Origin of the sequence: Corallococcus macrosporus (assembly GCF_017302985.1) — a bacterium.
Taxonomy (GTDB): domain Bacteria; phylum Myxococcota; class Myxococcia; order Myxococcales; family Myxococcaceae; genus Corallococcus; species Corallococcus macrosporus_A.
On the sequence record NZ_JAFIMU010000006.1, the window covers coordinates 459,328 to 516,998 of the forward strand.

43 protein-coding genes (2 of these 43 only partly in view) are annotated in these 57,671 nt (G+C 71.2%); 23 read left to right on the plus strand and 20 right to left on the minus strand.

Translation table 11 applies throughout. The annotated features are described in order from the left end of the window. The 3 genes from JYK02_RS11655 to JYK02_RS11665 all read right to left on the minus strand — a co-directional run. On the minus strand, nt 1-4,181 hold the 5' portion of the coding sequence (locus JYK02_RS11655) for an AAA family ATPase (RefSeq protein WP_207050997.1). It extends 121 nt beyond the left edge of the window; only the first 4,181 of its 4,302 coding nucleotides appear in the window; the start codon lies at nt 4,179-4,181; the stop codon falls past the left edge of the window. Nucleotides 4,182-4,198: 17 nt separating this feature from the next. Then, complete coding sequence (locus JYK02_RS11660; protein ID WP_207050998.1) at nt 4,199-4,600, minus strand: hypothetical protein; 402 nt, start codon at nt 4,598-4,600, stop codon at nt 4,199-4,201. 134 nt (nt 4,601-4,734) lie between these two features. Further along, nucleotides 4,735-5,265: a molybdenum cofactor carrier protein gene (locus JYK02_RS11665; RefSeq protein WP_207050999.1), complete on the minus strand. Its 531-nt coding sequence runs from the start codon at nt 5,263-5,265 to the stop codon at nt 4,735-4,737. Nucleotides 5,266-5,508: 243 nt separating this feature from the next. Between JYK02_RS11665 and JYK02_RS11670 the strand changes: the two genes are divergently transcribed. Continuing rightward, nucleotides 5,509-5,814: a hypothetical protein gene (locus JYK02_RS11670; protein ID WP_207051000.1), complete on the plus strand. Its 306-nt coding sequence runs from the start codon at nt 5,509-5,511 to the stop codon at nt 5,812-5,814. Nucleotides 5,815-5,923: 109 nt separating this feature from the next. Beyond that, nucleotides 5,924-6,316: a hypothetical protein gene (locus JYK02_RS11675; protein ID WP_207051001.1), complete on the plus strand. Its 393-nt coding sequence runs from the start codon at nt 5,924-5,926 to the stop codon at nt 6,314-6,316. A 62-nt stretch (nt 6,317-6,378) separates the two neighbouring features. Here JYK02_RS11675 and JYK02_RS11680 read toward each other — a convergent pair whose 3' ends face one another. From JYK02_RS11680 to JYK02_RS11705, 6 genes are all read right to left on the minus strand, one after another. Then, nucleotides 6,379-9,720 carry a protein kinase domain-containing protein gene (locus JYK02_RS11680; protein ID WP_207051002.1) on the minus strand — a complete coding sequence of 1,114 codons (3,342 nt, stop codon included), beginning with the start codon at nt 9,718-9,720 and terminating at the stop codon, nt 6,379-6,381. Nucleotides 9,721-9,724: 4 nt separating this feature from the next. Continuing rightward, nucleotides 9,725-10,552 carry a hypothetical protein gene (locus JYK02_RS11685; protein ID WP_347402469.1) on the minus strand — a complete coding sequence of 276 codons (828 nt, stop codon included), beginning with the start codon at nt 10,550-10,552 and terminating at the stop codon, nt 9,725-9,727. Between the two features lie 26 nt (nt 10,553-10,578). Then, entirely contained in the window at nt 10,579-13,182 is a 2,604-nt protein-coding gene (locus JYK02_RS11690; RefSeq protein WP_207051004.1) for a TonB-dependent receptor plug domain-containing protein, read from the minus strand. Between the two features lie 235 nt (nt 13,183-13,417). Then, on the minus strand, nt 13,418-14,344 hold the full coding sequence (locus JYK02_RS11695) for a PhnD/SsuA/transferrin family substrate-binding protein (RefSeq protein WP_431603477.1): 927 nt from the start codon (nt 14,342-14,344) through the stop codon (nt 13,418-13,420). After that, nucleotides 14,341-16,854, minus strand: coding sequence for a tetratricopeptide repeat protein (locus JYK02_RS11700; protein WP_207051005.1), 2,514 nt, complete (start codon nt 16,852-16,854; stop codon nt 14,341-14,343). Before JYK02_RS11700 ends, JYK02_RS11695 begins: the two co-directional genes overlap by 4 nt. An 8-nt stretch (nt 16,855-16,862) precedes the next feature. Further along, entirely contained in the window at nt 16,863-18,674 is a 1,812-nt protein-coding gene (locus tag JYK02_RS11705; protein ID WP_207051006.1) for a SpoIIE family protein phosphatase, read from the minus strand. A 344-nt stretch (nt 18,675-19,018) separates the two neighbouring features. On the opposite strand from JYK02_RS11705, the gene JYK02_RS11710 reads away from it, so the two are divergent. The 3 genes from JYK02_RS11710 to JYK02_RS11720 all read left to right on the plus strand — a co-directional run bounded on the left by JYK02_RS11710 (nt 19,019) and on the right by JYK02_RS11720 (nt 21,670). Beyond that, on the plus strand, nt 19,019-20,026 hold the full coding sequence (locus JYK02_RS11710) for a thiamine pyrophosphate-dependent enzyme (protein ID WP_207051007.1): 1,008 nt from the start codon (nt 19,019-19,021) through the stop codon (nt 20,024-20,026). Nucleotides 20,027-20,028: 2 nt separating this feature from the next. Continuing rightward, complete coding sequence (locus JYK02_RS11715) at nt 20,029-21,084, plus strand: alpha-ketoacid dehydrogenase subunit beta (protein ID WP_207051008.1); 1,056 nt, start codon at nt 20,029-20,031, stop codon at nt 21,082-21,084. Between the two features lie 91 nt (nt 21,085-21,175). Then, nucleotides 21,176-21,670 carry a GNAT family N-acetyltransferase gene (locus JYK02_RS11720; RefSeq protein ID WP_338281532.1) on the plus strand — a complete coding sequence of 165 codons (495 nt, stop codon included), beginning with the start codon at nt 21,176-21,178 and terminating at the stop codon, nt 21,668-21,670. A gap of 67 nt (nt 21,671-21,737) precedes the next feature. Here JYK02_RS11720 and JYK02_RS11725 read toward each other — a convergent pair whose 3' ends face one another. Next, complete coding sequence (locus JYK02_RS11725; protein WP_207051009.1) at nt 21,738-22,094, minus strand: TIGR02266 family protein; 357 nt, start codon at nt 22,092-22,094, stop codon at nt 21,738-21,740. Between the two features lie 127 nt (nt 22,095-22,221). Between JYK02_RS11725 and JYK02_RS11730 the strand changes: the two genes are divergently transcribed. From JYK02_RS11730 to JYK02_RS11740, 3 genes are all read left to right on the plus strand, one after another. Next, a complete protein-coding gene (locus JYK02_RS11730; RefSeq protein WP_207051010.1) occupies nt 22,222-23,112 on the plus strand; it encodes a hypothetical protein in 891 nt (296 codons plus the stop codon). 215 nt (nt 23,113-23,327) lie between these two features. Then, nucleotides 23,328-24,599, plus strand: a complete 1,272-nt coding sequence (locus JYK02_RS11735; RefSeq protein ID WP_207051011.1) for an SGNH/GDSL hydrolase family protein — start codon at nt 23,328-23,330, stop codon at nt 24,597-24,599. Nucleotides 24,600-24,701: 102 nt separating this feature from the next. Then, the gene (locus tag JYK02_RS11740; RefSeq protein WP_207051012.1) at nt 24,702-25,055 is read left to right on the plus strand and encodes a DUF2845 domain-containing protein; all 354 of its coding nucleotides are present in this window, start codon (nt 24,702-24,704) and stop codon (nt 25,053-25,055) included. Here the strand turns inward: JYK02_RS11740 and JYK02_RS11745 are convergent. Further along, nucleotides 25,049-25,780: a hypothetical protein gene (locus JYK02_RS11745; RefSeq protein ID WP_207051013.1), complete on the minus strand. Its 732-nt coding sequence runs from the start codon at nt 25,778-25,780 to the stop codon at nt 25,049-25,051. The two genes, JYK02_RS11740 and JYK02_RS11745, sit on opposite strands and share 7 nt — an antisense overlap. 9 nt (nt 25,781-25,789) lie before the next feature. Further along, nucleotides 25,790-28,459 (minus strand): phosphoenolpyruvate carboxylase, encoded by a 2,670-nt coding sequence (locus tag JYK02_RS11750; RefSeq protein ID WP_207051014.1) that lies wholly within the window; start codon nt 28,457-28,459, stop codon nt 25,790-25,792. Nucleotides 28,460-28,660: 201 nt separating this feature from the next. Between JYK02_RS11750 and JYK02_RS11755 the strand changes: the two genes are divergently transcribed. The 3 genes from JYK02_RS11755 (at nt 28,661) to JYK02_RS11765 (ending at nt 34,540) form a co-directional block, all read left to right on the plus strand. Further along, nucleotides 28,661-31,009, plus strand: a complete 2,349-nt coding sequence (locus JYK02_RS11755; RefSeq protein WP_207051015.1) for an immune inhibitor A domain-containing protein — start codon at nt 28,661-28,663, stop codon at nt 31,007-31,009. 179 nt (nt 31,010-31,188) lie between these two features. Continuing rightward, nucleotides 31,189-33,459 (plus strand): glycosyltransferase family 39 protein, encoded by a 2,271-nt coding sequence (locus tag JYK02_RS11760; protein ID WP_207051016.1) that lies wholly within the window; start codon nt 31,189-31,191, stop codon nt 33,457-33,459. A gap of 112 nt (nt 33,460-33,571) precedes the next feature. Continuing rightward, a complete protein-coding gene (locus JYK02_RS11765) occupies nt 33,572-34,540 on the plus strand; it encodes a hypothetical protein (protein WP_207051017.1) in 969 nt (322 codons plus the stop codon). 6 nt (nt 34,541-34,546) lie between these two features. On the opposite strand, the gene JYK02_RS11770 is transcribed toward JYK02_RS11765, so the two are convergent. Further along, entirely contained in the window at nt 34,547-36,238 is a 1,692-nt protein-coding gene (locus JYK02_RS11770) for an ATP-binding protein (RefSeq protein ID WP_207051018.1), read from the minus strand. 9 nt (nt 36,239-36,247) lie between these two features. Then, on the minus strand, nt 36,248-37,264 hold the full coding sequence (mltG, locus tag JYK02_RS11775; RefSeq protein ID WP_207051019.1) for an endolytic transglycosylase MltG: 1,017 nt from the start codon (nt 37,262-37,264) through the stop codon (nt 36,248-36,250). 133 nt (nt 37,265-37,397) lie between these two features. On the opposite strand from mltG, the gene JYK02_RS11780 reads away from it, so the two are divergent. Continuing rightward, entirely contained in the window at nt 37,398-38,312 is a 915-nt protein-coding gene (locus JYK02_RS11780) for a LysR family transcriptional regulator (RefSeq protein WP_207051020.1), read from the plus strand. Nucleotides 38,313-38,351: 39 nt separating this feature from the next. Here JYK02_RS11780 and JYK02_RS11785 read toward each other — a convergent pair whose 3' ends face one another. Further along, a complete protein-coding gene (locus JYK02_RS11785) occupies nt 38,352-39,290 on the minus strand; it encodes a YeiH family protein (RefSeq protein ID WP_242588658.1) in 939 nt (312 codons plus the stop codon). A 99-nt stretch (nt 39,291-39,389) separates the two neighbouring features. Then, nucleotides 39,390-40,181: a type I methionyl aminopeptidase gene (gene map, locus JYK02_RS11790; RefSeq protein ID WP_207051021.1), complete on the minus strand. Its 792-nt coding sequence runs from the start codon at nt 40,179-40,181 to the stop codon at nt 39,390-39,392. A gap of 101 nt (nt 40,182-40,282) precedes the next feature. On the opposite strand from map, the gene JYK02_RS11795 reads away from it, so the two are divergent. Then, nucleotides 40,283-40,567 carry a LysR family transcriptional regulator gene (locus JYK02_RS11795; RefSeq protein ID WP_207051022.1) on the plus strand — a complete coding sequence of 95 codons (285 nt, stop codon included), beginning with the start codon at nt 40,283-40,285 and terminating at the stop codon, nt 40,565-40,567. 9 nt (nt 40,568-40,576) lie between these two features. Here the strand turns inward: JYK02_RS11795 and JYK02_RS11800 are convergent, their stop codons facing one another. After that, nucleotides 40,577-43,138 carry a DEAD/DEAH box helicase gene (locus tag JYK02_RS11800; protein ID WP_207051023.1) on the minus strand — a complete coding sequence of 854 codons (2,562 nt, stop codon included), beginning with the start codon at nt 43,136-43,138 and terminating at the stop codon, nt 40,577-40,579. A gap of 193 nt (nt 43,139-43,331) precedes the next feature. On the opposite strand from JYK02_RS11800, the gene JYK02_RS11805 reads away from it, so the two are divergent. The 4 genes from JYK02_RS11805 (at nt 43,332) to JYK02_RS11825 (ending at nt 47,473) form a co-directional block, all read left to right on the plus strand. Continuing rightward, complete coding sequence (locus JYK02_RS11805) at nt 43,332-43,961, plus strand: DUF4142 domain-containing protein (protein ID WP_207051024.1); 630 nt, start codon at nt 43,332-43,334, stop codon at nt 43,959-43,961. A 126-nt stretch (nt 43,962-44,087) separates the two neighbouring features. Then, the gene (locus tag JYK02_RS11810) at nt 44,088-45,749 is read left to right on the plus strand and encodes a serine/threonine-protein kinase (protein WP_242588659.1); all 1,662 of its coding nucleotides are present in this window, start codon (nt 44,088-44,090) and stop codon (nt 45,747-45,749) included. A 60-nt stretch (nt 45,750-45,809) separates the two neighbouring features. Next, nucleotides 45,810-46,640 (plus strand): hypothetical protein, encoded by an 831-nt coding sequence (locus tag JYK02_RS11820; RefSeq protein WP_207051026.1) that lies wholly within the window; start codon nt 45,810-45,812, stop codon nt 46,638-46,640. Between the two features lie 17 nt (nt 46,641-46,657). Continuing rightward, nucleotides 46,658-47,473 carry a hypothetical protein gene (locus JYK02_RS11825; protein ID WP_242588660.1) on the plus strand — a complete coding sequence of 272 codons (816 nt, stop codon included), beginning with the start codon at nt 46,658-46,660 and terminating at the stop codon, nt 47,471-47,473. Nucleotides 47,474-47,504: 31 nt separating this feature from the next. Here JYK02_RS11825 and JYK02_RS11830 read toward each other — a convergent pair whose 3' ends face one another. Next, nucleotides 47,505-50,273 carry a bifunctional acetate--CoA ligase family protein/GNAT family N-acetyltransferase gene (locus JYK02_RS11830; RefSeq protein ID WP_207051027.1) on the minus strand — a complete coding sequence of 923 codons (2,769 nt, stop codon included), beginning with the start codon at nt 50,271-50,273 and terminating at the stop codon, nt 47,505-47,507. A gap of 123 nt (nt 50,274-50,396) precedes the next feature. Then, entirely contained in the window at nt 50,397-51,290 is an 894-nt protein-coding gene (locus tag JYK02_RS11835; RefSeq protein ID WP_207051028.1) for an NmrA family NAD(P)-binding protein, read from the minus strand. Nucleotides 51,291-51,371: 81 nt separating this feature from the next. On the opposite strand from JYK02_RS11835, the gene JYK02_RS11840 reads away from it, so the two are divergent. Continuing rightward, on the plus strand, nt 51,372-52,364 hold the full coding sequence (locus JYK02_RS11840) for a LysR family transcriptional regulator (protein WP_242588661.1): 993 nt from the start codon (nt 51,372-51,374) through the stop codon (nt 52,362-52,364). A 79-nt stretch (nt 52,365-52,443) separates the two neighbouring features. After that, nucleotides 52,444-53,061, plus strand: a complete 618-nt coding sequence (locus JYK02_RS11845) for a DUF2378 family protein (protein ID WP_207051030.1) — start codon at nt 52,444-52,446, stop codon at nt 53,059-53,061. On the opposite strand, the gene JYK02_RS11850 is transcribed toward JYK02_RS11845, so the two are convergent. Further along, nucleotides 53,012-53,857, minus strand: a complete 846-nt coding sequence (locus tag JYK02_RS11850; protein WP_207051031.1) for a tRNA (5-methylaminomethyl-2-thiouridine)(34)-methyltransferase MnmD — start codon at nt 53,855-53,857, stop codon at nt 53,012-53,014. The two genes, JYK02_RS11845 and JYK02_RS11850, sit on opposite strands and share 50 nt — an antisense overlap. A gap of 48 nt (nt 53,858-53,905) precedes the next feature. Here JYK02_RS11850 and JYK02_RS11855 point away from each other — a divergent pair, with 48 nt between their 5' ends. The 4 genes from JYK02_RS11855 to JYK02_RS11870 form a co-directional block, all read left to right on the plus strand. Further along, nucleotides 53,906-54,895: a hypothetical protein gene (locus JYK02_RS11855; RefSeq protein ID WP_207051032.1), complete on the plus strand. Its 990-nt coding sequence runs from the start codon at nt 53,906-53,908 to the stop codon at nt 54,893-54,895. A gap of 151 nt (nt 54,896-55,046) precedes the next feature. Further along, on the plus strand, nt 55,047-55,625 hold the full coding sequence (locus JYK02_RS11860; RefSeq protein ID WP_207051033.1) for a hypothetical protein: 579 nt from the start codon (nt 55,047-55,049) through the stop codon (nt 55,623-55,625). A 52-nt stretch (nt 55,626-55,677) separates the two neighbouring features. Further along, nucleotides 55,678-56,622, plus strand: a complete 945-nt coding sequence (locus JYK02_RS11865; RefSeq protein ID WP_207051034.1) for a type VI immunity family protein — start codon at nt 55,678-55,680, stop codon at nt 56,620-56,622. Nucleotides 56,623-56,751: 129 nt separating this feature from the next. Next, nucleotides 56,752-57,671, plus strand: partial view of a kelch repeat-containing protein gene (locus JYK02_RS11870; RefSeq protein ID WP_207051035.1) — the 5' end (the start) only. 4,063 nt of this gene lie beyond the right edge of the window; the window shows 920 of its 4,983 coding nt (coding positions 1-920); its start codon is at nt 56,752-56,754; the stop codon falls past the right edge of the window.

Consider the following 57,671-nt stretch of genomic DNA (forward strand, 5'->3'; position numbering starts at 1 on the left):
TGGGTGAAGAGCTCGCGCGCGCGGGCGAGGAAGGCCTCGCGCCGGTGCGGCAGCGCCACCGCCGCGTCGAAGTAGGCCACGCCCGTCTCCCAGCGGTTGGGGCTCTTCTCCAGGACGGCGATGGCCTCCAGGAACACCGGCTCCGCGGCCTTCGGGCCCTTGCGCAGGGCCAGCGAGCGCGCCGTCACGCGCAGCGCCGGGCCCTTCAGGTACGGGTAGAGCCCGGCGATGACGCGCGCCTTGATGCAGGACAGCCGCACGACCTTGAGCAGCTCCTTGCGCGGTACCACCGTGGCGCCCTCCTCCAGCGCGAAGAGGGCGGCCTCCGCCGCGTCCACCAGCCCCACCTGGAGGAAGGGCACGAGCACGTGGTAGCTCCAGATGCTCTTGAAGCAGCGCACCGCGACGAGCGCGGCCTCCTCCACCTGGTGCTCGCGCACGGTGACGTTGGCCAGGTGGTTGAGGCTGGCGCACTGGTTGGCCAGGTCCGCCACCTCCTCGCTGATGCGCAGGCCCTGCTCCAGCTCCGCGCACAGCTCGCCCACGTCGCCCTCGCCCAGGAGGTAGCGGCACATGGGCGCCCACGAGTGCGCCCAGCCCTGATGCATCAGCGCGTTGAGCTCCACGCCAATGGTCTTCATCTGCTCGTAGAGCGACTCCGCCTTGCGGAAGCGCGAGTGGAGGAACTCGCCCGTCGCCTGCATCATCAGGGACGTCTGGCGCTCCCAGCGCTCGCCCACCTGGCGCAGCGTGGAGACGGCCTCCTCCTGGAACTCGGAGGCCCGCTGCAGCTCGTTGGCGAAGAAGGCCTGGATGCCCAGGCGGCTGAGCGCGAGCCCCTCCGCCACCGGGTCCTTGGAGAGTCGCGCGTACTCCAGCGCCTTCTCGCAGTGGTAGCGCGCGCGCTTGAGCAGGCCCGCGCCGAACAGGAGCGTGCCGTAGTAGCCGCGCGCCAGGCTCCGGGCGTAGTCGCTGCGCGAGCGCTCCGCCATGTTCGTGGACACCAGCGTCGCCCACGTGAGCTTCATGATGTCCGCGAAGTAGTAGATGCGGATGAGCGAGTTGAGCGTGGACAGCTGCTGGAGGTAGTTGGTCAGCCGGGAGGCCGGCAGCGGCCGCAGGACGAACGGCAGGAGCGACGCCAGCCCCCGCAGCAGCAGGTTCGCCAGCGTGCGCAGGCCCAGCGCGGCCAGGCTCCCCGGCAGGCTGCGGCCCCGGAGCACCAGGGACTTCTCCAGGTGCTGCGTGGCGAGCGCGGACTCGCCCTTCTCCTGGTGCGCGCGGCCCAGGCCCAGGTGCAGCTCCGCCTGGCGTTGGGGGTCCTCCTCGTCCACCAGGCACTGCTCGAACATCAGGATGGCGTTGGCGTAGTGGCCCGCCTGGAGCAGCGTCTCCGCCAGCTCCTGCATCACCCGGCGCATCTTGACGAGCATCGCCTCCTTGTCCACGGGGGCGACGGTGCCCAGCAGCTCCACGCCGCGGTTGTAGTGGTAGAGCGCGTCGTCGTTCGCGTACTGCGCCCGCGCGCTGCGGGCCGCCATCAGCGTGTACTCCAGGCCCTTGTCCTCCACGTTGCCCGCGAGGAAGTGGAACGCGAGCAGACCCGCGGAGGCCGCGAGGTTGTCGTTCGCGCGGACCTCCAGGTAGCGCGCGAGCCGGCGGTGCAGGTCCTCGCGCGCCGACACCAGGAGCGTGTTGTAGGCCACGTCCCGGATGACGATGTGCTTGAAGAGGCAGGTGTACGGCTCCTCCTGCTCCAGGAGGATGAGGCCCAGGCGCTGGAGCGTGTCCATGGCCTCGCGCAGCCGCTGCGTGCCCAGCGTGGGCACCAGCGCCGCCACCGCGTCCAGCGTGAAGATGCGCCCGATGACGGACGCCACCTTCACCACCAGCTTCTCCGTCTCACTGAGCAGGTCGATGCGCGACAGCACCACGTCCTGGATGGAGTCCGGCAGCAGCAGGTCCTGCAGGCCTCGCTTGAGCTCCATCCGCGTGGAGCCGGGCTCCGCCAGGCCCAGGTAGCCCTGCTCCGCCAGGCCCTCCACGATGGACTCGATGAAGAACGGGTTGCCCTGCACCTTCGCGAGCAGCCGGTCCTCCAGCGCGACGTCCGGCGGCGACAGGCGCAGGTGCACGCGCAGCAGCGCCCGCGTGTCCTCGTCGTCCAGGCTCACCAGGTCCACGGGGTGGAACTCGGGCAGCTCGCGCAGGCCCCTGAGCTGATCTCCCGGGCGCATCGTCGCCAGCACCATGATGCGGTGCGAGCCCACGCGCACCGCGAGGTACTGGAGCAGATCCAGCGAGATGTAGTCCGCCCAGTGCAGGTCCTCGAAGAAGAGCAGCAGCGGCTGCGAGCGGCTCAGGCTCTCCACGAGCTGGAAGACGATCTGGAACACCTTCTGCTGCTTGCGCCGTGCGTCCATCCCCGACGTGGCGGACGTCTCCTCCAGCGACATGCCGAGGATGCCCGCCATCACGGGGATCCACTCCGGCCCCACGTCCTCCAGGCCCTCCAGCCCCTGGCGCAGGCGCGTCAACTGCGTCTCCGTGTCGTCCGAGTCGTGCAGACCGAACGCCTGGAGCAGCACCTCCTTCCAGGGGAAGAAGGGGGTGAAGGCCTCGTAGGAATAGCAGACGCCGTACAGCGCCCGCGCGCCGCCCTCCTCCGCGTCCTCCAGCACGCGCGCGCCCAGCCGCGACTTGCCGATGCCCGCCTCGCCGGACACCACGCACACGCGGCCCTGGCCTGCGAACGAGGCGGTGAGCGACTCGTGCAGCACGTTGAGCTCGCGGCTGCGGCCGATGATGTCGCCCCGGCCCTTGATGAAGAGGCCGCGGCGCGTCTCCCCCAGCAGCCGGTACACCGGCACGGAGCGCGAGACGCCCTTGAGCTTCGCGTCCTCGACGAACTCGGTGGCGAAGCCGCCCTGCCGCGAGCGCGTCTGGGTGTTGGCGCACAGGTGCACGCCGCCCTGGCGTCCGCCGTGCGTCATCAGGCGCGCGGCCATGTTCACGACCTCGCCCAGCGCCGAGTAGCCCTTGCGCGTGGGCGAGCCCATGTCGCCGCAGTAGGCGTGGCCGGTGGCGATGCCGATCTGCAGCTCGTCCAGGAACGGGAACTGCTCCCGCGCCTTGAGCAGCTTGCAGGCCAGCCGGCACGCCAGCACCTCCTTGTTCTGCTGGGCGGTGGGCGCGCCGAACAGGACGTAGAGCACGTTGCCCTTGTCCGTGAAGTCCGTCATCAGCAGCACGCCACCGTGGTGGGCGCTCTCGCGCTGGACGAACTCGTAGTAGGCGTTGAGGTCGCGGGTGAAGGTGTCCGGATCCGTGCCCGCCGACGCGTGGGTGAAGCGCACGAAGAAGCAGGTGACGTCGCGGAAGTCGCCCGCGAACTCCTGGTGCGCGGTGGTGATCTTCGTGAAGAGCACCGGGTGCAGGAGCAGCGCGCACCGGCCCACCAGCTCCGCGCCTCCCGTGGGCGCGGGCAGCGGGCGCTTCTCGGCCTCCACCGGAGCGTCGAGCGCCAGCCGGTGGTTGCCCCCTTCGCGCGGCTCGCCCCGGCGCACGGCCTCCGGCAGCGCCGCCCAGGCGCGGGGGCTCAGGACGACCTCCGACACCGTGGCCTGCTTCTCCGCGCCCACCGCCTGCGCCAAGGGCTCGCCCACGAGCGCCGGGTGCATCCACAGGCCGGTGGCGCCCATCACGATGCGGGTCGCCTCCCCGAAGCCGATGCCGATGCGCGACGACACGCCGAAGCGCTGGCCCAGCAGCTCCAGCCGGGCGAAGCGCGCGAGCCTGCGCTGCACGCCCAGCGCGCACACCGCCGCGCGCTGCACGACGTCGCCGTCCGCCTCGCCGGGCGCGGCCTCGAAGCACGCGAGGATGGAGTCGCCGGCGAACTGGTAGATGTCCCCGCCGTGGTCGCGGACCACGTCGATCATCTCCGTGTAGTAGTTCGTCAGCAGGCGCTGGAGCGCGTCGATGCCGCGCGGGCCCGCGCCGCTCAGCCCCACCACGATGGGCGTGAAGCCCGCGATGTCCAGCAGCAGGATGGCGCCCCGCACCCCTTCCGACAGGGGTAGCGCGTCCGCGTCCTGGCTCCCGAGCCGCGCGAGGATGGCCGCCGGCATGTAGGGCGCCAGCGTCGCGACGACGGGGTCAATGGGCTGCGTGGAGGGCATCCCCGGGGGCTTTCCGCTCAGGACAGCGTGGCGTAGCGCAGGTAGAGGGCGCCCAGGCACACGGCGCCGTAGAGGGGAATCTCCGCCGTCTCCGTCCAGGGCTGCTGCTTCATCACCGCGCCCCAGATGTGCACCGCCGTCATGATGCCGCCAATGAGGCCGATGAGCTCGAAGATGACCAGGTGGCTCTTGGGGTCCGGGATGAACTGCACCACCGCGATGATGACGGACAGCGCCAGGCCGCCCAGGCAGCGCGCGAAGTAGACCGTCAAATCATTGTTGCCCGCGGGCAGCTCCCAGCCGAACCACCGCGCCCAGCGCAGCGGCACGAAGAGCAGCGGCAGCGCGTAGAAGATCGCGAAGGTCGAGGTGGAGACCGCGAGGAACCAGCTGGCCAGCGGATAGTCGGGGTTGATCATGATGGCGGACGCAGCAAGGGCCCCGGGCGTCCACCTGCCGGGCGCACCCTGCCCCACGCCGTCCATCCTAGAATCTTTTCCCTCCCCGTGGGGTGCCTTCCCCCCCACCCTGCCCCCGTCAGCCCGGCTGCCGCCTAGCGGGTGGCCGCCAGGAGGAACTCCGCCACCCGCTCCAGGGAGGTGGTGCGCTCGGCCTCCGCCGGGAAGCGCCGGAAGGCCTCCGGTGGCCCGTGCAGGATGAGCGGCTTGCCATAGCGCAGCGCCAGGACGGCCTCCGCCGCGGTCCCCGCCCCTCCGGGCAGCGCGACCAGGGCGTGCGGCGTCAGCACGTTGATGTGGTTGCGGCTCATGGGGTCCGTGCCCTGCTCCCCGCTGAGCGGCAGGTGGGTGTAGATGGGGATTTCGATGTCCGTGTTCGGGTAGCCGGGCCGGGGCTGGTAGCGGCCATCCTCCCCGACGGTGCCGGGGATGATGCCGATGGCCGCTCCCCGCCGCCCCTCCACCTGGACGAAGGCCGCCGTGGCCACGCTCATGACGCCGCCGCCCGCCCCGGTCAGCAGGTCGAAGCCCGCCTCGGCGATCCACCGCGCCAGGGGGACGACCCACTCCTCGTGGGTCTCCGTGCCGGAGCCGAAGACTCCGATGATGCGGCGGTGTCTGCGCATGACTGCGTCCTCCCCGAAAGACCGGAACTACGTGAGCCCCTGTTCCATGCGAATCCCCGGCCAACGCCGCAAGGGCTCACGGACCGGCGTGCGGCGTTCGTCCCGTCCACCCGTGGAAGGTGCGCACCGCGAGCGTCGCCTGGCCATCGCTTCCCTCCTCCCGGAGCGCGAGGCCTTCCCGCACGACCCGTGATGTCGGACCCCTGCTCTACCTTCGTTCGCGAGTGAGCGAGGAGGCCGCCCATGTTCGACGCCTGTGGAGGTTGTGAGCGCCGTGGCACCGCCGGAGAGGTGTTCGACTGGTGCGCGCACTGCGAATTGTCCCTGTGCCCCGGCTGCCTCCAGCGCGGCTGCTGCGGCAGCGTGCCGGCGGACTCCGGGCGGGGGGCCCCGAAGGAGCTGCCCGAGCCGCCCCCGCCCGAGCGCGAGCTGCTGCCGGAGCACTTCGGCGGCCGCTGCTGCACGCACGCCCGCGCGGTGGCGTGCTCGTGTGCCTTCCACTGGGTCTGTGTGCGCCACGGCGACCTGCACGTCGGCACGCACGACTGAGGACGTGAAGCCTCACCCCCGTGCGGGCGTTGACACACGGGCGGCGCGTCCACGACGGTACCCACCCTGGCGGGCACTCGGGCCCGGACACAGCACGGAGCACGGCACCATGGGCCTCGCGGAGCGGACGGAGATGGCCACGTTCAAGCAGGAGTCCTTCGCGTCGAAGGTGGAGGAGCTGAAGCAGGCCGCCGCGGGCGCGGACCTCCGCGTGACGCTGGACGAGGCGAGCTTCACCACCGGGGGCGCCATCCAGATGCTCTCCAATGGCATCTTCGACCGGCTCATCGACGACATGAAGTCCGTCTGCCGCGACGACATCGGGCGGCAGGCCGTCCGGGAGGGCATCCAGACGGTGCACATCGTGCACAAGGACGCGCCCGGCTACACGCTGGACCTGAAGGACGGCACGTTCGTCATCCAGGCGAAGATGGACGGCTCCATCGGCGAGGACCTGCCCGGCTACGGCGCCTACCGGAGCTTCCTGCTGAAGAAGCTGTAGGGCGCACGGCCTGGACGCCGGACCGGGGGAGGTGTTCCCCGGCCCGTGTCATCACGTCCGGCTCAGGGCACGTCGAGCGCGACGCCCTGTCCCGGCACGGCCATCACCCAGCGGACCACGTCGGGCTTGCCGCCGCAGGTGACGCGCACCTCGAACTCGCGTCCCGCGGGCATGGGGCTGGCGAGCGGCGTCTGGCCCTGGAGCACCTGCGAGCCCAGCGCCACGCGGCAGCCCTGGGCACCGGTGACGCTGAGCGTGCCCCGGGCATCCGCCTGGGGCGCGGCGTCCGCGAGCGTGCGCAGGTCGATGTGCTCCGACTTCGGCACCTTGCCGAAGCGGTGCAGCTTGCCCTCCACGGCCGTGGAGACGAGCCAGCCGGAGGGGTCCTCCGGCAGGGCGTTGCTGCCTTCCAGCAGCACGCCGGACACGTAGACGCGCTCGCCCTCCTGGGCGTTGCGCACCTCCACGCCGCCCTTGGGCAGCAGGAACACCAGCGCGAGCCCCGCGAGTACCAGGCCCACGCCGCCCACGACGAGCCCCTTGCGCTGCCCGGACGTCAGCCCCTTCCCCGACGTGTCGGCCGCGGGCACCGGAGCCGCGGAGGCCACGGCGTGGACGGGCGCTGGCGGCGCGGCCACGGGAGCCGCCGGAGGACGCGCGGGCGGGGCCACCTGCGGAGGCGGCGGAGCGGCGACGGGCGGCGGAGGCGCGGGATGGTTCCCCCCGTAGGCCGCGTGCGTGCCCGTCTGCGGCGACGAATGGGTGACCGGCTGCTGCGGCGGCGCGTATTGCGCGTGGGTGCCCCCGTGCTGCGGAGGGGCGGGCGGCACGGCGGGCGGCGGCGGGACCGAGGTCAGCGGCGCCACGGAGGGCACCGACACCGACGGACGCGCGGGGGCCTGCGGCGGAGGCCCCACGCGGGTGGGCACGTTGGCGGAGGCCGCCGGGCGCACCGCGGTGGGCGGCGGCAGCGGCGACGCGGGCGGAGCGGCGGCCGGGCGCGAAGGACGGGGCGCGGGCGCGGCGGCCACGGGCGGGGCTGGCGGATGCACCGCTCCCGGAGTGGCCACCGGGGGCGGCACGGGAGGACGCGTCGGATCCGAGGTCACGGAGACGACCTCGGTGCCGCGCTCGGCGGCCTCCGGCGGCGAGGCCACCGGAGGCGGCTCCATGCGGGGCATGCTGCCGGAACCGCCGCGCACGGGCGGACGGGACAGGTCGGACGGGGCCCGCATGTCGCTGCCGGAGCCCGTGCCCGGGACGCGCGAGTGCGAGCCCGTGCCCGGCATCAGCGCCCGGGGGTTGGAGCCCGTCCCCGAGCCGGCGATGGACGACGGCGCGTACTCGGAGAGCCGGTCGCCCAGCGCCTCCTTGAAGAACTGCGCTACCGACGCGGGCGACGAGGACAGCCGATGGTGCGCGATGACGGCTTCAATCTCCTCGCGCATCGCCGCCGCGGAGGGCGTGCGGCGCGCGGGGTCCTTCACCAGCGCGCGCAGGATGAGGTCCGACACGTCCTGCGGGATGTGGGGCCGCAGCTGCGAGGGCACCGGCGCGGGCTCGCGCACGATGGCCGCGAGCGTGGCCGCGTCGTGGTCCCGGCGGAACGGCAGCTGGCCGGTGAGCAGCTCGAAGAGCACCACGCCCAGCGCGAACACGTCGTTGCGCCAATCCAGCGGTCGTCCGCTGGCGGCCTCCGGGGAGAGGTACGAAATCTTCCCCTTGATGACGCCCGCCTGCGTCTGCTCCTCGCCCTGCACCTTGGCGATGCCGAAGTCCGACAGCTTGATGGCGCCGTCCAGCGACACCAGCACGTTGTGGGGGCTGACGTCGCGGTGCACCACCGGGTGCGCCGTGCCGGACGGGTCCACGTAGCTGTGCGCGTAGTGCAGGCCCGCGGCCACCTCCGCCACGATGCGCAGCGCGTGCTCCAGCGGCAGCGCCATGCCCTTGCGGCGCAGCTCCGTGAGCAGGCGCTTGAGGTCCGGGCCGCGCACGTACTCCATCAGGATGTACGCCACGCCGTCCGTCACGCCCACGTCGAAGGTCTGGACGATGTTGGGGTGCGTGAGGCGCGCGTTGGCGCGGGCCTCCGCGAAGAGCATGTCGACGAACTCAGGATTCTCAGCGAACTGCGCGAGAATCTTCTTCATCACGACGAACTTCTCGAAGCCCTTCACGCCCTGCTGCTTGGCGAGGAACACCTCCGCCATGCCGCCCTGCCCCAGCCGGCGGATGATCTGCAGCCGCGCGCCGCTGTTGTGCGTGTCCGTGGCGGACGTGCCCTTGGCGCCGGGGTCCTGGTTGGTGGAGCCGAAGAGGTACTGGCTGAGCGCGCGCTGCTCCAGCGCCTCGATGTCCTCCAGCGGCTTGTCGGTGAGCGGCGTGCGCGCGAGCAGCCCCTGGAACTGCGCGAGCGCCGGAGCCCGGGCGTTGCCGCCGCAGACGGGGCACACGCGGTCCATGGTGCCCTTGGCGCGCAGGACCTCCAGGTATTCGGAGGTCTGGATGCGATGGTGGGTGACCTGGCCGCAGTTGCGGCAGTCGCACGGCAGCCACAGCGTGGCCAGCTTCGCCGGCAGCGGCTTGGTGGACTTCGCCAGCACGCTGAGCAGCGGCGGCGGCACGCGGCAGAGCACCACCTGGGCGCCCTGCGACGCCACCTCCAGCACCTGTTCAATCCGCGGCAGCGCCTCCGGCTCCACCGTGCTCACGTGGCAGCAGTCGAACGCGACGCGCCCCTCCAGGCCGGACGCCAGCCGGCGCACGTTGAGGTCGCCCTTGAGCGTGCTGGCCAGGGTGATGAAGGTGATGTCGTCCTGGACGATCTTCAGGTGCGAGGACAGCTCGGACGGCTCGTTCGGGAGGCCCGCGCGCAGGTAGCGCAGCACGGCGGGGTCCACGGCGGAGAACTGCTGGCGGCGCGCGAAGTCGAAGAACTCCGTGGGCTCGTCCGCGAACTCCAGCGGCTGGGCGCACACGGGGCAGTGGTGCGGCGGCGCACCGCCCGCCTCCACGACCTTGCTCTCCTCCACCAGGCGGACCAGCCGCAGCCGGTCCTCCTTGCAGAAGCGGCACGAGTACGGCGCCAGCAGCGAGAGCACGCGCGCGACGCCCGCGAAGCCCTCCACCATGTTGAGCTGATCCACCACCACCGGCGGTGCGTTGACGACGTACAGCCCCGAGACGCCCTGCGGCGGGTGGCCGGCGAACTCAATCCACCGGCGGACCCCGAAGGAGCTGATGCGCTCCACCAGACCCAGGTCCACCACCACCAGGCCCTGGAGGCCCTTGGACGCTGGCGAGAGGGGGAAGGTTTCGTCGATCACCCCGGCCACGCGCACGTGGGTCAGACTGCCCACGCGCAGGGAGGTGATGCTGGCATTGGAAGTTTGGCTCTCCACCCGCCTACCCTCGTTCCAGACAGAACAGCAGCGACTTGGGCTGCGCGGCCCGGCGGCGCGCGTCCCCCAGGTCCACCGCGCAGGCGAACTGGGTCCGCTTCCCCGGAGTCACCCGCACCGCGACCGCGTCGCTGTGCTCCAGGATGCGCCGCAGGCCCAGGCCCGCGCCACCGCCCGAAGCATCCACCTGCGCCTTCTCACCCCACGCCTTCACCACCCGCACCAGCGGTGACACCGACAGGCGGCCGAAGCGATCCGTCGCCTCCAGCCAGGCCCGGCCGTCCGCCACCGCCCAGGACAGCAGGCAGCGATCCTCCTCCGCCACCGACTGCACCTGCCCGCGCCGATGGGCGTACTTCGGCTCGCCGCCCGCGTCCACCGGCGCGTCGAGCAGTGCGTTCACTCCAATCTCATGGACGACATCCGCCACCCGGCTGGCCGCGGATCTGGAGGCGCCAGCCTGGAGGACGGCCTCCGCCGCGCGCTCCCCCGCCGCCGTCACCTCCGAGACACTGCCCAGCCACGCCACGGACGTGGCGGCCTCCCGGGGAATCATGGGCTCGCCGCGAAGCAGCGCGCCGAGCAGCCGCGCCTCCCAGGCGGACGGCTGGCCGCCCTCACCGCGCGTGGCCATGAGCAGCGCCGGGGGACGCCGCTCCAGCAGCGCCGCGTGGGCGGGGGTGAACCGCCCGTCGAACAGCACCAGGTGCGGCGCCGCGTCGTCACCGCGCCCCAACAGGACGCCGTCCCTTGCCAGCACCCCGGAGGCCTTCTCCAGCGCCTCCGGCGTGAGCGTCGTGTCCGGCGTCAACTTCAGGGGAGCATCCTTCACGGCGGCGACGGTATCCAAACAGCGACCTAATAATGGAGTCGAACTTCTGTGAAGACGCCCAGCGGCGGAGCGGGGAAGCCGTGGGACTCCTCGTACTTCGCGTTGAACAGGTTCGTGCCCAGCAGGGACACCGCCACGCGCTCGTGGACGTTGAAGCCCACGCGCGCGGTCGCGGTGATGTAGCTGGGCAGCTTCACGCGGGTGGTGGTGCCGGCGTTCTCGTCCACCACGAAGCCCGGATCATACCGGGCGCCCACGAACAGGCCGTAGAGCTCCACGAAGGCGAACTTGCCGATGTTGGTGCGGCCGCGCAGGTAGACGCGGTGGGTGGGCGCGTAGTCCAGCGGGTAGCCGGCCCCGCCTCCCACCGGCAGCGCCTGGGCGTCCAGGAACTGGTAGGCCACGTCGAAGGACGAGTTGATGGACGGCACCTGCGCCGCGGCCTCCGCCTCGAAGCCCGCCACGCGCGCGTCGCCCAGGTTCTTGAACTGGGACGTGGAGCCGAAGAGGAGCTCCTGGTTGATGAAGTTGCGAGCGCGGTTGTAGAAGCCCGTGCCCGTCAGGCGCACCCGGCGGTCGAGCGGCCAGAAGTCCACCGCCGCCTCCACCGTGTCCAGCGTCTCCGCGCGCAGGGACGGGTTGCCCAAGAGCGTCGCGGCGTACATCTGCTGGTTGATGGCCAACTCCGCCAGCGTGGGCGCGCGGAAGGCGCGGCCGTAGTTGGTGCGCAGCGTGAGCAGCTCCGGGATGGCGTGGAACACGACGCTGGCGCGCGGGGACACCTGGTCCGTCTTCGCCTCCCAGACCTTGGAGGGGATCTGGTAGTTGTCGTAGCGGGCGCCCGCGCCCACCACCAGCCGCTCCGTGATGCGGTACTCGGCGTCCACGAAGCCGCCCAGGATGGTCTGCTTCGTGTCGTCCAGGGTCAGGCCGGGCAGCACGTTCTGGTTGTTCACCTGGTCGGCCTTCACGTCGCCGCCCACGGTGACGGACAGCTTGTCCAGGGAGAACAGCGCGCGCGCCTCACCGCCCAGGCGGCTGCGCTTGCCCAGCGTGTCCTCCAGCGCGCCGGTGACTTCATTCTCCAGCGTCACGTTGCGGCGCTTGAAGAACGTGTAGGCCTGGGCGAACACGCGCACGTTGTCCGTCACCTGCTGATCCAGCTGCAGGGCGGCGTTGAGGTTCTGGACGTGCTCGTTGTCCTGCGCGGTGTAGTGGCAGCGGCCGCAGTTGCCCACGGTGGAGATGTTCTGGCCACCGGGCCGGCCGATGTTGCCGTCGGTGAAGTCGGCGTCCAGCGCGAGGGGCCCCACGCGGACCTTGCCGTTCACCTGGTGCACCAGCGAGTCCTCGTTGGTGTCCGTCTGGCCCAGTTGCTGGTTGTTGAAGAGCTGCGGGCCGTCCGAGCCGAAGCCGTAGTAGCCGAGCAGCGCCTCCACCGGACCGCCGCGGCCGGCGACGTTGGTCTGCAGGCGCCACGTCTTGTCCTGGCCCGCGAGGATGCGCGCGTCCGCGCCCACGTTCTGGCCCTTGGCGATGAGGTCCGCGGGCTGGCGTTCAATGATGTTGATGACGCCGCTGAAGGCGTTGGAGCCGTACAGCGACGAACCCGGGCCGCGGATGACCTCCACCTGCTTGAGGTTGGTCATCGGCGTCGTCTCATCCGCGTAGAACTGGCCCGTCCAGGGGTCCGTCAGCGGACGGCCGTCCTTGAGGAGCAGCAGGCGGTTGGACAGGTAGTTGGAGCCCAGGCCGCGCGCGCTCACCGCCGCCTTGCGCATGGAGCCCCGGCGGCACTCCATGCCGGGGAAGTACTGGATGGCCTCGCAGAGCGAGAACTGGCCGGTGCCCTCCAGCTCCTCCGCGGGAATCCACGACACCGTGAGGGGCACGTCGGAGATGCGCTGGCTGCGCTTGGACGCCGTGGTGACGACGGCCTCGCTCAGCGCCAGGTTGATGTTCTTCTCCAGGTCGTCGCCGCCGCCCAGGTCCGGGCCGTCCAGGCCGGAGAGGCTGGAGGGCGGAGGCAGCGCGCGGTCCGTGGTGGGCTCCGTGAAGGGCGCGCGGTCCGGGACGTTGTCGGCCGGCCGGGGCTGCGACGCCGGCAGCATCGCGCCAGCGCCCAGCGCCGGGGCGGGCTGCGGGTTGGACGGGATGTCGGACGTCAGCGGCCCGTCATAGGGCGACGTCGAGGCGGGCGTGCCGGGCGAGGCCACGGGCATCGGATCCGCGACGGACGGACCGGCGCCGGGGCCGGCCATGGGCGCGGGCTGCGCGGGCGGCGGCTCGGTGGCGAGCACTGGGTCCTGCGCTGCGGGCTCCTCCCCGCGAATGGGCTCCGGCTCCACCGGCGGAGGCGGCGTCTTCGCGCCCCGGCGCGTCTTCGCCGTGCGCGGAGGCTTCGTGCCCGGGGTGGCGGCCTTGGTGCCGGGCGTGGCGGCCGCGCGCTTGCGGGCCGTCTTCGTGCGCGTCTTGGAAGCAGGCTCCTGGGCCTCCTGGGCCCGGGCCGTCTCCACCGCGAACAGCGACAGCGCGCAGACCACCAGCGTAAGGCATGCGCGCGCGCTCAGCCGACCGGCAAACCCCTTCACCGCGTTGGTGCGCGGCCCACCGTACTCAGTCGAGTCCATCGTTCTCAATTCCACGAGGGGGAAGCAGGGACGTCCGCGGTTCTTGCGCCAGGATCCAGAGCCGGTGCGACTGGCAATCGCCTTCAGGGGCGACCATCCACCCCTGAACGGTGGCGTTCCGCTCGACTTCTCAAACTACCGCAATAACTCACCTAAGGCCAAGTCGTGGCTGTCGATCCGGGCAAATCCAGCGGACGGAGACGGGGGCACCGTCCGCGGATCAGCCACGGCGCAATCAGTCATCCGGCTGTTCCGCGGACACGGCCAGGTCGTCCGCGAACGGGGGCAGCGCGGGACCCAGCGACTCCGCCTGCACGAGCACGGACGACTCCACCCGCAGGTCGGGTGCGTCCGCGAGGACGGGCTGGCGGCGCGGGGGGCCCTGGGTGACGAGCTTGCGGAAGTCCTCGAACTCGCGGCCCTGGATGCGGGCGAAGGCGTCGAACGGGGCGACCACACCCACGGAGGACAGGGCCTGGGACAACGCGTCCGCCCCGCCCTTCAGGTCCACCAGCACGGCGCCCGGCACCCGGGCGCTCTTGAAGAGCACGCGCACGTCCCTGGGCACGTGCGTCACCGGCACGAGCGCGGCCTCCGCGCCCTTGGCCTCCAGCATCTTCACCGCCGACTCCACGTTGGGCACCGGCACCAGCTTGAAGTGCTTCTGGGCATCCAGGTCGCCGCCCAGCACGACGTGGGAGACGAACTTCGGATCCGCGGGGCCCGCGCCCTTCACCAGCGCCATGCGCTTGCCGGCGAGGTCCTTCACGGTGCCCTTCTGGGTGGAGATGATGGCCCAGCGCTGCTGCGTCTCACCGGAGCGCGGCGCGTACGCGACGGCTTGCGCCTTGGCGCCCAGTTGCACCGCGGCCCAGCCGTCCACCACGGCGAAGTCGATCTGCCCCTCCCCCACCGCCTTGGAGAAGTCCTCGTAGCGGCCGAAGCTCTTGGCGCCCACGGGGCGGCCCAGGCTGGCCTCCAGCTTCTGGGCCAGGGCCTCCGCGTACTGGAAGCGCTCCTGGCCGTCCGACAGCGTGGTGGCGAGGAACACGCCCAGCGTCGCCTTCTTCGGCGCGGCGGACGCGGGACGGGCAACGGCGACGGCGAACAGCACGGCGGCGAGCAGGAGGCTCCCCCGCGCGACAAGGGATGGCGTCTTCACGGCGTCTCCTCCGCGACCCCGGTGGCCGGCGTGGCGCCCTGCGCGTCACCCAGTCCATAGAGGCCCTGCAGGCGGTCCTTCCATTCACGCACCTGGGCGGCGCGGGGGCCCGCGCCGGAGACCAGGTAGCGGCGCCAGGCCTCCACGGCCTCGGCGGGTTCATGCCGGCGCTCCTGCGCGTCGATGCCCAGGTTGAGCGAGGCGACAGGCACGGCGGTCTCCAGGCGCTTCCACGTCGCGAGCGCGGAGGCCGCGTCGCCCTGGCGCCAGTCCACGCACGCCAGGTTGTGCTGCACCAGCACGTCGTCGGGCGTCGCGGCGAGCGCGGCCTTCAGCGCCTTCTCCGACGCCTTCATGTTGCCGGAGGCGTACGCGAGCGCGGCCTCGCGGCGCAGCAGCGCGCCGGTGAGGTGGCCCATCCACTTCGGCTGTCCGGGCATGGGCTTCTTCTGCGCGGTGGCGAGCAGCTTGCGCGCGGGCGCGACCTTGCCCTGGCGGTAGAGCACCCAGGCATCCGCGAGCGTGCGCGTGTTGGGCCACGCCCACTCCGGCGCCGGGGTGAGCGAGCGCTTGATGCCGGCGGTGGCCTCCGCGAACCGCCCCTCTTCCGCGCGCGTGAGCGCCCGGGCGAAGGTGGCCAGCTTCGCCAGGTCCGCGCGCTTGCCGGTGCCCAGGCGGTCCACCGCGTCCAGGTCCCGGTTCGCCGCGGCCGCGTCTCCGGCCTCCAGCTTCGCCAGGGCGCGGCGCACCAGCACGCGGGGCAGGTTCGCCTCCGCCACCTTCGAGGCCGTCTTGGAGGGGCCCGCGTCCGTCAGCCGCTGCACGGCGGCGTCCACCTGGCCCAGCTCCACCTCCGCGAGCGCGGCGCCCGCGGACGCCTCCGCGCGCTGATCCGGCTCCTGCGTGGCCTCACCGGACTGGGTGAAGGCGGCGAGCGCTCCTTGCGCATCGCCACTGCCCAGCCGCGAGTAGCCCAGCAGCAGGTGCTCACGCCAGGTCGCGCCCGGCAGCGTCACTGCGCCCTCCATCACCTTGCGGGCCTCCGCGTACTGGTGGCTGTCCAGGAGCGCCGCGCCCAGGCGGCGGGCCATGGGCACGGAGCGGTCCAGGTCGTACGCGCGGCGCAGGTCGCGCGCGGCGTCGTCCAGGCGCTGCGTGCCGGCGCGGTCACGTGCGCGGTGCGCCAGCGCCCGGGCCAGCCACTGCTTCGCGCCGGGGTGGCCGGGCTCGACCTGGAGCGCGTTGCCGTAGTCCTCGATGGCCTGGTCCCACTGGCCGGTGGCGAAGTGATCCGCGCCCAGCAGCATGTGGCCCAGCGCCTGGCGCGGAGCCATCTCCACCACGCGCCGGTGCACCTCCACCGCGCGCTGGTAGCGGCCGGCGCGGCGGTTGACGGAGCCCAGCGTCGCCCACAGCTCCAGGCTGCCGCCGCCCGTCTTCACCGCGGACTCGAGGAACTGGATGGCCTCCTCGTGGCGAGCCTGCGCCTGGAGCGCCTTGCCCACGGCGATCTGCCCCAGGAGCAGGCCCGGCTGCAGCTCCAGCACCTTGCGGAACTCGGCCTCCGCCTGCGCGGGCTGCTTCTGCGCGAGCCGCACGTCACCCAGCAACAGGTGCGCGGCGGGCGTCGAGCCCAGCTTCATGAGGGCGGTGGCCTGGAGGTCCGCGCGCGGCACGTCGCCCGCGGCGAGGTACTGGCGCGCGAGACGCTCCTTCGGCTCGGCCACCTGCGGGTACTTCGTCACCAGCCGCTCCAGGAGCGCGCGGGCCTCCGGCACGCGGCCCTCCAGCTCCAGCACGGCGGCGAGGCCAATCTGCGCGGTCGCGGACTCGGCCCGGCCGGCCTGCGCCTTCTCGAACGAGGCGCGCGCGGCGCCAGCGTCGCGGCGGATGAGGTGCGCCTTGCCCAGCAGTTCGTGGATCTGGAAGTCGTTGCCCGCGAGCTTCTCCGGGCGCAGCGCCAGGTAGCGCTGCAGCCGCGTCACGGCCCGGTTCCCGTCCTGGACGTACAGGTAGTAGCTGGCCAGGTAGTAGTGGACGATGAGGTGGTCCGGCTGATCCGCGGCGGCCACCTGCTCCAGCACCGGTACGGCCTCCGGGAAGCGGCGCAGCTTGAAGTACGCCGTGCCCAGCGGGTACGCGAGCGACAGCTCCTGCGGGTTCTGCGCGAACACCGGCTGGAGGCGGGCCACCGTGCGCTGGAAGTCCTGGAGCGCGTTGGCGGCGCTGCCCAGTCCCGCGGCGGCGTACACGGACTGCGGCTCCTGCGCGAGCGACTGCTCGAAGAGCTGGAGCGCCTTCTTGAACTTCTCCTCCGCCTCCTTCTTGTCGCCCTTGGAGAGGGCGGCGTTGGCGGACACGAGGGCCTGTTCGCCCTGCACCGTCATGCGCTGCGCCTCGGTGGCGGGCGGCGGGCGGAACTGGGCGAGCGCGGCCGGAGGGCCGGCCAGGGTGGCCAGCAGGGCGAGCGCGGTGGAGACGCGGCGCGGGGAACGGATGAATGGGCGCATGCGGTTCGTCACGGCGAGGGGGCGGGGCTGAATTCGGCGACGATGACGGTGATGTCGTCGCGCTGGGGCTGACCGGCGCTGTACGCGCGCACGTCCGCGAGGAGCGCGTCACGAAGGGCGTCGGCGGGGAGGTGCGCGTGGGCCTGGAGCGCGGCGGCCAGGCGCTGCGTGCCGTAGAGCCGGTTGGCTCCGTCGCGCGCCTCCGTCAGGCCGTCCGTGTACCAGACGATGATGTCGCCAGGGCTCAGCTGCGCCTGGCGCGACGTGAACTGCGACGCGACGTTCGCGCCCAGGAGCGGTCCGCGCGCCGGCAGCGACGCCATCTGCCGCGTGTTCCGGTTGTAGATGGCCGCCGCCGGGTGGGCGCCCGCCGCGTAGTCGATGCTGCCGCTGTACACGTCGATGACCGCGAGCGCGCTGGACATCTGGTGCTCGCCACGGCCCACGTTGGCCAGCGTCACGTTGAGCGCGGTGATGAGCATCTGCGCGTGCACCTGCGACGGCTCGCGCAGCGTCATCGCGGAGGCGAAGCCGCTGGTGGCGCTGGTGGCGACCAGCGACGTGGACAGGCCGTGGCCCGTCACGTCTCCAATGCCGATGACGACGCGCCGGTCGTCCAGCGCGGCGCGGAACCACCAGTCGCCGCCGCACGCGTCCGCGGGCACCACCAACCCGGCCAGCCGCAGCGGCCCCACCGTCACGGCCTCGCGGCCCGGGAGCAGCGTCTCCTGCACCGTGCGCGCGAGCGACACCTCGCGCTCCAGCTGCGCCTTGGCGCGCACGTCCTCCAAGAGGACCTTGATGCGCTCCGCCATGTGGTTGAACACCACGCCCAGCGTCGTCACCTCGCGGCCCGCGCCCGGCGCCGTGCCCGCGCGAGCGCCCAGGTCACCGGCGGCCAGCTGCATCACGCGGTGGGTGAGGACACCCAGCGGCTTGGTGATGCGTCGGCTCTGGAAGGCGGCCAGCACGCCGGCCAGCACCACGAAGCCCACGCCCAGTCCCACGATGCGCAGCGTGTTCGCGCGCACCGCGGCGCGGTTGGTCTCCTCCAGCTCGTGGAGCTGCTTCTGCAGGTCCTCCAGCGAGTAGCTGATGACGACCACGCCCTTGCCGCCCTGCGAGCCGTAGTCGAGCGGCTCCTGGAACTCGAAGACGGGCTGGCCCTGGAAGAAGGCGCTGGCCCAGCGGCGCTCCGCGGTGCGGCCTCCGGAGGACTCGCCCAGCTTCGCGGCCGGGTCGCTGTCCGCGACGAGCTGCCCGTCCGCGTCGAACATCTGCACGCGCAGGATGTTGCGGTTGTCCGCGATGATGGAGCGCGCGACCTCCGTGAGGAACGCGTAGTTGTTGTCGCGCAGGCTGGTGGCCGAAGTGAGCGCCAGCGTGTGGCTCACCGTCTGGCCCAGCTCGCGAGCCTGGGACTGGAGCCGCTGCGTGAAGCGATCCGACGTCGCGGTGAGCTGCGCCTCCGTCGTCTTCGCCGACAGCGCGGCCAAGAGGCCCACGATGATGATGACCAGCGCGCCCGTGGTGAGCAGCAGCAGCTGATCCAACCGCAGCCCGCGGATGGCGGCCACGTTGGGCAGCTCTCCCGCCTCCATGGGCGCGATGACCGTGCTCGTGGGCTCCGCGGCCGGCAGCCCCAGCGCTCCCGTCAGGCGGGTGGCCGTGTTCTCCCCTCGCAGGGCGGTGAGGTCCCGGGAGTGGGTGCCCGTGTACTCCGGAGGAGGGGGCGGGGTGCCGGGCCCTGCGTCGTGGGAATCTCCGGACGCGTCAGGGGAGTCAGGCACGGGGTCGAGGCGCGTGTTCGTACGGGACAAAGGCAGACCTGGGAGAGCCCGCGGGGGAACGCGGTCGGGACGGCGCGGACTCTATCTCACTTCCTGATTGACGCGAGGAGTCCACCTGTCGGGCTTTCCCCTGGGAGCGCCCCTTCCTCCGGCCCCCCAGCGGCCGTGCGATCAGCCACCACCCCGGGTGTCCCCCCCTCCTGCGTGGAGCAGCACGTCAGAGGGGATGGATGAGTTCCGCTCATTGCCGCGTCGCGCCACCCGGGGGCCCAAACGGTGACGGCGAACACCCGTGACATCACCGCGCTTGAGTCGGGAGGCCGCGATCGGAGTATAGGGGCGTCCCTTTCCTTTCCCTTCGAGGTCGTCCGCCCGTGTCCCGGCCCCGGTTGATCAAAGAAAACTCCGCGCCGCTTTCGCTCGCCCGAGAGCAGCTGATCCGCATCCACGACCTGATGGTGAAGGCGCGAGTCCTGGAGGAGCGCCTCATCCAGATGTACAAGCAGGGCCACGGCTACTTCTGGATTGGCGGCCCCGGTGAGGAGGCGTTCAACGTCCCCCTGGGCATGCTCATGAAGGTGGGCGAGGGCCCGGCCTACGACTACCTCCACGCGCACTACCGCCAGTCCGCGACGCTGCTGGCCATGGGCGAGGAGCCCATCGGGGCGCTGCGGCAGATGAAGAACACGGCCACGGACCCCTACTCCGGCGGCCGCAACTTCGCGGGCCACTTCAGCCGGCGCTCGAAGAACATCGCCCCGGTCACCTCTCCCATCGAGGTGCAGTACGCCATCGCGCCGGGCACGGCCATGGCCCAGAAGCGCCACGGCGGCGAGGGCATCACCATCGTCACCGGCGGCGACGCGGGCACGGCCGAGGGCGATTTCGCCAGCGGCCTCATCTGGAGCAGCCGCCCGGCGAACCCGCTGCCCATCCTGATCATCGTCACGAACAACAAGTGGGGCATCAGCACCACGTCGGACGGTCAGCACGGCGAGACGAACATCGCGGACCGCGCGCGCGCCTTCAACATCCCGGCGAAGACCATCAACGGCAATGATCCGGTGGAGTCCTACCAGGAACTGCAGGCCGCGATGGACTACGTGCGCAAGGAGCGCAAGCCGTACTTCATCGAGGCGCGCGTGTCGCGCCTGTACGGGCACTCGTCCGCGTCCGGCGCCAACTTCGTGAACGAGGAGCAGGACTGCCTGCGCCTGTTCGAGGCGCGGCTGGAGCAGGAAGGCGTCCTCGACCGCAAGCAGATGGAAGAGGTCCGCAACCGCTACACGGAGGAGCTGGCCGCCGCGGCGCGCACCGTGCGTGACGAGCCGCAGCCCTCTGGCGACTCCATCTGGGAACACATCTACGCGGAGAAGAAATAACCATGGCGAACATGGCACAGGCCATCCGCATGGCCCTGCACTACGCGGAAGAGAACCTGGGCGTCACCGACATCTTCGGCGAGGACGTGGGCGCCCCGCTGGGCGGCGTCTTCACCTGCACCCAGGGCCTGAAGACGGCGTGGAACAGCCCCCTGGACGAGCGCGGCATCATCGGCACGGCCATGGGCCTGGCGATGGCGGGCAACCGCCCCGTCGCGGAGATCCAGTTCTGCGACTACATCTACAACACCATCGACCTGCTCAAGCTCGCGGGCAACACGCACTGGGCGACGAACGGTGACTGGGCCATGCCCATGGTGGTGCGCACGCCCGTGGGCAGCGGCATCCGCGGGTCGCTGTACCACTCGCATTCCTTCGACGCGACGATGACGCACATCCCCGGCTGGAAGGTGGTCATCCCCTCCACGCCGCTGGACGCGTACGGCCTGCTCATCTCCGCGTGCCAGGACCCCAACCCCGTCATGTTCCTGGAGCCCAAGGCGCTGCTGCGCGTGAAGGGCGAGGAGCGCATCCCCGGGGAGCCCGAGGACGACCGCGCGCTGTCGAAGATGATCGACGCGCCGCTGGGTGACCGCTCGCAGTGGAAGCCCCAGTGGCCCGCGCTGGAGGCGTTCGCCATCCCCATTGGCAAGGGCAAGCGGGTGCGCGAGGGCACCCAGGCCACCGTCGTCAGCTACGGCCGCACGATGCCCCTGTGCATCAAGGCCGCGGCGCAGCTGGCGGAGGAAGGCCTGAGCGTGGAGGTCATCGACATGCGCTCGCTCTGGCCGTACGACTGGGACCTCATCAAGGCCTCCATCCAGAAGACGGGCCGCGTGCTCTTCGTCAACGAGGACACCGAAGTGACGAACTTCGGCGAGCACCTGGTCCGGCGCACCGTGGACGAGCTGTTCTACTCGCTGCTCGCGCCGCCCCGCCTGGTCGCCGGCAAGTTCATCCCGGGCATCGGCCTGGCGGACGCGCTGGAGATGGCGTCGGTGCCGCAGCAGAACGACATCACCACCGCCCTGCGCAGCCTCTGCGGCGAGCAGCCTTAAAGCCGCGCGCGTTCCGCCGAGCGCGGAAAGTCACACGGGCCGCCGTTCCTCTTTGGAGGCCGGCGGCCCTGTCGTTAGAATCCCAACTTCCGTGTCCCAGCCCATCGTCCGCACCATGACCCCCGCCCCAGACGCCAACGCCTTCCGGATCCGCCGCGCGCGCCGCGGCGACGCCGAGGTCATGGCCCAGCTGCTGCGCGAGCTGGGCTACCCCCAGGGTACCGATCAACAGACCGTGCACTGGGTCATCAGCCATCCGGAGATCGAGATCTTCGTCGCGGGAGACCCGCAGGACCGCGCGGTGGGCATGGTGTCCTTCTCCCACCGGCCGCAGCTGCGGCTACGCGGGCGCGTGGCCACCGTGGACGAGCTCGTCGTGTCCGAGGGCTGGCGCCGCCGGGGCGTGGGCCGCGCGCTGCTCGCGCAGGTGGCCCAGCGCGGCAAGGTGCTGAGCGTGAAGCAGCTCCAGCTCATCGCCCCCATCAACGTCACCGACGAGACGCGCGCCTTCTACCGGGCGTGCGGCTACGTGGAGGGCGACTCCGGGGTGTTCCGCCACGCGGAGTACGAGCAGCCGCAGAAGTAGCGGCGGTGGTGGAGGTCCCGCGAGGGCCCGGTGCTCACCCCGGGGCCCCGTCGCGGGTTGAAGCCGCTCAGCGCTTGAAGCTCGCGATCACGCGGCGCAGGCGCTCGTGGTCCTCTTCGCTCACGTCGATGAAGCGCACGCCGATGGCCTCCGCCTCGTCGCGCACCCAGGCGACGATGCCGGTGAGGTGGAACTCCTCGCCGTCCACCACCATGGCCAGCCGCACCTGCGAGCCCACGTCGTAGGACTTGCGCGTGCGCAGGCACAGCCCTCCGGCGGACAGGTTCAGCGAGTAGGCGCGCAGCGCGCGCGCCGCGTCCTCCATCTGCTCGAAGCGCACCTCGAACCGCGCCGCCACGCGCTCCTCGGCGCGGCGGTTCATGTACGGGTCTGGCTCTACCGGCCCATCCAACTTCGTGTTCATGCGCACCCTGACCCCCTCGGTTCTCGGACCGGAAGTGTCGGCTGGTTTCCAGGCCCGGTTCAAGGGCCCCCGGACGACGGAACGGCTCGTGTAAGTCCCAGGCTACTTCGACGCCAGGAGTTTCCGGATGCGTGCACGTCTCGTGTTGTTGGGTGGCGCCCTGATGATGGGGTTGTGGGTGGCGGGCTGCGACGACGAACCAACTGTCCGACCGCCAACGGATGCGGGTACTACCCTGGATTCCGGGACGGACGGCGGTGATTCCGGGACTGTCGATGGCGGCGATGGCGGCGGCGGTGGCTCCTCCGACTTCGCCTGCAACGTGGGGAAGCAGGAGGGCTGCGCCGCGGGCCAGGGCTGTCTGTACACGGACCTGGCGGATGGCGGCACGGGCAGCCAGTGCTTCACGGGCGCGTGCGACGTGGTCCGCCAGGACTGTCCGTCCGGGCAGCGGTGCACGTACGTGGGGCTGGACGGCGGGGGCTCGGAGCGCCAGTGCGTCGCGGCGGGCACCGCCACGGAGGGCGCGCCGTGCACGCTGGCCGAGTCGCCGCCGGGCCAGCGGTATGACACGTGCGCGGCGGGCCTCTACTGCAAGGACGAGTCGCAGGGCGACGGCGGCCTCGCGTTCTTCTGCCGCAAGCTGTGCCACGCGACGTCCGACTGCGGCTCCGGCGAGTGCAACACGGTGCTGCGCCTGAGCGGCACGCGCGAGCTGCCGCTGGTGTGCGGCCCGGCCTCCGCGTCGTGTGATCCGTTCGCGCAGGACTGCGAGAGCCCGCTGGGCTGCTACCCGGCCGCCAACGGTCCGGTGTGCGCGGGCCAGGGTTCGCTGGGCGAAGGCGCCTCGTGCGAGTTCAGCAACCAGTGTTCACGGGGAAGCACCTGCGTGGTGGCCGGCGGCAGCGGGACGTGCCGGACGCTGTGCCGCACGCCCGCCGGTTCACCGGGGTGCGCGAACGGCGCGGCCTGCCGGCCCATCAACAACAACGGCGACGTGGGCGCCTGCGCCCCGTAGGCAAGGGATTGCCCACCGAAGGAAGCGTCCGGCCCGGGGTGGCGAGCGCGCGGGTCCTCCCGGGGGCCGTGCCGCCACCTTCAGGGGCGGAGCCTGCGCCGGCCGTTCCCGGCGCGGGGGATGTTCACGGCCTCCCGGATTGGCGCGCGCCATGAATCCCCGGGTCGCCGCGAAGGCACGTCGTGCACATTGTCTTGCGCCGGGAGGTCGTGGGCATGGGTCTGAGGAAGGCGCTGCGCTGGGGATGTTTCGGGGTCCTGGGCCTGCTGGCGGGATGTGGGGGCATGGATGACGGCGGCGCGCCGGAGGAGGGCCTTGGCCAGGGCCACACGGACGCCGAGGTCACCGCGCCCGCGGATGGCCTGGAGGTTGCGCCCGCACTGACCCTGCACGACGAGCGCCGGGTGCAGGCCACGCCGCCCCTGGCTCCCCTCCCCGCCCGCTTCCAGCCCGCCTTCCATCAGTCCCTGCGGGAGTCGGTCTCCGTGGGCACCGTCACCACGTACCGGATGAAGGTGCCGGTGGGGCGCACGGGCGGCCGCGTGCGGGTCACCTTCCGCTCCGGCGACGGCAGCCTGACGCTGCAGCGGGCCACGGTGGCGAAGGCTGGCGCCAACGGCGCGCTGACGTCCGCTCCGGTGGCGCTCACCTTCAACGGCGGCGCGGGCTTCACCACGGGCACGCGCACGCTGGTGACGTCGGATCCGGTCGCGTTCCCGGTGGCCTTCGGCGACGAGCTGGCCATCTCCTTCGAGGTGAAGGGCGCCCTGGGCAAGAGCCGCATCCAGGCGTTCCCGGACAGCTGGACGCGGGCCGGGGCGTACGCGACGGCGCAGGGCGCGCTGGGCGGCCAGGCCTGGGAGTTCGCCACGGGCGTGGCGACGGTGGACGTGGAAGGCACGCCGGGCCGGTCCTTCGTGACCATCGGCGACAGCATCACGGAAGGCTACATGGATGACCGGAACGACACGCGCGACACGTGGTCGTTCCTGACGCAGCGGCAGCTGGGCGTGCCGGTGGTGAACTCGGGGGCGTCCGGACAGGGCTTCTGGGACGCGAACCTCCAGCTTCCGCAGGAGGTGCTGTCCCTGCAGGGCGTCACCGACTGCATCGTCCTGCTGGGCGTCAACGACCTGGCCGCGGCGGACATGACGGTCCCGAAGCTGCAGCAGCGGATGACGCAGCTGCTGGATCAACTCCAGCCCATGTGCCGGCTGTGGGTGAGCACGCTCCTGCCCAAGGAGAAGATGGGCGCGGACGGCGGCGACGTGGAGCTGATGAAGGCCCAGCGCCACGAGTTCAACGCGTGGATCCGCGGCCTGACGCGAGCGGACGTCATCGACCTGGAGGCCGTGACGCGCCAGCCGGGCAACGTGGACCTCTTCATCGATGGCCTGGAGACCGACGGCATCCACCCGAACGCGAAGGGCCACCAGCTCATGGCGGCCGAGGTGGTGCGCGTCCTCAAGGCGAAGGGCGGCCTGTAGGCGCCTGCCCGGCTGGAAAGCGCACGGGGGATTTGAATAGTTTCGGGGCCGCCGCGTCCAGGCGGCATTCCCCGTCTTTCCCTGCTCCCGGAGCCATCCCCCATGCGCGCCCTTCCCGCCGCCCTCGTCGTCGCCTGCCTCGCCCTGCCCTCGCTCGTCCACGCGTCCGCGCTGCGCTGTGACAACAAGCTGGTGTCGGAAGGGTCCTCCAAGGCGGACGCGCTGGCCAAGTGCGGCGAGCCCGTGACGAAGGAGACCAAGACGCAGTACGTGACCAACAAGGCCAAGACCGGGACGCGGGACCCGAGCCGCTACGACGAGGCCTCCACGGAGGTCACCACCTCCACGACCATCGAGGAGTGGACCTACAACTTCGGTCCCAACCGGTTCATGCAGACCGCCATCTTCCGCGACGGCAAGCTGGTGGACGTGCGCAGCGGCTCCTACGGCTACTGAGTCTCACCGGACGGCGAGGTGGGCTCCAACAGCCCGTGCTTCTGGAGCAGCGCGGCCAGCGCGGGGGGCGCGAGCATCCAGTCCTCGCGGGTGGGCACCCAGCGCACGGGGGCTCCGGCGGCGGAGAGGCGTGCGTTCACCTCCGCGATCATCGGGGCGAAGGTGGGCTGCGGCACGTCCCAGCTGCCCACGCCCGCCTGGACCTCCACGGCGCCGGGCTCCACGCGCACCGCGGGCTGGCCCTGCACCGGCTGGATGGCGAAACCCGGCAGGTACGGCTGCATGGCGGCGGACAGTCGCTCCAGCAGTGACGGGTCCTCGAAGGGGTGCGCGCCCTCCAGGTCGAAGAAGGTGGGCAGCTGCGCCTGGAGCTCGTCGCGCAGCGGGTCCTCCTTGCTGTCACGCCAGGCGTGCTCGGCCAGGACGCGGGCCTCGTGGGGGATGCGGATCTCCCAGCGCTCCAGCAGCGCGAGCAGCTCCGCCACGCGCTCCACCTCCTCCCATGGAGGCTCCACGCGCGTAAGCCAGGACACCTCCGACACGGTCTGCCCCCGGCGAAGGCCCGTCACCCGGTCCCCCTTGCGCAGCTGGAAGGGCGGCGCCTGGGTGAACTCCGGATCCGGATAGAGGGCGGTGTGCAGCAACCCCGTCCCGGCTTCCGGGCGCACACGCGCGAAGCCGTGCTTGGGGTTGATCTCCTCCACGACGAAGGTCTCCTGGGCCATGGCTCTTCTCTAACCGGTGTTCCGCATGCCCGCAGCGATGCCGTTGAGCGCCAGCAGCAGCGGCCGGTCGCACTCCGTGTCGCCGTCGCGCTTGCGCTTGAGCAGCTCCACCTGGAGGAAGGACATGGGGTCCACGTAGGGGTTGCGCAGCGCGATGCTCCGCTGCAACTGCGGGTTGTTGTCCAGGAGCTTCGCCTCGCCGGTGAGCGACTTCACCGCGCGGCGCGTGCGCGAGTGCTCCTGCTGGATGCGCAGCCACAGGGGCCGCGTGGCCGCGGGGGCCAGCTTCGCGTACCGCGCCGCGATGGCCATGTCCGTCTTGGCCAGCACCATGGTCACGTTGTCGATGACCGTGTGGAAGAAGGGCCATTCCTTGTACATGCGCTGCAGCAGCGCCGCGCCCTCCGGCGTGGCCGCGTACGCCTCCAGCGCGCTGCCCACGCCGTACCAGGCCGGGAGGATGGCGCGCGTCTGCGTCCACGCGAAGCTCCACGGAATCGCGCGCAGCGTCTCCAGACCGCCCGCCTTGCGCTTGCTGGGGCGCGAGCCGATGGGCAGCGCGGCGATCTCCTCCACCGGCGTGCCCGTCATGAAGAACTCCACGAAGCGCGGATCCTCCCAGACGAGCCCGCGGTACGCCTTGCGCCCCTCCTCCGCCAGCACGTCGAAGGCGGCGCGGAAGGCGGACTCGTCCTCCGGGGACGGGCGCGGCTGCGCGTCCAGCGTGTGCAGCAGCACGCCGCCCACCACCAGCTCCAGCGTGCGCTGCGTGAGCTCCGGGCGCGCGTACTTGTGGTCCATCGCCTCGCCCTGCTCCGTGGCCTTGTAGGCCCCGGCCACCGTGCCCGGCGGCAGCGCGAGGATGGCCGTCTGCGCGGGACCGCCGCCGCGCGCCACCGTCTCACCGCGGCCGTGGAACAGGCGCAGGGGCACGTCGTGCTCGTCCGCCACGTGGGTGAGCGCCACCTGCGCGCGGTACAGCGCCGCGGCCGCGGCGAGCAGGCCCACCTCCTTGCCGGAGTCGCTGTAGCCCACCATCACCTCCTGCACGCCCCGGCCCTTCAGGTGCTGGCGGTACTCCGGATGCGCGAAGAGCTGGCGCAGCACGTCCGGCCCGCCGTCCAGCGCGCCCAACTGTTCGAAGAGCGGTGCCACGTCCACCGTGGCGCACTGCCGCGCCGGGTCCCAGAGCCCCGCGTGCTTGAGGCACTGGAAGGCCGCGAGCACGTCCTCCGCCGTGGAGGCCATGGAGAGGATGAGCGTGCGGCAGACGGACTCGCCGCCCTCGTCCTGGCCCTCGCGCAGCTTCGCCAATACTTCGATGAGCCGCTTGCCGCCCTCGGTGGGGGCCGGACCGCCGTTGAAGGACGCCGCCGCGCTCACCGCGTCCTCCGCGGGGGCGCGCACCTCCAGCTCGCCCAGCCCCAGGCCCAGCGCGCGGACGCGCTCGGACATGCGGCGCACCTCGCGCAGGCCCGCGTGCTCCGCTCTCGCCGCGAAGAGCGACCGCTCCAGCACCGCCAGGTCGTCGCCCAGCGCCTCCGGTGAGCGGTAGGCCCCGGGGGCCAGCGTGGACGCCTGGCCCTGCCGCCGCGCCAGCACGTGCTCCAGCGCCAGCGACAGCCGCTCCTCCATGAAGCGCAGCTTGCGGCGCCACGGCTCGCCCAGCGTGCGCGGGCCCTGCTGCTTCGCCACGTCCGGCAGCGCCTTCGCGTCCTCCTCCAGCGAGCGCTCCAGCTCCTGCGTGGGGCGCGCGTGCCGCTCCGACTGCGACAGCATGCCGCCCAGCCGCTCCACGTCGCGCAAGAGCAGCCGCAGCCCCCGGGCGCGGTGCGCGCGCAGCGTGTCCGCGAACACCTCCGGCGTCACCAGCGGGTTGCCGTCCATGTCGCCGCCCACCCACGAGTGCACGCGCACGGGCGTGTCCAGCGCGCCAAGGGGCTCGCCGTAGGCGCGCTCGAAGGCCCAGTCCAGCGCCTCCGGCAGCCGGGCCACCGGCTCCGACAGCATCTCCTCCACGTACCAGTGGACGTTCTTCACCTCGTCGCCCACGGTGGGGCGCTCGCGGCGCAGCTCGTCCGTCTGCCAGAGCGCTGTAATCTCCTCGCGCATCGCCGCCAGGTTCGCGGCGGACTCGCGCGGGGTGAGCGCGCAGCGGTCGCGCTCTTCCAAGAGCTGCGCCAGCCGGTAGAGCTTCTCCAGCAGCGTCCGGCGGACCGCCTGGGTCGGGTGCGCGGTGAACGTCAGCGTCACCTTCAGCGTGCCCAGCGTCTCACGCACCTTGTCGGCGCTCACGCCCGCGGCCTTCAGCGTGAGCAGCGTCGCCTCCAGTGAGCCCTTCTGGGGCCGGGTGGCGGTGGGGCTCGCGTGGGCCCGGGCGCGGCGGATGCGGTGGTGCTGCTCGGCCAGGTTCACCAGCTGGAAGTAGACGGAGAAGGCGCGCAGCACCGGCTCCACCTGGTCCGACGGCAGCCTGCGCAACACCGCCGCCAGCTCCGCCGCCGCGGCGCGTCGTCCCGCCACCGGCCCGCGCCGGCGCTGGATGGCCAGGTGCCGGACCTCCTCCTCCTTGTCGAACAGGGCCTGTCCCTCCTGTTCCACCAACACCTCACCCAGAAGCCGGCCCAAGAGCCGGACATCCCGCCGCAGCGGGGGATCCACGGGACGTGTACGCGCCATATCGGACCGGCACCGTAGTCCCCCGCCCCCCGGCCTCCCCTACCCAAACTTGATTTTTCGACCACCACCGAACGGATGACTCTCTCCGTCCTTGCAGGAAAAATTTAACCTCCCGGTCTTCCCTTTTGGGCATGGCTTCCATTAGAAAGTGGGCGCACCCGGACCCGCCGGGATGTCTGAACTGACCCTGAAGGAGTGGCAATGCGGAAGAATCCGTCTTGGCTGGCCCTGGGCCTGCTCGCGCTCGCGCCGTCGGCGTACGCAGAGCGGGCTTGGTACGAGAAGCCGCAACCTGACGTCGCGGCGCCGGCCGCGTCGCTGCGCAAGTCCGTTGTGCAGGACGTCACGGACGACCTGCCCCACCGTCTGGGTGAGCAGCAGAAGGCCCTGAAGGCGCAGGCGCTGAAGGAGCGGCTGGAAGGCCGCGGTCAGCCCGGCAAGGTGCAGAAGCTGGCGAACGGCAAGTTCGTGGAGCTCGAGCTGGAGCGCACGGACCGCATCTTCGTGATCCTGGTGGAGTACGGCACGCAGATCCACCCGGTGTTCGGCAATCCCACCACCAACCCCGGCGGCAACATCCCGGGCCCGCTGCACAACGAGATTCCGGCCCCGGACCGGTCGGTGGACAACACCACCATCTGGCAGCCGGACTACGACCGCGCGCACTTCGAGAAGCTCTACTTCGACACGACGCCGGGCGCGGACTCGGTGGCGAACTTCTACAAGGCCGCGTCGTCCGGCCGCTACACCGTGTCCGGCGCGGTGTCCGAGTGGGTGAAGGTGCCGTACAACGCCGCCCGCTACGGCAACAACCTGTGCGGCAGCTCCAGCTGCTCCAACTCCGTGTGGCCGCTCATCAGCGACGCCATCAAGGCGTGGACCAACGCGCAGCTGGCCGCCGGCAAGACGCCCGCGGAGATCAAGGCGTACCTGGACACGTTCGACACGTGGGACCGGTATGACTACGACGGCGACGGCAACTTCGACGAGCCGGACGGCTACATCGACCACTTCCAGATCGTCCACGCCGGCATGGGCGAGGAAGTCGGCGGCGGCGCGCAGGGCCCCAACGCCGTGTGGAGCCACCGCTGGTTCGCGTACAGCACGGGCCTGGGCCCGGACGGCATCGGCCCCGCGTACAACCAGAACGGCGGCACGCGCTTCGGCACGGGCGTGGACAAGTGGGTGGGTGACTACACCATCCAGCCGGAGAACGGCGGACTCGGCGTGTTCGCGCACGAGTACGGCCACGACCTGGGCCTGCCGGATCACTACGACACGACGAACGCGGCGGACAACGGGACGGGCTTCTGGACCATCATGTCGTCCGGCTCGTACCTGAACGACGGCACCACGGACATCGGCAGCCGTCCGGGTGACTTCTTCGCCTGGGACAAGCTGCAGCTGGGCTGGCTGGACTACGCCACCACGTCGGCGGGTCTGTACTCGTACCACAAGCTGGGCCCCGCGGAGTTCACGTCGCAGAACGCGAAGCAGGCGCTGCTGGTGAAGCTGCCCGGCAAGCCCATCGTGCAGCCCACGACCGCGCCGTTCGAGGGTCAGGGCATGTGGCAGGGCGGCCAGGGCAACAACCTGGACCGCGTGCTGGAGAAGACGGTCAAGCTGCCGAACAAGACGCCCATCACCTTCTCCTTCCAGACGTGGTTCGACATCGAGGAGGACTGGGACTACGCCTACGTCGCCATCTCCGTGGACGGTGGCCCGTTCGTCAACCTGCCCAGCCCCGTGAGCCGTGACACGAACCCCTGGGGCAACAACCTGGGCAACGGCATCACCGGCACGTCCAACGGCTGGATGCCGCTGTCGTTCGACCTGTCCTCCTACGCGGGCAAGAAGGTCACGCTGAAGCTGCGCTACAAGACGGACGGCGCGGAGTTCGGCAAGGGCTTCCTGGTGGACTTCGTGCAGCTGTTCGCGAAGAACACCTACGTCTTCGGTGACGACGGCGAGTGGGGCCACAAGTGGTGGGACAAGTCGACGTTCTTCGTGACGGACGGCACCACCACCCTCTACGACCACTACTACCTGGCCGAGTGGCGTCAGTTCCGCGGCTACGACGAGACGCTGGCCACGGGCCCGTACAACTACGGCTTCAGCGCGGACGGCCTCTTCGACTGGGCGGAGCGCTACTCGTACAACCCCGGCCTGCTCGTGACGTACTGGGACACCTCCCAGGCCAACAACAACGTGTCGCAGCACCCGGGCGCTGGCCGCATCCTGCCCATCGACTCGCGTCCGCAGCCCCTGCAGCGCAGCGACGGCCGCTACTGGTCCGGCCGCGTGCAGACGCATGACGCGACGTTCGGCCTGGACCCCAGCTTCCCGCTGTCGCTCAAGCCCAATGGCTTCCCGCGCAACGAGTACCCCTCGCAGCCCGCGGTGCCGGTGTTCAACGACACGAACGAGTTCTGGTACGCCACCCAGCCGTACGCCGGCGTGAAGGTCCCGAAGACGGGCACCATCATCGAGGTGCTGTCCACGAACAAGACCGACACCGTGATGCAGGTCCAGGTGCGTCCGGTCGAGTAGGCGCCTGAGCATCAGCTCCACGCTGTAGACAGAGGCCGGTCCCGCTTCGCCGCGGGGCCGGCCTTTCTCTGTCCGGGGACAGGTGCCGCCGGGCCTGTAGGATGGGCCCGCTCGTGAATGCTCCGTCCGCTCCGCCCCTCGCATCCCGCCCCTGGTTCGTTCCGGGGATGCTCGGACTCTTGTGCCTGCTTCACGTCGTCCTGGGGCTGACCCTGCTGCCGGAGTGGATGTTCGGGAAGTATCCGGACAGCGCCCGCATGCTGAGCCGGGGGACGCTGTCCGCCGAGCAGGGCGCGGACTTCAGCCCGCTCTACCTGCTGCTCAACGGGGTGCTCGCGCCCGGGCCCCTGCGCGTCGTCCAGAGCCTGGCGGGCGCGGTGGGGCTGTGGGCCGTGTACGTGCTGGGCTCGCGCGCGGTGTCGCGCGCGGCGGGGCTGCTGGCGGCGGGGCTGCTGGCGGTGACGGTGCCGGTGCTGCTGTACGAAGCCACGCTGGAGCCGGACCTGCTGGTGATGGTGTTCAACCTGGCGGCGCTGGCGCTGCTGGCCGCGGCGAGCCCGGGCTTCCGGACGCCTTCCGTGGTGGGCGCGGGCGTGCTGCTGGGGCTGTCCGGGGCGACGCGGCCCACGGGGCTGTTCATCCTGGGGCTCGCGGCGCTGTGGATGGTGCGCGAGGCGTGGGGGCAGCCCGGACGGCGGTGGCTGGCGCCGGGAGTCCTTTTGGCCGTGGGCTTCGTGGCCTCCGCGCTGCCGACGCTCGCGGTGCGCGCGAAGGTGGGCTCGCAGGTGGGAGCGACGATGAGCGCGGGCGCGGTGCTGCACATGGGCAACCGGCCGGAGGGCACGGGCCTGGGCGCGCAGCCCCCCACGCTGGTGAAGCAGTACGAGGCGCAGCTGCGCTCCGTCGACCGCCCGGACTATGCCCACCACCTCTACCGGGAGTTCGCGCGCGCGGACACCGGCCGCGCCCTGTCCCCGGCGGACGCGGAGCTGTTCTGGGTGAAGAAGACGCTGGCCTTCGCGGCGTGGGAGCCCGGCACGTTCCTGGGGCTCATGGGCCGCAAGCTCGCGTTCTTCCTCTTCGGTCCGGACGGGCACGACCTCGTGGAGGTCCGTCGCGCGGAGGCGCGCCTGTCGGCGTGGCCGCTGGTGAGCGCGCAGGCGCTGGGGCTGATGGGGCTGGCAGGGCTGATCATCGCGCTGCTCCACCGTGCGAGGGTGGGCTGGGGCGTGCTGTACCTGTTCGCCAGCTCCGTGCTCGCGCTGGGGTTCTACGTGGTGAGCCGCTATCGCGTGGCCGCGCTGCCGGCGTGGGCCCTGTTCGCCGGGGTGGGACTGGCGGCGGCGTTCCAGGCGCGACGGCGGCCACGGGCGCTGGCGCTGTACGCGGGGCTGACGGCGGCGGTCTTCACGCTGCCGGTGCTGTTTCCCTTCGTGCGGGACGTGCAGCGGCTGTTCGAGCGCGGGGAGACGAACGCGGCGGACGCATCCGCGATGGCCTCCGCGCTGACGGCGGGGCGCTACGACGAGGCCACGCGCGCGTTCGAGCGGCTCCAGGCGGCGCAGCCCTTCACCGCGCTGCTGCGTCCGCTTCGCGGCGTGCCGTTCGAGTCTCCAGAGGTGGCGGCGCGCTCGGCGGCGCTGTCGCTCCAGCGGTTCGGCGCGGACACGCCCATGGACCTCTTCTTCATGGCGGAGCTGGCGCGGCGCGCGGGGCACTGCGAGCAGGCGCTGCCCGCGGCGGAGGCCGCGGCGGAGGCGGGGTTCCGGAGCGTGCTCTACGACACCTCGCTGGATCCCCTGCTGGTGTCCGCCCGGTGCAGGCTGGCCGGAGGTGAGCGGCAACAGTCCCTGGCGGATGCGGCGGAGTCGCTGAAGCGGCGCGGCGGCACGCTGGACGCGCTGGCCTTCGCCGTCGCGGGCGCGGAGGCGCTGGGAGACCCTCGCCGCGAAGCTTGGGATGAGGAGCTGTTCGCGCTGCACGACTCGCTGGATGCGCGGCATGCGCGGGCCTCCGAGCGGCTGGCATGGGGCAACGCGGCGGGCGCGCTGTCGGACGCCACGGAGGTGCTCAAGCTCTTCCCGGACCTGGCGCCCACGGAGTCCCTGCGCGCCCGGGCCCTGGCCGCGCTGGGACGGAACGCGGAGGCACTGCGGTCCTATACGGCCGCGCTCCAGCGCACGCCGACGGCGGCCTTCCCCACCGCGCCCATGGAGGCGGCGGTGGCGGCGCGGCTCGCGGAGGCGCCGGAGGACTGGCGGGTGGTGGCGATCGCCGCGGAGCACCACCTGCGCGCGGGGCGGCTGGAGCTGGCCCGCGAGCTGTACGCGCGGGCCTCGGCGCTCTCACCGACGGACGCGGGGCTGGCGCGAATCGTCCGGGAGCTGACGGCGGCGACCCCGTCCGGCATCGCGGTGCCACCGCCCCCGGGTGTCACGGCCTCGCCCTGAGCGCGGAGCCCCACGACCTGTCCGACAGTCGGACAGGTTCGCGAGGTGCGAATCCGGACACCCGGCCCACGCTCGCGCATGACGTCCTCACCGAGGGCGCTACGGTGCCCTCATGGCCGAGTGCCCTGTAGGCGGTCCCGCCTCCCCTTCCCCTCCTCCTGAACCGCCCTCCGACGTCGCGCGCACCGTGGCGCTGGAGCGCGAGGATCCGCTCTCCGTGCTCAACCAGGCCTTCCGCGACGCGTACGCCGCGCGCCGTGAGGCGGTGCTGTCCCGCATGGGCCCCGTCATCGCGCAGATCGACGACGTGCTCATCCTGCGCAAGGGCGGCCAGCGCTTCGAGTCCCCCGCGCGTACGCGCCGCTATCACGAGTACAAGGCCGTCACCCACGTCCCCCTCGCGCTCCACGTCCTGCTCGCCAGCCAGCAGGATGCGCTCGACGACGACACCCGCACGCGCCTCACCGTGATGCGCGGCCTCATCCACGCGTCCGCCACGAGCCTGGACTCCCGTGGCCTTCCGGCCGAAGCGCTGGCGCGGCAGCACCGGATGCTCGACGCGTCGCTCGCGCTCGTGGACTCCGTGCTGGCCGCGAACCGCGTCACGCAGGCGCAGCTCTCCACGTTCATCCACGCCCAGGTGCCGGACCTCATGAAGAACGCGGAGGACTCGGCGAGGGATCAGATTGAAACGATGCACACGTCGGTCGAGGCCTGGAAGCGCCAGATGACGGAGGAGGAGCGCGGCCAGCTGCGCGCGGTGGTGGCCGCCTCGCACATGTCGCGGCCCGGCAACGTGGCGGCGCAGTACTTCTCCATCACGCTGGGGGACACCTGGGAGGGGCGCTTCCACGAGGAGGACCCGCAGCCCGGCAAGCGCGTCCTCTCCTCGGAGGCGACGTTCGACGAGCCCGCGGCGTTCGCGCTGCTCGCGACGCACGTGCTGGACGCGCGCACGTCGCGCGGCATCTTTGGCGAGGAGACGCGCATGGCCCGGGACCTGCTCGCGGACGCGGCCGAGCGCATCCTCGCGGACATGTTCCAGACGTCGCCCGAGCCGCCCGGCACCGGCACACCGTAGGGCGGCTCAGGAGCGCGTGAGCGGCAGCTCCACCTCGAACGTCGCGCCCTCGCCCAGGCGGCTGTCCACGGACACGCTGCCGCCCTCGGCCTCCACGATGGTGCGGGTGAGGTACAGCCCCAGTCCCAGCCCGCCGTAGTGCCGCTCGGACACCGCGCGGCCGTAGCGCTCGAAGAGGCGGGGCCGCTGCTCCGGGGAGATGCCAATGCCCCCGTCGCGCACGGTGATCCGCGCCAGGGACCCGTCCACCACGAGCCTCACGGATACCGGCGTGCCGGCGCCGTACTTGAGGGCGTTGTCCAGCAGGTGATCCAGCACCTGCGCCAGCCGGGCCCGGTCGAAGTTGCCGTGCACCGGCACTGGAGCGTCCACGCGGAAGTCGCAGTGCTCCAGGGCGAACCGGGGCGCGAACCGCGCGGCCGCCTCGCGCACCACCTCCGCGACGTCCACGTCCTCGCGCTGGAGGCGGAAGGTGCCGGCGCTGATGCGCGACACGTCCAGCAGGTCGTTCATCAGCTCCGTGAGCCGGCGGACCTGGCGGTGCCCCGTCTCCACGTGCGCCTCGATGACGGGCGCGAGCGGCGAGTCCGGGTGCGCCTTCACCGCGCGCGACAGCGCCTGGAGCTTCAGGCTCAGCGGCGTCAGCGGCGTCTTCAATTCATGGCTCGCGACGGACAGGAACTCGTCTCGCAGGCGGATGGCGTCACGCGCGCCCTGGAGCAGCCGCGCGTTGTCCACCGCGAGCGCGGCCAGGTTCGCCAGCTCCTGCGCGAACTGGAGGTCGTCGTTGCCATAGCGGCGGCCGGAAGTCGTGACCAGGAAGGTCAGCGCCCCCAGGATGTGGCCCCGGGCCAGCAGCGGCACCGTGAGCAGGGACCGGATGCCCACCGTGCGCATGGCCTCCAGGTGGTTGGGGTCCTGCGCCACGGCCTCCATCAGCGCGTCCGTGACCTCCGGCACGACGGTGGACCGGCCGGTGGCCAGCGCCACCGCGGGAGGATAGACGGGCCGCTCCCGGGGCACCGGCGGCAGCCGCTGCACCGCGGCCGCGAGCGACGCCAGGGCCGGATCCGCCGACACCACCTGGACGCGCTCGAAGTGGCCGTCCGAGTGCAGCACGTCCACGATGCACCAGTCCGCGAGCGTCCCCACCGACAGGTTCGCCAGCGACGCGAGCGTGGCGGCCGGATCCAGCGACGACGAGAACAGCTCGCTGGCCCGCGCGAGGAACGCGGCGCGCTCCTCGCCCAGGGCCTGCGCCTGGATGTCGATGCAGGTGCCCACCCACTCGTGCACGGTGTCATCCGGTCCCAGCACCGGCATGCCCCGGGCGAGCATCCACACATAGGTGCCGTCCGCGCGCCGCAGCCGGTAGCGCGTGGAGAACAGCTGCCGTCCCGCCTTGGCCGCCTCCCACGCCGCCAGCGCCCGTTCCCGGTCGTCCGGGTGCAGGGACTGGAGCCAGCCCCGGTTGCGCAGCGCTTCCTGCGGCTGTCCGGTGAAGGCCGTCCACGAGGGAGAGATGGGCGACCGCGCGTCGCCCAGGCGGTCCGTCCAGATCACGGTCGCCGCGGTCTCGAGCAACCGGCGGAGCCGTTCAGCCTCCTGGCGAAGCTGGGAGACCTCCTCTCGCAGCGCGGCCTCCGCGCCAGTGGCGGGAACGGAGGGAGCGCCGGGTTCGACGAAAGGAGCCGTCATCGTCGGGTCTCAGTACACGTTGTACTTGGCCCGGAGTGCCTCGTGCTCCTGCGCGTTGCGGGACGGGTGCAGGACCTTCTGCGCGTCGTGCAGGTAGTACCAGAAGTCACTCTTCACCGGCCGCAGCGCGGCGACGAGCGAGTCCACCGTGGGCGCGCCAATGGGGCCCGGCGGCAGGCCCGCGCGGGTGCGCGAGTTCCACGGATCCGAGTTGTCCCGCAGCCGCTTGAGGAACGCCTTGCGGTCGTTCCACTCCGCGAGCTCGTAGCGGCTGGTCGCGTCCACGCCCAGCGGGAAGCCCTTGTCCACGCGCTTCCAGAGGATGCCCGCGACGAGCGCGCGCTGGGACGGCACCGGCTCCTCGCGCTCCAGCATGGAGGCCATCACGACGATGTCGTGCAGCGACCGGCCGCTCTTGGCGATCTCCTCCTGGTGCGCGTCGTAGAAGCGCGCGCGGAAGGTGTCGATCTGCCGCTGGATGAACGCCTCCACCTTGAAGTTCTCCGCGACGATGCCGTAGGTCTCCGGGTAGAGGTACCCCTCCAGGCTGCGCGTGGGCAGCGGGAACGGCGCGGTATAGCGGTCCGTGCGGGTGGCCGCGGCGATGTACTCGCCCGGCTTGATGAGGCCCTGGGCCGCGAGCACCTGGTCGGTGTCGCGCAGGCGCCAGCCTTCAATCATCGCGAAGGGCACGTCCTCCGGCAGCGGCGGCCCTTCCAGCGCGGTGGCCAGCTCCGCCACGGACGCGGTGGGGCTCAGCATGAAGCGGCCGGCCTTCACGTTGAGGCTGCCCCGGCGCCACAGGTGGAAGCGCCAGACCGTCGGGTCATCCAGGAAGCCCTGGGCCTGGAGCTGCTGGCCCAGCGAGCGCGCGGACGCGCCCTTCTTCACGATGAACTCCTTGGGCGCCGGGTCCGCCGCGGCGTGCGGCGCGGTGGTGGCGTTCTGGAAGTGCATGAACGCTCCGCCCACACCCGCGACCGCCAGGACGATGAGCACGAGGAGCGCGACCAGGATCTTCTTCATGGGGCCCCAACCTATCAAAGGCCCTGACGCTTCCAACGAGAACCACCTGTCTCGCGACCGGGCAGGCGGACGCAAGCGCCCCCTTCTCAACACCCACCGATGAGGGGGCCCCTTCCTGCGGGCGTCGTCTAGGATGGCAGCCTTGTTCGTCGATCCCCGCCGGCTCGAAACCTTCCGTGTCGTCGCAACGACCGGGCAGATCTCCGCGGCCTCGCGTCAGCTCCACCTGTCGCAGCCCGCCGTGACGGCGCAGATCCGCCAGTTGGAAGCGGACTGCGGTCAGCCGCTGCTCGTGCGCACCGCCCGGGGCGTGCGGTTGAACGCGGCGGGGCGCGTGCTCCTCGACTACGCCCAGCGCATCCACGGCTTGCTGGACGAGGCGGCGCTCGCCATCGCGGCGGAGGAGACGCTCACGGGCGAGCTGGCGTTGGCGGCCAGCACCACCATCGCCAGCGCCATCGTGCCCGGCCTGCTGGCGTCGTTCCTGCGCACCCATCCGGAGCTCCAGGTCCGTCTGGAAGTGGGCAATACGCGCGAGGTGCTGACGTGGCTCGCGGAGGGCCGGGTGCCGCTGGGGCTGGTGGAGGGGCACGCGCGGGCGCCGGGCATCCGGCTGGAGCGCTACCTCGACGACGAGCTGGTGCCGGTCGTCGCGTCGCGGGGGCCGGCGGAGTGGCTGCGGATCCGCACGATGGACGCGCTGCGGGAGGTGCCGCTGCTCTGGCGGGAGCAGGGCTCCGGCACCCGCGCCGTGCTGGACCGGGCCCTGCGCAAGGCGGGCGTGCGCAAGGGGCCCCAGCGCGGCGACCTCCAGTTGGGCAGCACGGAGGCCATCAAGCGGGCCGTGTCCCTGGGCCTGGGCGTGGCGCTGTTGTCCCGCTGGAGCATCGACGGCGAGCTGTCCCTGGGCCGCTTCCAGGTGCTGCCCGTGCCCGGGCTGCGCATCCCGCGCGCGTTCTCCTGGGCCCTGCCCGTGGACGAACCATCCGGAGCCGCGGGCCGCTTCCTGCGCCATGCGCGCGCCGCGCCGCCCCTGCTGCTGCCCTGAAGCCTCGCGTCGCGCCCCGCCGTGGCCTGAGCGCACGGTTCAGCCGACCCAGCCCAGGCGCAGCGCGCCCAGGCACAGCCCCGCCATGAGCAGCCACAGCACCACCGCCTGCGCGAGCGGCCGGAGCCCCACGGCGCGCAGCGTGTCGCGCGTCAGCCCCGCGCCCAGCAGGAACAGCGTCACGACGAGCACCTGCCGCGCGACGGCGGCCACGCCCTGCCCCACCGGCTGGAGCGCCGGGAACACCGTCACCACCGCGGCCGCGCCCAGGAACCCGGCGATGAACCACGGCCGGCGCACCTTGCCTGCCACCGCGCCGCCGCCGCGCCGGTGCCAGGCGGCCAGCCCCACCGTCAGCGGGAGGATCCACAGGGCCCGCGCCAGCTTCACGGGCGTGGCCACCGCCAGGGCCTCGGGGCCGTAGCGCAGCGCCGCGCCCACCACGGAGCTGGTGTCGTGGATGGCCATCGCGCACCACAGCCCGAACTGGTGCGGCGTCAGCCCCACCGCGTGGCCCACGACGGGGAAGACGAACAGCGCCACCGCGTTGAGCAGGAACACCGTGCCCAGCGCCACGGACGTCTCGTGCTCCTGGGGCCGCAGCACCGGCACCACCGCCGCGATGGCGCTCCCGCCGCAGATGGCCGTCCCCACGCTGATGAGCAGCCCCGTCACGCGGGGGACACGCAGCAGCCGGGCGAGCCCCACGCCCAGCACGAGGCACAGCGCGATGCCCACCACCGTGTAGCCCAGCCCCTCGCGCCCCGCGGCGAGGACGGTGCCCAGGTCCATGCCCGCTCCCAGCCCCACCACCGCCAGGGACAACAACCGGGGCGTCAGCTTGCGCGTCGTCGCGGTGAACGGGTTGCCCACCGTCATCGCGACGCCCAGCCCCGCGAGCAGGGCCACGCCCGTGGAGACAGCAGGGAGCAGACAGACCGCCGCGCCCAGCGGCACGAGGACGTGACCGGGCGTCAAGGCTCGGGACCGGGCGGCGGGAACCAGCGGCGGCGTTTCCATGCGCCACCAGATGCGCCTGGCGGCCTCCGGACACCAGATGGCAGAAGCGATGCGCCATCAGCTTTCTGGATGGCTCGCGGCGATGTGCAGGGACAGCTCGCTCGGCGTGAGGATTTCACAGCCGTCGCGGGTGACCAGCACGGTGTGCTCGAACTGGGCGGACAGGCTGCCGTCCGCGGTCACCACGGTCCACCCGTCCGGCATCATCCAGATGTCCGGGCGCCCCAGGTTCACCATGGGCTCGATGGTGATGACCATCCCCGACTTCAGCGTGATGCCCGTGCCGGCCTTCCCCACGTGCGGCACGTGCGGCTCCCCGTGCATCTGCCGGCCGATGCCGTGGCCCCCGAACTCCTCCACGATGCTGCACCCCTCCGCCTTCGCCAGCGCCATCACCGCCGCGCCGATGTCGCCCAGCCGCGCGCCGTGCCGCACCACCGACACGCCCACGTCCCGGCACCGCCGCGCCACGTCCACGACGTGCCTCGCGTCGGCGGACACCTCGCCAATCATGAACGTGGCGGACGTATCGCCGTGGAAGCCGTCCAGGTGCGTCGTCACGTCCACGTTGAGGATGTCCCCGGGCTTGAGCACCTCATCCGCGCGCGGGATGCCATGGCACACCACCTGGTTGCGGCTGGTGCACACCGTGGAGGGAAAGCCCTTGTAGCCCAGCTGGCTGGGAGTGCCGCCCCGCCGCGCCGTGTCCTCGCGAACCCACGCGTCGATGTCCGCCGTCGTCACGCCCGGCTTGAGCCGGGACCCCACGTGCTCCAGCGTGCCCGCCGCCGCGCGGCCCGCGAGCCGCAGCCGTTCCACTTCACTGCCCTTGAAGAGAGGGATGCCCATGCCGGGCAAGGTGGCACCCGCCCTTCCGGAACGTCCAATGCTGTTCTGGCATGACGGCGGCGCGTGCACGGCGCGCACGTCCCGCGCTAACCTCCGCGCGCGTGAGCATCACGCACCTCCAGTCCTTCGTCGCGGTGGCGGAAGAGGGCCACGTGGGCCGGGCCGCGCTCCGGCTGCACATCACCCAGCCGCCGCTCAGCCGTCACATCCTCGCCCTGGAGGATGAGCTGGGCACGCCCCTCTTCGAGCGCGTCCCCAAGGGCATGCGCCTCTTGCCCACCGGCGAGGCCCTGCTCCAGCACGCGCGCCGCATCCTCGAGGAGGTGGAGGTCGCCGCTCGCACCGTGCGCGAGGCGGCGGGAGCCTCCAGGCCGCCGCCCGCCTGACGCCCCCGCCTACGACCAGGCGGCCATGCCGCCAATGCGGCGCAGCATCAGGATGGGGCCGTCGTCCATGCGCCGGCCGCGCAGGTCGATCTCACAATCGATGACCCAGTCCCCATGGCCCTCGGGGTCCATGATGCGCTGCTGGGCCTCCCACTGGCGCGTGCCCGTCTCCTTGAGCTGGGTGTTCGCCGGCTTGCGTGCCTGGGGCGTGAGCACCACCAGCTTGTGCTCCTCGAAGTACGGCGCCATGGCCAGCTCCAGCTTCGGCGCGGTCCACTCGCCCAGCGCGTTGTCCAGCATCCCCAGTGCGTCCAGGAAGCGGCGCTGGCCCAGCGCGCGCAGCAGCCGGTGCAGCTCCTCGCGCACGCGCGCGGCGAAGGCCTTGGGGTCCTCCGTGAGCTCCTTGGGCTTCAAGTCCACCACCGGCTTCACTTCGACGGGGGCCTCCGGGTTGCGCATCCGCTCCCACTCGTCCAGGAGGCTGGAGTCCACCTGCCGCAGCGTCGCGCGCAGGTGGTCGATGATGTCGTCCAGGTCCTCGTTGCGGAACTTCTCCGGCACCGTCTGCACCAGTGACTTGTAGACGTCACCCACGTAGCGCAGCAGCACGCCCTCGCTGCGCTGCAGGCCGTACTCCCGCACGTAGTCGTGGAAGGACATGAAGCGCTCGAACATGTCCCGGACGATGGACTTGGGCCGGATGTTCTCCTCGCCCACCCACGGGTGCTTCTTCGCGAAGGCGTTGAAGGTGCCGTAGACGAACTCGCGGTTGGGCTTGGGCCACTCCAGCTTCTCCAGCTCCTCCATGCGGTCGTCGTACTCCACGCCCCGCGCCTTCATCTCCTGGATCTTCTCCCCCTTGAGCTGGTGCAGCTGCGCGTACAGCACCACGTCCGGGTTCTCCAGGATGGACTCCACCAGCGTGACGACGTCCAGCGCGTACGTCTCCAGCGTGGGATCCAAGAGCTCCAGCGTCTCGTGCAGGTACAGCGACAGCGTGTGGTTGAGGCTGAAGTCGCGCTGCAGGTCCTCCGAAACCTCCACCGTCGCGGAGTGCTTCTCCCACTGGACGACCTTGACGATGCCCGCGTCGCGCAGCGTGCGGAAGTACATCGCCGCGTCCTTGAGCAGCTTCTTCTTCGTGTAGTCCGAAGAATGCGAGCGCATCACCAACTGCACCAGCCGCTTGTAGCCGCCGCTGCCCTCCGTCTTGTCGCTCTGGAGCAGGTTGAGCAACAGGCCGTGGCTCACGTCGAAGCGCGACTCCAGCGGCTCCGGCAGCCCGTTCTGGAGCCGCTCGAAGGTGCTCTTGTCGTACTGCACGAAGCCCTTCTGCGGCGGCTTCGCCTTGGGCGACTTCTTCTTGCCCGCGGCCTCCTTCGCCGCCTGGCGGATGTTCTCGATCATGTACTCCGGGGCCTGCGCCACCACGCTGCCCTCGGTGTCGAAGCCCTTGCGGCCCGCGCGGCCGGCGATCTGCTTGAAGTCGCGCACGCTCAGCGTGGCCAGCTTCTCGCCGTTGAACTTGAAGAGCTGCGTGAAGAGCACCGTGCGGATGGGGATGTTCACGCCCACGCCCAGCGTGTCCGTGCCGCTGATGACCTTGAGCAGGCCCTGCTGCGCCAGCTTCTCCACCAGCAGGCGGTACTTGGGCAAAAGGCCCGCGTGGTGCATGCCGATGCCGTGGCGCAGGAAGCGCTGGAAGTCCTTGCCGTAGGGCGTGTCGAAGGGGGCGTCCAGCAGCGCCTGGCGGATCTCCTCCTTCTCTTCCTTCGTGTTGAAGTCCACGGACATCAGGTTCTGCGCCTGCTCGGCGGCGGCCCGCTGCGTGAAGTTCACCAGGTAGACGGGGTACTTCCCGCGCGCGATGAGGTCCTGGATGGTCTCGTGCAGCGGTACCTCGCGGTAGTCGAAGTCCAGCGGCACGGGGCGCTCGGAGCTTCGCACCGTGGCCACCTCGCGGCCGGTGAGCTTCTCCAGGCTCTGCTCGATGACGTGCGTGTCGCCCAGCGTGGCGGACATCAGGAGGAACTGCGTCTTCGGCAGCGCCAGCAGGGGAATCTGCCAGGCCACCCCGCGCTCCTTGTCGGAGTAGTAGTGGAACTCGTCCATCACCACCGCGTCCACGCGCGCGGAGGCGTCACGCAGCGCCAGGTTCGACAGGATCTCCGCCGTGCAGCAGAGGATGGGCGCCTCGCGGTTGATGGACGCGTCGCCCGTGAGCATGCCCACGTTCTCCGGGCCGAACGCCTTGGAGAGCGCGAAGAACTTCTCGTTCACCAGCGCCTTGATGGGGCACGTGTAGAACGACACCTTGCCCTCGGCCATGGCCTTGAAGTGGAGCGCCATGGCGACCAGCGACTTGCCGGAGCCGGTGGGCGTCTTGAGGAACAGGTGCTTGTCGCTCAAGAGCTCCAGGATGGCCTCCTCCTGGGCGGAGTACAGGGAGAGCCCGTTCGTGGCCACGTAGCCCACGAAGCGGTTGAGGATCTCATCGGCGTCGAGACGGGGCTCGCCGGGTTTGGGCAGCAGGGCGGCGAGCGGGGCGCGGGTGTCGGCGGAGGCACTCATCGCCCCCGACTCTAGGGGGTGCCGCCCGGTCCCCGGGAAAAATCACGCGTCCCCCGCCCCTCCCGGCGCCCGGACAGGTCCCCTGGCTGCCCGGCCTGTGCACCCGGGCACAGTGGCAACGGCTGAAGCGCGCATGGCCCCGGGCGTGGCCCCTCCCCATCCTGCCCCCGCGACATTCACGGGGGGTTGAGACATGCGGACAGCGAAATTCTGGGTGGGGACGGTGCTGGCGGGCGCGCTGGCGCTGGGCTACGGGTGCGGAAGCGACGCGAACAAGGATCCGGCGCCGCAGGACGCGCCCCAGCAGCAGGTCCCGGACGCGGGCAGCGACGCGGGCGTGGTGCTCACGCTCACCGACGCGCAGATCGCACGCGTCCTGCAGGTGGCCAACGAGGGCGAGGTGATGCTCGGCCAGTACGCAGCGCCCATCGCCACGGATCCGAGCATCCGCGCGTTCAATGAGCAGATGGTGACGGAGCACACCGCCGTCAAACAACGGCTGGACGCGCTGCTCGCCACCGAGGGCATCGTCCCCGAGGACAGCGCGCTGAGCCTCCAGCTGCAGACGGAGGTCCAGCAGATCATGCTCGTCCTCCAGGGGCCGAACGCCCCCACGGGCGCCGCGCTGGACCTGGCGCTGATCAGCGCCCAGCTCAACGCGCATGCGCGCACGGCCTTCATCGGCGACAGCCTGCTGACACCGCAGGCCGCCAACACGGCCCTGAAGCAGGAGCTGGAGAACGAGCGGCAGGCGGTGCAGATGCACATCGACGCTGCGACGGACCTCCAGTCCGGCCTGGTGATGCCGCCCGCCATGCCTTGAGACTTGAAGCGGCTCGGGTTCTCAAAACGTGAGAACCCGAGCCCGCTGAAACGACCCGTGGGGGAGGATTCGACCCGGGTGCTTTCCAATCGTGTCGGCCCGGTTTAGTAGGAAATCGGACCGCCGATGCAAAAGCCCACCGAACCGACCTCCGCGCAGTCCGAGCCGTTGACGACGGGAAGGATCCTGCGCGCCACGTATGAGATTGGCACCGTGCTGGGCAAGGGCGGCATGGGCGCGGTGTTCCTCGCGCGCCACCTGCGGCTGCCGGGCAAGCAGGTCGCCATCAAGGTGCTGCACGGCGCGGAGGCGCTGTCGGAAGAAGTCGCGGTGCGCTTCCGGCGCGAGGCGGAGATCGCCTCCCGGCTGGGGCACCCGAACATCGTGGAGGTGCTGGACTTCGACACCCTGGAGGACGGCACGCCCTTCATGGTGATGGAGTACCTGCGCGGCGAAGGCCTGTCGCGCCGGCTGCGCAAGCAGAAGCAGCTGCCGCTGGAGGAGGTCTTCTCCATCGCGCGGCAGATGGGCGCGGCGTTGCAGGCGGCGCACCGCGCGGGCGTGGTGCACCGCGACCTGAAGCCGGGCAACGTGTTCCTCGTGCCCACGGAGGCCGGCGGCGTCGTGGGCGAGCGCGTGAAGCTGCTCGACTTCGGCATCTCCAAGCTCGTGGACGCGCGCACGGTGATGACGCTGGACTCCGTGCTGATGGGCACGCCGCAGTACATGGCCCCCGAGCAGGCCATGGGCCAGAACAGCAACGTGGACGCGCGCACGGACCTCTTCGCGTTCGGCTGCATCGTCTACGAGATGCTCGCGGGCCGGCCGCCCTACTCCGGCGACAACGTCGCGGAGCTCATCTATCAAATCGTCCACCTGGAACCGCCGCCGCTGCTGACGCTTGCGCCGGGCACGCCGCCGAACGTGGTGGCCGCCATCTCCCGCGCGATGGCGAAGAAGCCGGAGGACCGCTACCCGGACGTGGGCTCCTTCATCCTGGAGCTGACGGGCAGCCCGCTCCAGACGCTCGCGGAAGCGAAGCCGGAGCAGCGCTCGCGCCCCACCGCGCCCACGGCCCCGACTCCCGTGTCGCGTCCGGTGGACCGGGAGGAGCACATCCCCACGGTGGGCATGCGCCCCCACGCCGGCCACGACGCGTCCCCCGCCGGGCCCCAGACCGCGTCCCTGCCCGCGCAGCCCCTGGCCCGTCCCCGCCCGAAGTGGCCGGTGGCCGTGGCGGTGGGCCTGGCCGTCATCATCGCGTTCGCCGTCGCCTTCTTCTGGAAGGGCGCGGGCACGACGACCCCGCCCACCCCCGTCGCGGTGAATCCGCCGGCGCCCACGGCCCCCGTCGCGGCCGTGGTGACGCAGCCCGTGGATCAGAAGCCGCCCGTGGAGCCCCCCGCGGATCCGGTCGCACCGCCGCCGCAGCAGCAGACGGCGCCCGAGGAGAAGCGGCCGCTCGTGGAGCCGGAGGATCCGCCCACGGTGGCGACCCGGACCAAGGGGCCGCGCGGTGGCGGCGCGACCGAGTCCATGCCGGACAGCGTGCGCGAGGACCTGGCGTCCGCGCAGAAGGCGCTGGACGCGTCGAACACGTCGGAAGCGCTGCGTCACATCCGGCGCAGCCAGCGCACGAAGATCACCGGCCTGTCCTTCGCGCTGCTCACCCGCGTGTACTGCCAGCAGCACGACCTGGCGAACGCGCGAGCACAATGGACCCGGGTCCCGGCAACGGAACGTCCAAGGGTCCGACAATACTGTTCGCAGTACGATATCGACCTCTAGGGTCGTCCGGGCGCGCGGAAGCTCCAGAGCGGGGGCGCGCCCGCAATTCAAGGAGTCGTCGTGAGAGTCCTACTGGCAGTGGGGGTCGTGGCGCTGTCCCTGGGGTGTTCCCGGGGCGTGCGTCCCGACAGCGCCGTGGCGGGCACGAAGCCCGCCACCGGCAAGGTGTATTCCAACGAGGCGGGCGAGCGCGTCACCCTCATCGGGCTGGAGCCCGGTGATTCGAAGAAGGCGCTGGTGATGTTCGAGGGCACGAAGAGCGAGCTGGATGGCCAGGTGCTCGTCGCTTCGGTGGACCAGGAGCGGCGCAAGACGGAGTACTGGACGCCGTGGCGCGGCCGCAAGCAGCGCTTCGTCTCCGTGGAGGACCGGGGCGGCTACGAGGACCTCATCTTCAGCGACGTGAACCACACGGGCTACACGCACCTGAAGCCGGACACGGCGAAGACGGGCGCGCTGAAGGTGGAGAAGGTCTTCGAGCGCTACCAGGACCTGGAAGGCGACAAGAAGTACCAGTCGATGCTCGCGTTCGACCGCAAGTTCTGGGCGAACCAGGCGGAGGTGCAGCTCGCGGAGGCGGCCGCGGAGACGAACAAGGCGTGCGGCTCCAAGCTGACGCCCACCGTGGCCTGGGACTCCGTCACGGACGCGCAGATCAACGACATCTCCTTCGGCAGCTACTGCGTGGGCCCGCTGGAGTCGCTCCAGAAGCTGTGTGAGCGCTCCGACGAGGCCAAGCGCGCCGTCCAGCAGAAGCTCCAGGCGGTGGAGTGCCGCATGGACGCGCAGGCCGCGCTGAAGCTGGAGGCCCAGAAGGTCATCTGGTCCGTGACCGAGCGGGACACGGTCCAGCCGGACGCCGCCACCTCCTTCTTCACCGACAACCTCTAGAACGAAAGCCCACCGACATGACGCTTCGACACATGGTCATCGCCCTGGGGCTCGTCCTGGCCCCGCAAGCCGCGCTCGCGCTGGATCCCCCCTGGGGCAAGGAGCAGAAGCTCCGTGAGCGCATGGTGCTGGAGTCCGCCAGGGTCTGCGCGGACGGCAAGGGCCACTACACGGTCATCGTCCCGCACACGCCGGAGCACGACGGCGAGCTGTACTACGGGGACGGCAAGACGTTCACGCAGGTCGCTCCCGTGGGCTACCCCGACAGCAGGGAGGGGATGTTCTTCGAGCCCCGCTTCTTCAACCCCAAGGCCAACGACAACTTCCGCGGCATGGACTACCGCGTCGTCTCCTATCTGCGGCTCAGCGAGGACGCCAAGACGTGCACGCTCAGCTGCGGGGAGAAGAGCCTGCCCCAGCAGCCGGTGCCCGCGGATCAGGCGAAGGAGCTGCTGCGCAAGGCCGCCTACCAGCCCAGCCCGGTGAAGTTCCAGCCGTACGCGCTGCTGCGCGACGACAAGGGCACGTACTACCTGGTGGAGCGCGGCATCGGCGCGGACAACAAGAGCTTCCGCATCTTCACGGGCCAGCGCGGCCAGGTGAAGCAGCAGAAGATGCTCAACGTCGTCACCGACTCGCAGGGGGAGATCTTCTCCACGCAGGGCGGCGACCTGCGCCTCGTGGTGGACCGCGAGGAGCCGTCGTTCTGGGTGGTGAAGAGCAAGCGCCAGAAGCTGCGCGCGGTGCCGGTGGGTGAGAACCTGCCGTTCATCTACAACGAGCTGGGCGTCTACACGGGCGCGCGGCTGGGCACGCCCTGCGACGACGTGTAGTGCCGTGAGGCCGTGATGGCCCCGGGCACGGTCAGCCGTTGAGCACCTTCACGGCCTTCACCATGTCCGGGGCCAGCTCCTCGTGCTCCACGAGGGTGAACCCCAGCTTCTTGCTGACGGCCTGCATGCCGCGGTTGCGCGCGAGGATGTCCGCGACGATGCGGCGCAGGCCCCAGTCCCGGCCGATGTCCACCAGCCGCCGCAACAGCTCCGTGCCCAGGCCCAGCCGCTGCGCCGTGTCGCTCACGGTGATGGCGAACTCCGCGTCCTTCGTGCCGCGCAGGCGCGTGAGCCGGCCCACCGCCAGGATTTCTCCCCCGCCCTTCCCGTCCGGTGACGGCCGCTCCGCGACGAGCGCCATCTCCCGCGCGTAGTCGTTGAAGCAGATGCGCGCCAGGCGCTCGTGGGCCACGCGCTGGCTGAGCTTCATCAGGCCCGCGTAGCGCATGAACACCGTCTGTTCGGACAGGGCCTGATGGAAGCGGCCCATGGCGGGCTCGTCCTCCGGGCGGATGGGACGCACGAGGAGCTGCTCGCCGTTCTTCAGCGTGAGCACCTGCGCGTACTGGTGCGGGTACGGCTCGATGGCGAGCTTCGGCAGGGCCGAGGCCGGGACGTCCGGCGGGTGCAGCACCACGCGCGCGTCCAGCGCGATGATGCGCTCCGCGGAGACGAGCAGCGGGTTGATGTCCAGCTCGCGGATGAAGGGCTGCTCCACCACCAACTGGCTGAAGCGCACCATCAAGCGCTCCAGCGCGCCCAGGTCCACGGGCGCCCGGCCGCGCACGCCCTTGAGCGCGTGGTGGATGCGCGTGCGCTCCATCATCCGGCGCGCCAGCGTGGTGTTGAGGGGCGGCAGGCCCAGGGCCCGGTCCTGCATCACCTCCACCAGCGTGCCGCCCGCGCCGAAGAGCAGCACCGGGCCGAACTGCGCGTCCAGGCTGCTGCCGACAATCAGCTCGTAGCCGTCCAGCTTCACCATGGGCTGCACGGTGACGCCGTCGAACCCGTCCTGGAGCCCCCGCTCCGCCATCGCGTCGCGGATGGCGCGGAACGCCTCGCGCACGCGCTGCTCGTCGCGCAGGTCCAGGCGCACGCCGCCCACGTCCGTCTTGTGCGTCACCGTGAGCGAGTGCAGCTTGAGCACCACGGGGAAGCCCAGCGTGTGCGCCTTCGCCACCGCCTCGTCCTCGGAGGTGGCGAGCCACGTCTCCACGGTGGGGATGCCGTAGGCGGCCAGGAGGCGCTTGGACTCGTACTCGGACAGCAGGGTGCGGCCGGAGGCGCGGGCCTCGTCCACCAGGGCGCGCGCCACGTCGCGGCCGCCGCCGGTGGGCTCCTCCGCCAGCGTGGGCGTCTCATAGAGCCCGGCGATGTTGTCCGAGTAGCGCCACATGTAGTTGAAGACGCGGGCCGCGGTGTCCGGGTAGCCGAAGGTCGGGATGCCCGCGTCGTTGAGGATGCGCTCGCCCGCGGCGACCTCGGAACCGCCCATCCAGCTCGCGAGCACGGGCTTGCCGGGCAGCTTCGCGTAGCCCTTGAGGCGGTCCGCCGTCTTGGTGGGCTCCGTCATGTCCTGCGGCGTGAGGATGACGAGCAGGCCGTCGCTGTTGGGGTCCGCGCCGGTCGTCTCCAGCGCCTTCGCGTAGCGCTCCGCGTCCGCGTCTCCCAGGATGTCCACCGGGTTGGCGTGGCTCCACGGCGGCGGCAGGAAGCCGTCCAGTTGCTTCCGGGTGTCGTCGGACAGCACGGCCAGCTCGCCGCCACCGGACACGAGCGCATCCGTGGCGAGCACGGCGGGGCCGCCCGCGTTGGTGAGCAGCGTGAGCCTGCGGCCGGAGGGCCGGGGCTCGCGGGCCAGCACCTCCGCCATGTGGAAGAGGTCCTCGATGGAGTCCACGCGCAGCACGCCCGCGCGGCGGAAGGCGGCGGAGAGCACCTCGTCGCTGCCGGCGAGCGTGCCGGTGTGCGACGCGGCGGCCTGCGCGGCCTGCGCGGTGCGGCCGGCCTTGATGACGATGATGGGCTTGGTGAGGGCCACCTCGCGCGCGGCGGACAGGAAGGCGCGCGCGTCACCGATGGACTCCATGTACAGCAGGATGGAGCGCGTCATCGGATCATCCGCGAGGAAGTCGATGAGGTCCCCCCAGCCCACGTCCAGCATGGAGCCCACGGACACGAAGGCGCTGAAGCCCACGGCCTCGCGCAGGCTCCAGTCCAGGATGGACGTGAGCAGCGCGCCGGACTGGCTGATGAAGGCCACGTTGCCGGGGCGGGCCATGCCCTTGGCGAAGGTGGCGTTGAAGCCGCCCGTGGGGCGCATCACGCCCAGGCAGTTGGGGCCGATGATGCGCAGGTTCGCGGCCTGCGCGATGCGCAAGACCTCCTGCTCCAGCTTCACGCCCTCCGGCCCCGTCTCCTTGAAGCCCGCGGAGATGATGATGGCGCCCTTGACGCCCATCTCCGCGCACTCACGGATGATGGCCGGCACGGACTTCGCGGGGGTGACGATGACGGCCAGGTCCACGGGCTCCGGCAGCGCGCGCAGCGAAGGCCACGCCTTGATGCCGAGCACGTTGGGGCGCTGCGGGTTGACGGGATAGACGGTGCCGCCGAACGGGCTGCTGATGAGGTTCCACAGGACGGTGCGGCCCACGCTGCCGGGGCGCTCGCTCGCCCCCACCACCGCGACGCTGCGCGGGGAGAAGAGGACCTCCAGCGGCTGACGCGTGCGCTGGTGGAGCAGGTCGATGGAGGGGTCCGTCCGGGCCGGGGGCGTGGTGGGGCGCTGCTCGTCCATGGTGCGCTCGTGTTCGGTGGGTGGCCGTACCGGCGTCAATCTCCGGTCGGCCCCCATCGTGCACCAGTCGGGAGGAAGAGGACGGGGCGTCGCACGCTCCCCTGTCCGTTTTCCAGCGGCACCCTACGACGCGCGCGCCCGCTCCACCGCCGGCTTGAGCACGGTGCTGGCGAACTCCGCCAGCGTGGTGGGCGTGGTCGTCTCCTTCGAGCGCGGCTCGGCCGCGACCATGCGCCCGTCCAGGACGGCGCCGTACATCTCCACGTAGACGTCCGCCATCCACGAGGGCATGCCCGCGCCCGTCATGCCGTTGCGCACGTCCTCCAGCCCCACCCGCACGTACTTCACGGGCTGGCCCAGCACCTGGGTCAGGACGCTGGCGATCTCCGGATAGGTGACGTCCTTGGGCCCGTGCACGCCCACGTAGCGGTGGCCCGTCCACGAGGTGTCCGTGAGGTACTCGAAGGCCTTCGCCGCGATGTCCGCCGTCGCGACCATGGGGAAGGCCTGCGTCTCCCCGTTCACGCTGAAGAGCGCGCCCGTCTTCGTCAGCCCCTGCACGTCGCGCAGCAGGTTCTCCATGAAGAAGCCCGCGCGCAGGCTGACGACGTTGGGGGCCGCCGCCTGGAAGGCCTCTTCAATGGGCTTCAGCGCGGCCACCGGCCCCGTGCCCGGCCCGGTCTGCGCGCCGATGCTGGAGATGAGCACCACGCGCTTCACGCCGTGCGCCTTCACGCGCTCGGCGGCCATCCGGCCCGTGGCCGTGGCCCACTGCACGAAGTCCGGACGGGCCGCGGGCGGAGCCAGCCAGAACAGCGCCTCCGCGCCCGGGAGGGCCGCGTCCAGCGTGGCCTGCTCGTCGATGGAGCCCTGCACCACCTTGGCGCCCAGCTTCACCAGGTCCGCCACCTTCTCCGGCGTGCGGGAGATGACCGTGACCTTGCGGCCGGCCTTCAAGAGCTTCTCCACGAGGGGACGACCGATGTTGCCGTTCGGGGTGTTGATGACGATGGACATGGGGTGCCTCCAGCGACTTCGGGATGGCGCAACAGTGCCCCCGCGCCCGCCATGAGGCCACTGCATGCTATGCATGTGCCCATGCACCGCGCGCATGAAACCTCCACCGAGGAGGTGGACCTCTCCGGCATCAACCTCAACCTGATGGTGGCGCTGGACGCGCTGCTCCAGGAGGCGCACGTCACCCGCGCCGCGGCCCGCGTGGGCCTCACCCAGTCCGCGATGAGCCACGCGCTCGCCCAGCTGCGGGAGCTCTTGGGTGACGCGCTCCTCATCCGGGGCCGGGGCGGCATGGTGCTGACGCCGCGCGCGGAGCAGCTCGTGGCGCCGCTGCGGCGGGGGCTGGCGGAGCTGCGGCGGGCGCTGAGGCACGAGCCCCCCTTCGAGCCCGCCACCGCGTCCCGCCGCTTCACCGTGGCCACGCGCGACTACTTCGGGACCGTGCTGCTGCCGGGCGCGCTGGAGCTGCTGGGCCGTGAAGCCCCCGGCGTGGACCTCATCGTGCAGCACGTGGACAACCACACGTACCCCGCGCTCATGGAGACGGGCGGCGTGGACCTGACCGTCGTCACGCCGCCGGTGGAGACCGGGGCGGGGCTTCGCCAGAAGAAGCTGCTCACCGAGGACTTCGTCTGCGTGGTGCGCAGGGACCACCCCACCGTGCGCCGCACGCTGGACCTGGACACCTACCTGAAGCTGTCCCACATCCTCATCAGCCCCCGTGGCGACGGCTTTGGCGCGGTGGACGCCGTCCTCGCGAAGCGCGGTCTGCCCCCGCGCCGCATCGCCCTGCGGGTGCCCTACTTCCTCATCGCCCCGCTGGCGGTGTCGCGCTCGGATTACGTCCTCACCGCGCCCCGCCGCCTCATCGCCGCGTTCAGCGATGCATATGCACTCCAGGTGTTCCCCCCGCCCATCCCGGTGCCGTCCTTCGACATCATCCAGGTCTGGCACGAGCGCTTCGACGGCGACCCCGCGCACCAGTGGCTGCGCGGACTGGTGCAACGGGCCGTGAACGCGGGGTCTGAAAACACCCGGAGTTCACGAAGGGTGCGGCGCGCGCCAGCTTCCTGACACTCGGGGGGCGCGACACTGAACGTCAGTACACAGGTGGGGGAGCATCGCATGGGGGGCATCGTGTAGGGTGCTCCGCATGAATCCTGAGAAGCTTGTCTTCGCCCAGACCGTCGACGCGCTCTTCGTCCGAGCGCTGGAGAACCGGCTGACCCCCGCCTGCCGTGAGCACCTGAAGCGGGCCGGGCTGGACCTCGACCGCAAGCTGGAGCGCACCTACTCGCTGGAGCAGTGGCGGGAGTTCCTGCGCATCGCCGCCGGCCACGTCTATGGCGGCGTCCCCGCGGAGGCCGCGTACTACTCCCTGGGCGAGCGCTTCATGGACGCCTACTTCGGCACCTTCTTTGGCCGCGCCCTGCTGGGCGTGGGCCGGCTGGCCGGTCCCCGGAGGATGCTGCTGCGCGCGGACGTGGGCTTTCGCGCCGGCAACAACTTCAGTGAAGTCAAAATCGTGGAGCGCAGCGCGACTTCGCTGGAGCTGTGGATGAACGACGTGCTGGCGGATCAGCCGACGTTCGCGGCGGGGTTGCTGGCGCGCGCGGTGGCGCTGTGCGGGGGCTGGCGGGTGGTGGCGCTGCCGGAGGAGTTCGACGGCACGGCGGCCACGTTCCACCTGCGCTGGAGCGAGGCCCCCGTGGAGACAGCGCTCAGCGCCACTGAGGATGGGTCCTCAGGCGACGCTCGACCTCAGGCGTGAGGGTGCCCCCATGCGGGGCCCGGGAGGACGAGCGCTCCCAGCGCTCCAGCCACCGGGTCCCCAGCGGGGCGGCCAGGGATTCGTAGCGGGTCGAGGCCACGGTGGTCTCCCCCTTGGTGCCGGTGGACACGCCGGCGCCCACGTAGAACCCCGCGAGCAGCAGCGTGACGCGGGTGGGTGTGGCCGCGCTGTAGGTCATCAGCAGGGCGCCCTCCCCGTCCTCCCGGCAGTGCCGGCGCACCCGGGCGAGGACGCCTTCGGTCCACATGTCCGGGTTGGACGCGGGTGAGAACGGGTCGAAGAAGACGAGGTCCGCGGGGGGCAGTTCCGCCTCCAGGAAGGGCACCGCGTCGCCCAGCTTGAGCTCCCAGCGGATGCCGGGCTCGCTCCAGGCGCCGTGCTTCATGAGGGCTTCACAGGCTTCGCGGAACGGCTGGAGGAACGGGAAGCCCTCCGCGTCCGCGAGCGCCAGGCGCAGCGGGGCCAGGTCCACCTCGAAGCTGACGACGTGCAGGTCGCGGGCTCGCTGGGGGCCCAGGTCGCGGGCGCGGGTGAGCGCGGCGACGGCGTTGGTGGCGGCGCCCAGGCCCACGTCGTGGATGACGAGCGGCGGGCCGGGCTGGCGCAGGCGGTCCGCGAGGCCGGGCTGATCCACGTAGAGGCGCAGGGCCTCCTGCCACGGACCGACCGCGGGGTGCATGACCTCGCCATGGCCCAGGTGGCGCACGGCGCGGTGGCCGTTGCGCAGGGTGACGAGCTCGAAGTCGCCGTCGCGCGGATGGGAGGGCTCGGACATGGGGCTCCTGGCCTGGAGGGGATGTGTGGGAAAGGATGGGTGCCTAGCATGAGGACTCCAGGGCAGGAACATCGCGGCGCGCTTCACGGAGAGGACGTGCGGCACGGGGAGGCGCCCTTCGCGGGAGGCCGGGTGCGGCTGTCGCTCCGGGTGGACGCCGGGACGCGGCTCATCCAGGACGCCGCGTGGGAGGCCTCCGAGTCCGTGAGCGCGGGTCATCCGCTGGCGGCGTGCCTGGAGTCGCTGTGTCAGAACGCGGTGGGCATCGGGGTGGACGTGTTCCTGCGCTTCGACGACTTCCACCTGCGGGCGGGCTGTCCGGAGGAACTGGAGGCGACGGAGGAAGCGGGGCTGGCGGTGAGGGTGTTCCGCTTCGCGTTCAGCCAGTTCCATCCCCGGACCACCGGGCCGGCGTACCTGTCGAGCGGGCTGGTGCTGGCGAAGCTGCCCCGGGGCGTGTGTCCGGAGTGGGAGGAGCCGGGGTTCTACTTCGCGCACTACTACCGCGAGGAGCTGTGGCCGGAGGCGGTGGAGGAGGCGCGAAGGGGCGGCGTGCTGGGGCCGCGCGCGGCGTGTGCGTACATCGACGCGTTGCTGGCGAAGGCGGACGACACGGTGGAGCTGGACTGGCCCGTGGAGCAGGGCTCGGCGACCTGGGAGTGGCTGACGCGCGTCTGCCTGCCGGCGGTGACGGGGAGCGAGGCGCGGACGCGGCAGTTGCTGGAGGGAGGTTACGGGGGCGCGAGCGGCACGGGGAGCTTCCCCTTCGGCCACCTGGACGGAGGACCGTGGCGTCCACCGGAAGGGCTGATGGAGCCCGAGGACGTGGGGCACGCGGAGTTCATCCTCGGGGACCTGGAGCACCTGTTGCCGGAGCTGCCGAAGGAAGGGGTGCTGCTGGCCGCGCCCCGCTGGATGGCGGTGGGCCAGACCCAGGACTCCCCCGCGCTGCGCCGGGCCGACATCTCGAGCGAGGAGGCCGGAGGCTTCGGCCTGTTCAACGCGGCCGCGCATGACGTGGGCGAGGACGATGATTGAGATGCGGCTCCTGGGTGGACTGGTCGCCCTGCTCTGCCTGTCGTGCGCATCTGCGCCGACGCGGTATGCGCAGACGAACTCCGCGACCAATGGATGCCTTCGAAATCCCACCTGCTACACGCAGCCAGGGGACGAAGCGTTCCTCCCATGGGTGGACAAGGCCGCCAGGGCGGCAGCGACCGCCGGCGCAGCAATGAAGGTGCTGGAGGCGGCGGACGTAGCACGCATCGAGCACCTGCTTGTGGAGTGCTCCAAGGAAGCGAACCGTATCGTCAATGAACGCGAGTACGGCGAAGGGAAGATCCCGGACGACAAGGAGTGCATGCGAGTGGTCGGCTACAACAAGAACGGGGACCCCATCCGACGGCAGGCCGAACTCGGGACGATGAAGCACGAGGTTGCCTTCGCATGTGTACGGAGAGAAGTCCTCCGGCTCTTCCCCGAAAATGTCTCGATTGAGCCTCGCTACAGTGGCGACGCAAAGTCTGGTGGCCCTGCCTTGACGAACCAATGGACGGGCTCGAAGAAGCCCGACGTCGTCCTTCATGCTACGAACCAGCCGCTCCAGATCCAATGCATCTTCGACCTCAAATTCCCGTGCACAGGGAACAGTAAGGCCGAACCGTTCACCAGCGGCGATACTCGAAGACAGATGTCTCGCTATGAGGATCTGGGAGGAAAGTGCAAGCCCGCCATCATCACGCCCCAGCTTGGAGTTGTGCGTGAATAGGTATCCATTCCTTCAACACTTTGCCTCTGTACTTCCCAGGGTCCAATTGGTCGTGCGCATCGTCTTCTACTTGCCGCATGACCACAGAACGCTGGCACCGGTCCTACGACGAACCCTCGACACCTATCTCGCGTTCATTTCTGCCGGTGGCGGAGCACTGACCTCGGGAGAGGATCCCGACATCAGTGAGGCCGCATTTCCGCTCACGCCTGAGTTCTGGGAGGAAGCCCGACGCCATATCGAGAAATCCCGATTCGAGCATCTGGATGAGATGGAGCAGGACTCCTTCTGGTTCCGGACCTTGACCAAGCGGGGCTTCGACACATGGGTTCATCTCATTGGCGGAGAGTCGGACCCCACTGGCTATGAATTCAGCTTCCGCTCCCGGCTGCCCTGGCGCGAACCCTCGGGTGAGTACAGCGTCCTGAGCGTGAAGGTCCCCATGCAGTTCCTGGAGGACCAGGGGCCCGAGAAGGCCTTTGAGCTGGCTCAGGCGCTGGCGGAGCCGCTTCCCTTCTCCACGGGCCACGCCGGACTGTCGCTGTCATTCACCCGCGGCAGGTCCCGCCTCCTTCCCCTCCTCAAGGACCATCTGGTCCGGCATCCCGGTTGGGATGTTCCTCGCGCGAGCACATGGGGCATGGAAGAAGGGATCGACGGCATCCACTGGATGACCTTCCTGGGGGCGCCCCTCCTCGACACCCTGGGAGGGCCCAATGCGATCCGCGCCCGGTTGCAGCATCCGGAGACCACCGTCCAGGAGCTCACCGGGTGCCGCGCCGTGATCCGCCTGGGGCCCGCTCCGCTGGCGGGCGACACGAAGCTGGGTGAAACGCTGCCGGCGTACCGCGAGCTGGCCCGGTTCCTGGAACCGTGGCTCATGCCCTCCGCTCCCTTCGTCCCCTTCGAGGGCTACACACCGGAGGAGATGCGCCATTGGTGGCGCCGCTTCCTGGAGCCGCCCCCAGCGGCCATCTCCGATCCACGCGATGGATGACCACGCCGGATTTTTTCACGCATTGCCCCAGCACCCGGCGCACTGATAATTCGCCACCCGGAGTGTTTACGTCGAGCAGCGGGCCGACGGTCACGTTCGCGCCAGCCCTCGCGGATCGGGGTTTCATCAATGCGGTCACAACGCGCTGTCTGGAGCGGGCTCCTGCTGTTCGTCACGAGCCTGGGCCTTCTGTCCTGCGGCGGGAACGAGCGCCCGGCACCGGAGGGCGCCCGCTCGGTGCACTCCCGCCTCGCGACTCCGCCGGACTTCTATGCCACCGCTTCCATGGCGACGGCCCGCGGACAACACGCGGCCGTCCTGCTCCCGGACGGGCGGCTGCTGATCATCAACGGCGTCAACAGCGCCGGGTTCGTGACCACGGCGGAGCTGTTCGACCCGGCCACCGGCGCCTGGACCTCCGCGGGCACGACCGGTATCCAGGGCAACGTCACGAAGGCCGTGCGGCTGTCCACCGGCAAGGTGCTGGTGCTGACCGACGGCTCCACCGCGGGACGTCTCTACGACCCCGCGACGGGCGCCTGGACCGCCACGGGCAACATGTCGACCCCGCGCGGCCTCTTCACGCTCACGCTGCTGACCACCGGCCAGGTGCTGGTGGCGGGGGGGACCGGCCCTGGCGGCGTCCGGCTCACGTCGGCGGAGCTGTATGACCCGGCCACCAACGCCTTCGTCCCCACCGGCGCCATGACCCTGGGCCGCAACGCGCACACCGCCACGCGGCTGCGCGACGGGCGGGTGCTCGCGGTGAGCGGCTTCAGCGGGAGCGGTGAGGTGCCCGGCGCGGACCTCTACAACCCCGCGACCGGCACCTGGACCGCCGTCGCGCCCCCGCTCGTCCCCCGGCACTACGCCTCCAGCACCCTGCTCCCCGACGGCCGCGTGCTCTTCACGGGCGGCTTCACGGCAACCAACGCGACGAACCAGTCGGAGCTCTACGACCCGGTGGCCAACACCTGGACCGCGACGGGCAGCCTCGCGTTCGCGCGCGCCAGTCACGCGGCCACGCTGCTGCCCAATGGCCGCGTCCT

Excerpts from the sequence above, each read along its gene's own strand:
- JYK02_RS11780 (WP_207051020.1), top strand. The coding sequence starts at position 37,398 with ATGGCAGCCTTGTTCGTCGATCCCCGCCGGCTCGAAACCTTCCGTGTC.
- JYK02_RS11770 (WP_207051018.1), bottom strand. The coding sequence starts at position 36,238 with ATGACGGCTCCTTTCGTCGAACCCGGCGCTCCCTCCGTTCCCGCCACT.
- JYK02_RS11670 (WP_207051000.1), top strand. The coding sequence starts at position 5,509 with ATGTTCGACGCCTGTGGAGGTTGTGAGCGCCGTGGCACCGCCGGAGAG.
- JYK02_RS11755 (WP_207051015.1), top strand. The coding sequence starts at position 28,661 with ATGCGGAAGAATCCGTCTTGGCTGGCCCTGGGCCTGCTCGCGCTCGCG.
- JYK02_RS11830 (WP_207051027.1), bottom strand. The coding sequence starts at position 50,273 with ATGGACGAGCAGCGCCCCACCACGCCCCCGGCCCGGACGGACCCCTCC.
- map (WP_207051021.1), bottom strand. The coding sequence starts at position 40,181 with ATGGGCATCCCTCTCTTCAAGGGCAGTGAAGTGGAACGGCTGCGGCTC.
- JYK02_RS11700 (WP_207051005.1), bottom strand. The coding sequence starts at position 16,854 with ATGCGCCCATTCATCCGTTCCCCGCGCCGCGTCTCCACCGCGCTCGCC.
- JYK02_RS11850 (WP_207051031.1), bottom strand. The coding sequence starts at position 53,857 with ATGTCCGAGCCCTCCCATCCGCGCGACGGCGACTTCGAGCTCGTCACC.
- JYK02_RS11765 (WP_207051017.1), top strand. The coding sequence starts at position 33,572 with ATGGCCGAGTGCCCTGTAGGCGGTCCCGCCTCCCCTTCCCCTCCTCCT.
- JYK02_RS11660 (WP_207050998.1), bottom strand. The coding sequence starts at position 4,600 with ATGATCAACCCCGACTATCCGCTGGCCAGCTGGTTCCTCGCGGTCTCC.
- JYK02_RS11845 (WP_207051030.1), top strand. The coding sequence starts at position 52,444 with ATGAATCCTGAGAAGCTTGTCTTCGCCCAGACCGTCGACGCGCTCTTC.
- JYK02_RS11715 (WP_207051008.1), top strand. The coding sequence starts at position 20,029 with ATGGCGAACATGGCACAGGCCATCCGCATGGCCCTGCACTACGCGGAA.
- JYK02_RS11675 (WP_207051001.1), top strand. The coding sequence starts at position 5,924 with ATGGGCCTCGCGGAGCGGACGGAGATGGCCACGTTCAAGCAGGAGTCC.
- JYK02_RS11810 (WP_242588659.1), top strand. The coding sequence starts at position 44,088 with ATGCAAAAGCCCACCGAACCGACCTCCGCGCAGTCCGAGCCGTTGACG.
- JYK02_RS11750 (WP_207051014.1), bottom strand. The coding sequence starts at position 28,459 with ATGGCGCGTACACGTCCCGTGGATCCCCCGCTGCGGCGGGATGTCCGG.
- JYK02_RS11745 (WP_207051013.1), bottom strand. The coding sequence starts at position 25,780 with ATGGCCCAGGAGACCTTCGTCGTGGAGGAGATCAACCCCAAGCACGGC.
- JYK02_RS11690 (WP_207051004.1), bottom strand. The coding sequence starts at position 13,182 with ATGGACTCGACTGAGTACGGTGGGCCGCGCACCAACGCGGTGAAGGGG.
- JYK02_RS11725 (WP_207051009.1), bottom strand. The coding sequence starts at position 22,094 with ATGAACACGAAGTTGGATGGGCCGGTAGAGCCAGACCCGTACATGAAC.
- JYK02_RS11740 (WP_207051012.1), top strand. The coding sequence starts at position 24,702 with ATGCGCGCCCTTCCCGCCGCCCTCGTCGTCGCCTGCCTCGCCCTGCCC.
- JYK02_RS11805 (WP_207051024.1), top strand. The coding sequence starts at position 43,332 with ATGCGGACAGCGAAATTCTGGGTGGGGACGGTGCTGGCGGGCGCGCTG.
- JYK02_RS11730 (WP_207051010.1), top strand. The coding sequence starts at position 22,222 with ATGCGTGCACGTCTCGTGTTGTTGGGTGGCGCCCTGATGATGGGGTTG.
- JYK02_RS11800 (WP_207051023.1), bottom strand. The coding sequence starts at position 43,138 with ATGAGTGCCTCCGCCGACACCCGCGCCCCGCTCGCCGCCCTGCTGCCC.
- JYK02_RS11855 (WP_207051032.1), top strand. The coding sequence starts at position 53,906 with ATGAGGACTCCAGGGCAGGAACATCGCGGCGCGCTTCACGGAGAGGAC.
- JYK02_RS11825 (WP_242588660.1), top strand. The coding sequence starts at position 46,658 with ATGACGCTTCGACACATGGTCATCGCCCTGGGGCTCGTCCTGGCCCCG.
- JYK02_RS11835 (WP_207051028.1), bottom strand. The coding sequence starts at position 51,290 with ATGTCCATCGTCATCAACACCCCGAACGGCAACATCGGTCGTCCCCTC.
- mltG (WP_207051019.1), bottom strand. The coding sequence starts at position 37,264 with ATGAAGAAGATCCTGGTCGCGCTCCTCGTGCTCATCGTCCTGGCGGTC.
- JYK02_RS11840 (WP_242588661.1), top strand. The coding sequence starts at position 51,372 with ATGCACCGCGCGCATGAAACCTCCACCGAGGAGGTGGACCTCTCCGGC.
- JYK02_RS11665 (WP_207050999.1), bottom strand. The coding sequence starts at position 5,265 with ATGCGCAGACACCGCCGCATCATCGGAGTCTTCGGCTCCGGCACGGAG.
- JYK02_RS11735 (WP_207051011.1), top strand. The coding sequence starts at position 23,328 with ATGGGTCTGAGGAAGGCGCTGCGCTGGGGATGTTTCGGGGTCCTGGGC.